Below are 56,376 nucleotides of genomic sequence, written 5' to 3'. Positions count from 1 at the left end.
GAGATCACCAGGCCCGGAACGCGATAGCCCAGACCGATGGGTCCGGCGATGCCCTTGGCCGAGCTGACCCCACCCAGCGGCACCGTCAGAAATTCGCCGGGAGTGCCGGGCGGCGCCGTCGGCGGGGTGAGGTGATCGAAGAAGCCGCCGTTCTCGTCGTAGCTGATGATGAGCGCCGTCTTCTCCCACACCTTCGGATTCGAGGTGAGGATATCGAGCAGTTGCACGATGCCGAACGCGCCGAAGGCGGCGGGCAGGGCCGGATGCTCGCAGTTGATCAGCGACGGAATCACCCAGGACACCGCGGGCAGCGTGTCATTGGCCACATCGGCCGCAAGGTCGTTGGGGTAGACCGGCGCGATACCGCGCCGGTGCAACTCCGAGGCCGGGTCCTGCGACTGCTTGAAGCAGCCGAGCATTCCGTCCAGGATGACCGAGGACAGCGGCCCGACATCGCGATTGTTGTAGACCTTCCAGCTGACGCCTGCCTCGGACAGATTCTCCGGATAGGTGCGCCAGGAGTAGACGTTCTGCGGGATCAGGGTCGGGGTCTCCACCAGCGGGCCGCCCGCGCGCCCGTCCGGATCGATGGTGGCGCTGATCCAGTAGAGCCGGTTCGGATCGGTGGGGCCGAGCACCGAGCAGTGGTAGTGGTCGCACAGGGTGAACGCGTCGGCCAGTTCGTGGTGGATCGGAATGTCCTCGCGCAGGTAGTAACCCATGGCCGCGGGGGCATTGGCGGGGCCGACGCTGTCGATGGACATCGGCATCCACTGATCGTTGCGACCATCGTTCCACGCGCGGTGCATACCGCCCCAACTGTGGTCGGGATCATTGATGCACTCCCCGTCGAGCGAGGCGCCGCGGGTGGTGTCCAGCCGGAACGGGTTGACGAATCCGTCCGGCGTCGGACCGACGCCGGGTGTCCAGCCGTACTGCTGCCAGGCGGACGCGGGATCGTCGAAGCCGCGCACTCCGGCGCGGGAGCCGAAATAGTGGTCGAAGGAACGGTTTTCCTGCATGAGCAGGACGAAATGCTCGATATCGCCGAGTCCGCCCATCCCCGCCGGATCGGCCGCGTAGGCCCGTTCGATGATCGGGTTCGCCCAGGAGGCCAGGGCGCCGACCGCGCCCGCGGCGGCGGCCTTCGCCAGGAATTGCCTGCGGTTGAGACCGCTGAACGGGCTCGCTGCGCTCATTGCCGATACGGCCTTTCTGCCGAAGATCAATGTCGTTCGCGCCGAACACTACCGCCGAATTGGTCGTCTGTCCGACTACGTGAGATTCGACAGAGATACGACCGAGCGGCATCGACGCGCGAGCCTACCGACCTTCTGTCGAAATCCCGCGCGACCCACCGCCGCGCGCGGAAATCCTTCCGTTGGCCAACGCGGCCAACGGAATTCCCGCGCGACCATCCGCGAGTCATTCTTTTCGGGTGCATTCCGAGTTCTCGGGTTCCCGCCGGGTCTTTCGAAGTCTCACAACCCGAGCGAACGCACCAGGTCCAGCATCTCGGCGCGATACAACTTGGCCGGATCCTGCGACTGCGGGCGCAGGTGCCCATAGATCTCCAGGGCGACGAGTCCGTGCATGCGACCCCACATGCGCAGCGACAGCGCCAAGGCGTGCGGCGGCAGGCTCGGAAACTCCTGCCGCACATGGGTTACCAGACCCTCGTCGAAATCCGACCATGCCACCGAGCCCGCGCTCTGCAAGGGCGCGGCCGTCGGCCAGGCCGCCTCGACCAACCCGACCAGCCCGGAGCAGGCGCGCCCCTCGGCCTCGGCCGCCGGACCGCCGGGCGGCGGCTGATAGCCGAGCACCGGATCGCCGTAGATGAGCCGAAAACCCGCCGGGTGGGCCAATGCCCAACCGCGCACGGTCTCGCCCCACGCGATCACCCGGCCCGCCGGATCCGCCGCGGGCACCCGGTCCCGCGCGGCCTCGGCGGTGTCCACCAGGTCGCCGTACACCTCGGCGATGAGTGTGGTGATCAGGTCGTCGCGGGTGGCGTAGTAGCCGTAGATGGCACCCGCCGTCATCCCCATCTCCCTGGCGATGGCACGCAGCGAGATGGCGTCCGGACCACCCTCGGCCAGCAGGCGCAGCGCGATCGATCGGATCTCCTCGACAGTCTGCGCGCGCAGCCGCTCCCGTCGACTGGGCACCGGCGTTGCGCTGACTTCGGTCACGGTTGACACCCTACCGTGTTCGACTACTATCTGCCGTGGCTTCACTGAACGGCGTGTAGTCCTTGAACATTGTGTAGAAGGAGTTCGGGTGGATATCGGAATCTTCGGCGCGACCGGGGTCATCGGCGACGAGACGGTCCGCGAGGCCGTGCGGCGCGGACATCGGGTCACCGCCTTCGCCCGCGACGCCGCGCGCTTCCCGGCCGAGCGCGAAACCGTCGACTGGCAGGTCGCGGACTGGCTGGACACCGACAGCATCGCCGCGGCCATCGGCGGACTCGACGTGGTGATCAGCGCGGTCAATGCCGGATACGGCGTACCGGACACCATCGCCAACGCGCAGAACTTCGTCATCGGCGCGCGGGCCATGATCGGCGCGCTCGAACGGCACCCTTCGGTGCGGCTGATCTCGATCGGCGGCGCGGGCAGCCTCGAGGTCGCGCCCGGCTTGCAGATCATCGAGAGCCCCGACTTCGAGCGCAGCCTCATCGAGGACCTCCAGGTCCCACTGGCCTACGAGGCGGTGGTGCGCGCATTGCGCGAGGCACTCAACCTCTACCGGCAATCCAATCGGAACTGGACCTCGGTCAGCCCCTCGGCCCTGCGCATCCCGGCGGGCGGCGAACGCACCGGCCGCTTCCGCATCGGCACCGACCAGATCCTGGTCCGCCCCGACGGCACCAGCGATATCTCCGCACCCGACCTCGCCATCGCCCTGCTCGACGAGGTCGAACAGCCCCGTTTCATCCAGCGCCGCTTCACCGTCGGCTACTGAGCACCACGGAAAGGACAGTCCACCAATGGATCTGAATCTGACGAACAAGACCGCCGTCGTCACCGGCGCGGGCCGGGGCATCGGACTCGCCATCGTCCGCGCGCTCGTCGCGGAGGGCGCGCGAGTGCTCGGCGCGACCCGCACGATCACCGACGAGCTGCGCGCCACCGGCGCCACCGTGCTCGCCGTCGACCTCGAAACCGAGACGGGCGCCGCCCAACTCGTCAATGCGGCGACCGAAGTCCTCGGCGGCCTGGACATCCTGGTGAACAATGTCGGCGGCGCGAACCACAACGCGCTCGCCGGCTTCCTCGATATCGAGGACGAAACCTGGCAGCGCAGTTTCGATCTCAACTTCTACAGCGCGGTCCGCACCATCAGGGCCGCCCTCCCGAGCCTGCTCGAGCGGAGCGGCACGGTGATCAATGTGTCCTCCATCGTGGGACGCGCGCCCGGCGCCGCCGTCACCGACTACGGCGTATCCAAAGCCGCGCTGACCGCCCTCGGGAAAGCATTGGCCGAACAGTTCGGCCCACAGGGCGTACGCGTGAACACCATCTCCCCCGGCCCGGTGCGCACCGCGTTCTGGGAGTCGCCCACTGGTCCGGGCGGAAAGATCGCGGCCGCCAATGGCGTCTCCCTCGCGGAGTTCCTACCGAATCTGCCCACCGCCGTCGGCATGACGACCGGTCGCCTGGTCGAGGCGGACGAAGTCGCCGCCGCGGTGGCCTTCCTGGCCTCCGATCGAGCCCGCAGCATGGTCGGCGCGGATCTCATCATCGACGGCGGCGCACTCAAGACCGTCTGAGCGGAGAACCTGTCGTACCCCTGCGGCAGAATACTGCTTGATCGGACGTCGACCGAGTTGCCGGACAACGTAATTCGCAACTCGAGCCGAAGGGGAGCCTCATGCCCGACGTCCACGACACGACAACCGATCCCCGCACCCTGGTCGACCGCGACCGCAGGCGTGCGCTGGCAGCCGTGGTCGAACAACATCGGACCCTGCTGGCACCCGCCGCCGAGGAACATCGGCGGCGGGTCGCGCAGCGGGTGTCGGTCTTGGCGCCGGGCCACCGAGCGCTCTACCTCGACGAGGCCGAGCGCCTGATCGCCGCGCTCATGATCGATCCGCAGCGCCACGCCGCGTTGGAGCTGGACGCCTACCGGGCGATCCGAGACGGTATCCCAATGGCATTCGAAGCCGCCACCGCCCGCTACATGCTACGCCGCCCCGACCGCCCGCCGCTGGCCATCCACCCCGGTATGGCCGAGCACCGCCTCGGCACCATCGCCCGCTCGGCCGCCCGCGGCCTGGCCCTCGAACAGATCCACGTCGTAGCCCTCACCACCGCCCAAATGGCCGCACCCCACGAGGCCACCCACACCCCCACCGAACTCCCGGTAGTCCGGCGCGGCGGCACCGGCTCCTCCATCCGCCGCGCCCAAGGCTGAAACCCGAACAACCCCCACGCAATACAAGAAGGGTCCGCGCTCCCCGAGCACGGACCCTTCGCCAAACCCAACCCCAAATCAGCGGCATTCATCAGAACCAACCACATACGCACCATCGAACCGCACCCCGGAGGGGGTCCGGGGGCGCAGCCCGCCGGGTGGGGCGTGGGGGCTTCGCCCCCACAAAATACGAGTGAAACGAGAAAGGCTCATGCTCTCCATGAGCATGAGCCTCCCACGAGTGGAACGTTATCCGTTGCCGGACAGCTTCTCACGCAGTGCGGCCAGCTGCGCATCGCTGGCCAGCGACCCGCCTGCAGGCTCGGCCTGCTGCGAGGAGGACTGCGCGCCGCTCTCCGAGGAGTAGTTGGACGGGCCACCGTTGGCGGCCTCGGCCGCGGCGTCGGCCGCCATCTTCTCCATCTGGGCGGTGTGCATCTTGTGCCTGCGCTCGGCCTCGGCGTACCGGGACTCCCACTCTTCGCGCTGCTTGTCGTAGCCCTCGAGCCATTCGTTGGTCTCGGGATCGAAGCCCTCGGGGAAGATGTAGTTGCCCTGATCGTCGTAGCTGTCGGCCATGCCGTACTTCGACGGGTCGAACTCGGCGTGGTAGTCCTCGTTGGCCTGCTTCAGCGACAGCGAGATCCGACGACGCTCCAGGTCGATATCGATGACCTTGACCATCGCGTCGTCGCCGACCGCGACGACCTGATCCGGCACCTCGACGTGGCGCTCGGCCAGCTCGGAGATGTGCACCAGGCCCTCGATGCCCTCCTCGACGCGGACGAACGCGCCGAACGGCACCAGCTTGGTGACCTTGCCCGGCACGATCTGGCCGATGGCGTGGGTGCGGGCGAACTGACGCCACGGATCTTCCTGGGTCGCCTTGAGCGACAGCGAGACCCGCTCGCGATCCAGGTCGACGTCGAGGACCTCGACGGTGACCTCGTTGCCCACCTCGACGACCTCGGACGGGTGGTCGATGTGCTTCCAGGACAGCTCGGAGACGTGCACCAGGCCGTCCACGCCGCCCAGATCGACGAAGGCGCCGAAGTTGACGATGGAGGAGACCACACCCTTGCGGACCTGGCCCTTCTGCAGCTGGTGCAGGAACTCCGAGCGAACCTCGGACTGGGTCTGCTCCAGCCAGGCGCGGCGGGACAGGACCACGTTGTTGCGGTTCTTGTCCAGCTCGATGATCTTGGCCTCGATCTCCTTGCCGACGTAGGGCTGCAGATCGCGGACGCGACGCATCTCCACGAGCGAGGCGGGCAGGAAGCCGCGCAGGCCGATATCGAGGATCAGGCCGCCCTTGACGACCTCGATGACGGTGCCCTTGACGGCCTCGTCCTTCTCCTTGAGCTCCTCGATGGTGCCCCACGCACGCTCGTACTGCGCCCGCTTCTTCGACAGGATCAGGCGGCCTTCCTTGTCCTCCTTGGTGAGAACGAGGGCCTCGACCTCATCACCCACGGAAACGACCTCATTCGGGTCGACATCGTGTTTGATGGAGAGTTCGCGGGACGGGATGACGCCTTCGGTCTTGTAACCGATGTCGAGCAGAACCTCGTCGCGGTCGACCTTGACGATGGTTCCTTCGACGATGTCGCCGTCGTTGAAGTACTTGATCGTGGCATCGATGGCGGCGAGGAAGTCCTCGGCGGAGCCGATGTCGTTGACGGCTACCTGCGGCGAGGTGACGGTGGTGGGCATGTGTCGGTTTGCTCCGGACGGATTGTGGTCGGTTGCGGACATTTGAACTTTCGGTACGCTGCTTTTCTTACCGCGATCGGGTGTGATTGACGGTCACTAAGGAACGTACCGCACGTACCGCACGCAACACACGGGAGACTCAGCACGGGTCGCACTCCGGACGGTTGCACAGAATTTGTACGGCCGCACAGAATTTAGTACGGCTGTACGCTTCGCACGAAAAAAGCATGTACAGAGGCCACTCGCGCGTTCAGCGTACGCGACCTTGGTCCGACCGGGCAAACCGGCGCACGCGACGCGCCGACTACGCTGTCGACGTGTCGGACGAGGATCACGCCGCGCGGGATGCGCGCCACGCCATAGCAAACGCGTTGCTCGGAACTAGCGGGACGACGCGGACCCGCCTGAACACGGCCGACAGCGAACGCGCCAGCCGACGCTGGTGGGACGCCGACGCCGAACAGTATCACCGGACCCACGCCGAATTCCTGGGAGTCGACAGCCCCGACGGCGAATTCGTCTGGTGCCCGGAGGGTTTGCACGAGGGCGACATGCACTTGCTCGGCGAGCTCGCAGGCCGATCGATTCTGGAGATCGGCTGCGGTTCCGCGCCGTGCGCGCGCTGGCTGGCCGGACAGGGCGCACACCCGGTCGGCCTGGATATCTCGAGGGGGATGCTGGCCCGCGGTCGCGCCGCGATGGCCCGCGGCGGACCGCGCGCGCCCTTGGTGCAGGCCGGAGCCGAGGCGCTGCCGTTCCGTGACGAAAGCTTCGACCTGGCCTGCTCGGCCTTCGGCGCGCTGCCGTTCGTGGCGGATTCGGCGCTGGTCATGCGCGAGGTGGCGCGGGTGCTGCGCCCCGGCGGGCGCTGGGTGTTCTCCGTCAATCACCCTATGCGCTGGATCTTCCCGGACGATCCGGGTCCGGCCGGGCTCACCGCGTCCATCCCCTACTTCGATCGCACGCCGTACGTGGAGGTCGACGACAGCGGCGCGGCGACCTATGTGGAACACCACCGCACCATCGGCGACCGGGTGCGCGAGATAGTGTCCGCCGGGCTGATCCTGACCGACATCGTGGAACCGGACTGGCCCGAGTGGCTGGATCGGGAGTGGGGTCAGTGGAGTCCGCTGCGGGGTGAATTGTTCCCCGGCACCGCCATTTTCGTCACCGAGAAGCCGCGACACGCGGTGCCCGACAAGCCGTGACACGCGGTGCCCAACAAGCCGTGACACGGCGGAGGCCGGACACCAGTGTGGTGTCCGGCCCGCGCGTTTCATTCTTCCGAGGACTTCCCTTTCGGGTTGCGGCCCGCCTGGTCGAGCGCCAGTCGCAGGGCGTATTCGATCTGGGCGTTGATGCTGCGCAGATCGTCGGCCGCCCATTTGGCGATGGCATCGTGCACGGCCGGATCGAGGCGCAGCAGGATTTTCTTGCGCTCCGCCATGGGCCGCTCAGCTGTAGAGGGTTCCGGCGTTGACCACGGGCTGGGTCGCTCGATCGCCGCAGAGCACCACGAGCAGGTTGGAGACCATGGCCGCCTTGCGCTCCTCGTCGAGTTCCACCACACCCTGTTCGGCCAGGCGGTCCAGCGCCAGACCGACCATGCCGACCGCGCCCTCCACGATCGTGGTGCGGGCCGCGACCACCTGCGCCGCCTGCTGGCGCACCAGCATGGCCTGGGCGATCTCCGGCGCGTAGGCGAGGTGGGTGATGCGGGCCTCGATGACCTCGATGCCCGCCAGATCGGTGCGGTCGCGCAGTTCGGCGGTGAGTTCGCCCGCCACCTCGGCCCCGTCGCGCAGGCTGGTGCGCTGCGGATCGTGGGCGTCGTAGGGGTGACTGGTGGCCAGGTGCCGGACCGCGGCCTCGGACTGGGTCTCCACGTAGACCTCGTAGTCGTCCACCGCGAACGCGGCCTTGAAGCTGTCCACCACCCGGTAGACCACCACGGCGGCGATCTCGACCGGATTGCCGTCGGCGTCGTTGACCTTCAATTTCTGGGTCTCGAAGTTGCGCACCCGCAGCGAAATGCTCTTGCGGTCGGTGAGCGGCAGCGTCGCGAAGAATCCCGGTTCGCTGATCGAGCCGACATAGCGGCCGAAGAACTGGATCACCTTGGCCTCGTTGGGGTTGACCACCACCAGCCCGGTGCCGATGCCGACCAGCACGACGACGACCAGCGTGCCCGCGATCGCGCCCGCCAGCGCCAGTTTGTTGTCCTGGTCGGCGGCCTGCGCGTAGCCGACCGCCGACGCCGCGCCGAAGGCGAGGATCAGCGCGACCAATCCGACCAGCACCGGGAATCCATTGATATGGAAAGCGGCCCTCAGCTTCATGACATCCTCCGGTTCATGACATCTCCCTAGTATCAGAGTGATATCACGAAGATAGCAGACCGCCGATTCGGCGCAAGTCTCAGCGCGGCGCGATATTGCGGTTGAACCGGAACATATTGGTCGGGTCGTACTTCGACTTCAGCTTCCCGAGCAGCGCGAACGTCTCCGGGCGGTAACCCGCCCCGGTCTGCGCGTCATCGGCGGCCGCGCCCGCGCCGTAGAGGAAGTTCAGGTTGTGGCCGAGCGTCCAGGGAGCAAGCACCTCCCGCACCCGCGCCAACTCCCCCGGCGCCGCGGCGCCCGCCGCCGCATCGGGCATGGCGATGACGCGGACGGCGTATTCGGCCGCGCGGAAGTCCACCGCATTGTCGGCGGGGCGGCGCAGCGCGCCACCGAGGTGGCGGATCTCGAGCACCACATCCATCGGCCCGTCGGGGCCTGCCAGCGCGAGCAGGCCGCGCACCGCGTCCGGGGTGAGCTCGCTAAGCATGGCGTTGGTGGCGGCGTAGGCGTGCGGATGATCCGGATCACTGTGAATGGCATGGCTTTCCGGATACGGCATGGTGCGCAGGTCATCGCGCAGCCGGGGGCCGACCGCGCGCAGCGGGGCCACCAGCAGTTCGCCCGCCTCGGCCGAACCGGTGTAGGCGAAGCGGAAGGAGGCCACGTAGCGACCGCGCAGCGATTCGGGCAGTTGCGGGATATCCGGGAAGGTCAACATGGTCACGGTGGAGGTCATCGCGGCGGGCGCCGTCGCGGTCCACTCCCGCCACACCCGCAACGCGGGCTCGACCAGTTCGGCGGCGAAGACCAACTGCCCGCCCCACACCTCGGCGAGCGCGACGAGTTCCACCTCCAGCGCGGTGACCACACCGAAATTGCCGCCGGTGCCGAGCACCGCGCCGAACAGTTCGTCCGCGGGGGTCAGCCTGCGGACCCGACCGTCGGCGGTGACCAGTTCGATGGCGCGGACCCGATCGGCGGCGTAGCCGAATTCCCTTGCCAGGATGCCTATTCCGCCGCCCAGGTGATAGCCGACCACACCGACCGACGGCGAGGACCCATTGACCGGGGCCAGCCCGAATCGCGCGGCCGCCTCGATCAGCGCGCCCGCGCGGACACCCGCGCCGACCCGCGCGATCCGGGTCAGCGGATCGACGGTGAGACCGGCCATCCGACCGGTGGTGATGAGCACTCCCCCGTCGGCCGCCACGGACAGGCCGTGTCCCGTCGCCTGGACGGCGACCGGAAGTCCGTGGCGCGCGGCGTATTCCACCGCGCCGCGCACATCCTCGGCGTGCGCCGCGCCGAGGACCAGTGCCGGACGGTGGGTGTAGGCGGTCTGGAAGCCCGACACCTCGGCCTCGTATCCCGCATCGCCGGGTCGCAAGACCGGGCCGGTGAATTCGCCGATCGCTGCCGCGTTGCTCGCTGTCATATCTCCACCCTGGCGGGCGGCGAGTGAGAAGTACAACAGCTAGTTATTCTGATCATTAGAATCAGGAGTTATGGAACTGCGGCAACTGCGCTACCTGGTCACCGTGGTCGATACGGCCAATTTCACCCGCGCCGCCGAGCGACTGCACCTCGCCCAGCCCGGTCTCAGCGCGCAGATTCGGCAACTGGAGCGCGAACTCGGCCAGCCATTGCTGCATCGCGGCCCGCGCGCGGTGACGCCGACCGAGGTCGGCAAGGCGGTCCTGGTGCACGCGCGGGCGGCCCTGGCGGCGGCCGAGCGGATCACCGCCACCGTGGACGAATTCACCGGCCTGCTGCGCGGTCATGTGCGCGTCGGGCTCATCTCGGGCGCGGCCACCGACGAATACGACGTGGCCGCCGTCCTCGCCGCTTTCCACGAGGATCATCCGCAGGTGGGCATCAGCCTCACCGAGGACACCTCCGAACGCATGCTGGCCGCGGTCCGCGCGGGTGAACTCGATATCGCACTGGTCGGATTGTCCGGCGCGGCACTCGATCCCGCCCTTGGTGCCGATATCGTGCTCGATACGGCGGTGGTGGCCGCCGTGGCCGCCGACGCGCGCCGCGGCGAGTCCGAGATACCGCTCACCGCCCTGCGGGAGGAGCCCCTGATCTGTCTCACGCCGGGCACCGGAATTCGCGGCGTCCTCGAATACGCCTGCGCCGAGGCCGGATTCACACCGAATGTGGCCTTCGAGGCCGCCTCGCCGCCGGTCCTGCTGCGCTTGGCGGCGCACGGCCTCGGCATCGCGATCGTGCCGCAACTCACCGCGAAGGAGGAGAAAGCCTTCGGAGTGCGCGCGCTGCCGATCGTCGCGCCGACGCTGCGCGGGCGGCTGGCCCTGGTTTGGCGACAGGACCGCCCGGCGACTCCGGCCGCGAAGGTGCTGCTCGGGCAACTGCGAATCGCCGTGCGGCACCGATAGTTCCGTCAGCCCACCGCCCAGAGGGTTTCGGCGAGTCGATCGATCTCGGTGATATCGCTCACGTCGATCGGAAGATCTTCCAGCACCTCGAAATCGTGCAGGAAGGTGAAAGCCAGCATCTGCCTTGGAAATTCGGCGGTCACCTCGATATCCGCCGCGTTCAGAGCCGCCGCGAGCAGTTCGCGATCTGCGCGAAAGGCATTGAGGTGCAACTGAACCAGAGTGTATCGGAGATCACCCGCATAGACGTCGTTGAAGTCGATCAAACCGGTGATGGTGTCGCCCGCGGCGAAGAGGTTGTCCCCGCTGAGGTCGCCGTGCACGAAAACCGGTGCGGCATTGCCGATCAGGTCGTCGATCCGCGGCAGGAACTCCTCGATCCGATCCAGTAGGGGTGCTGACAGCTGACCCCACGCGCGGTGATCGGCTACCGTCGACGCCCGCCGTTCCCGCAGCAGGTCGGCGAAACCCGGCGCGGTCGAGGCCAATACGCCCGCCTCGGGCAGCGGGACCGCACACAGCCCGGCCAGCAGTTCGCCCGCGCTCGCCGCCAGACGCGCGGCGCCACGGCGGTCGGCGGCGGACAGCGCCTCGCGCCATGGTCGACCCGACACCGCAGACAGCACCAGATAGGGCCAATGCCAATCGCTTTCGTCCGGCCGCAGCTCACCGCGAGCCAGTATCCGAGGCACCGGCAGCCCGCGACCTGCGAGCACCTCGTACGCAGCGGATTCGGCGAGGAAACTTTCGGGACCGCACCAGTAGGGGGTGAAGAACTTCACGACCGCACCGGTGTCGGCCAGGACGACCGGATTGGTGCTCGGCCCCGGCATCGTCAACCGCGCGGGCGTCCCCAGCCCCGCCGCCTCGATGGCGCGCCGGGCATAGGGACCCCACAGCCGAATATCGTTGCGGCGCGGCGCGTACACCGCGTCCGAAGTCAACTCGCTCAGGTCGGGCAGCACGCGGCCACCCTAACCTTCAGAGCAGGCGGGACAGGAAGGCCCTGGTCCGCTCCTGGCTGGGATTGGCGAGCAGATCGCGCGGCGGACCGCTCTCCACCACCACACCGCCATCCATGAACACCAACTGATCGGCGACCTCGCGGGCGAAACCCATCTCGTGGGTCACCACCACCATGGTCATCCCGGATTCGGCGAGTTCGCGCATGACGGTGAGCACCTCACCGACCAGTTCCGGGTCCAGGGCCGAGGTCGGCTCGTCGAACAGCATCAGTTTGGGGTCCATGGCCAGCGCCCTGGCGATGGCGACCCGCTGCTGCTGCCCGCCGGACAACTGCGCCGGATAGGCATTGGCCTTCTCCGCCAAGCCGACTCGATCCAGCAGTTCCTTGGCCCTGGCCGTGGCCTGCGCCTTGGACACCTTCTTGACCTGCGTGGGCGCCTCGATCACGTTCTCCAACGCGGTTCGATGCGGGAACAGGTTGAAATGCTGGAACACCATGCCGATCTCGCGGCGCTGCTTGGCCGCGTCGCGCGGATGCAGTTCGTAGAGTTTGCCGTTGCGCTCGCGGTAGCCCACCAGGTCGCCGTCGACATACAGCCGACCCGCGTTGACCTGCTCGAGGTGATTGATGCAGCGCAGGAAGGTGGACTTGCCCGAACCGGAAGGTCCGATCAGGCACAGCACCTCGCCGCGCGCGACCTGCAGCGAGACACCCTTGAGCACCTGCAGCGCGCCGAAATTCTTGCAGACCCGATCCGCGACGATCATCGGATTCTCGGTGCCGGTGCTCATTTCGCCTTCACAATCGTCTGCGCGTCGGCCAGTTCCTGGAGTTGCTTGGCCGTCAACTGGCGGCTGGCGCCTCGGGAGTAGTGGCGTTCCAGGTAGTACTGGCCGACCATGAGCACGCTGGTAATGACCAAATACCAGGTCGCGGTGACCAGCAGCAGCGGAATCGGCTGGAAATTGACGCCGTAGATATCGCGGGCCCGCCCGTACAGGTCGGTGGTGAGCGGCAGCGCGCTGACCAGCGAGGTGGTCTTGAGCATGCCGATGATCTCATTGCCGGTGGGCGGGATGATCACCCGCATGGCCTGCGGCAGCACCGTGCGGCGCATGGTTTGACTCCAGGACATGCCCAGCGCCACCGACGCCTCACGCTGCCCCTCGCCGACGGAATTGATACCGGCGCGGACGATCTCGGCCATGTACGCGGCCTCGTTGAGGCCCAGGCCCAGGACCGCGAAGGCGAAGGCGGCCTGCATGTGCTGCACATCGAACTGGACGAACTGCGGACCGAACGGAATACCGAGGGCGATGGTCTTGTAGAGCGAGGGCACCAGGCCCCAGAACACCAACTGCACGAAAACCGGTGTGCCGCGGAAGATCCAGAGGTAGACCCAGGCGACCGAGCGCAGGATCGGATTGGGCGAAAGGCGCATGACCGCGAGCAGCGTGCCGAGCGCGATGGCCAGCACCATGGACAGGACGGTCAACTCCAGGGTGACCAGCGCGCCGCGCCCGATGCGCTCATCGAACAGGTATTTGCCGTAGGTGTCCCAGTTGTAGGCCGGGTTGGTGGCCGCGCCGTAGACGAACAGGCCGACCAATCCGAGGATGATCGCGGCGGCCACCCACCGGCCCGGTCGACGCAGTGGGATGGCCTTGATGGGGACGGGTTCGCCGGAGGTGGTGGCTTCCCCACCGCGCCCGGTGTCGCCGGACGCGGTCGCGGAATCTGAGGCGGGCATTTATCAGCTCTCGGCCCCGTTGATGGCGGCCTTGGCGATCGCGCCGCTCTGGACGCCCCAGTTCTTGCAGATCTCCTGGTACTTACCCGTATCGATGAGGTGCTGAACGGCGCCCTGGAGCACCTTGGCCAGCGGCGAACCCTTCGGCACCGGCCAGCCGTAGAGCGCCGAACCGAAGGCAGTGCCCGAGTTCTCGATCTTGCCGCCCGCCTGCTGCACCGCGTACGCCGTCACCGGCAGATCGGCGGACATGGCATCGACCTGGCCGAGCACCAGGGCGTTGGTCGCGGCGCTCTGCTCCTCGAAGGCCTTCTTATCGATCGGCGGCTTGCCCTCGGCCTGGCACTTCTTGCTCTTGGCCGGGATCTCGTCGGTGTCCTCGACCGTGGTGGCCTGCACGGCGACCTTCTTGCCGCAGGCGTTGTCGGGATCGACCGGCTTGCCCGTCTGCTGCGCCCACTGGATGCGCACATTGAAGTAGGTGGTGAAATCCACCTGCTGCTCGCGCTCCTTGGTATCGGTGAACGAGGACATGCCCGCGTCGTAGGTTCCGGCCTGAATGGCGGGAATGATCTTCTCGAAGGCCGATTCCACATAGTCGGCCTTGATGCCGAGGGTGGCGGCGACCGCGTCCATCATGTCGACGTCGAAGCCGACGATCTTGCCGCTCGGATCCTTGTATTCATTGGGCTGGTAAGGGGTATTGACGCCGATGACGATCTTGCCCGAGGACTTCAGCTTGTCCGGCAACTGCGCGGCCAGCGCGTCGACCTTGTCCACCGTGACCTTCGCCGCCGTCGGCGCGTTGTCCTCGGTGTTCTTCGTACAGCCCGTCAGCACCAGCGCGCCGCCGGCGAGCACGCATACTGCCTGCAGGGCGCGCCTGCCTACAACCGATCGAACAGACACAGCAGCCCTCCACAGTTCGAATACGTGAAACCAGGGCGTCACCACCCGTTGGCAATCTAAGCGACCCAGCCGCTCCGCGGGTGACACTAACGGAAGATTGCCCCGTACTGTGTCGTACTCGGCGGTGCGCCGATCACCGGCGGTGCACCCTAGCACAGACCTGTTCGGTGAATTCGCTGGTCGAGGCGAGCCCGCCGAGATCGGCGGTGGCGATTCCGGCCGCCAGCGTCGCCGCGACGGCCCGGTCGACGCGCGCACCCGCCTGCCGCAGCGCCTCGTTCCCGTCGCGAATTCCCAACCAGTGCAACAGCATCGCCGCCGAGAGTTGCAGCGCCGCCGGATTGGCCCGATTGTGTCCGGCCAGTGCGGGGGCCGCGCCGTGCACGGCCTGCGCCATGGCGCGGGTAGCCGAACAATTAAGGGAGGCAGCCAAACCCAGCGATCCGGCCAGTTCACCGGCCAGGTCGGAGAGGATGTCGCCGAACATGTTCTCGGTCACCAGCACATCGAATTCGGCTGCGGCGCGGACCATTTGCGCAGCGGCGGCGTCCACGTGCAGATCGTCGACCCGCACCGTCGGATACTCGCGCGCCACCTCGTAACAGACGTCACGAAACAAGCCCATCGTCATCGGCAGCACATTGGCCTTGTGCACGATGGTGACTCGACCGCGTCGCGTCGCGGCGAGCAGGCAGGCTTCGCGGGCGATCCGCTCCGTGGCCGCCCGCGTCACCAGGCCGACGGCCAGTGCCACGTCGGCCGTCGGCTGGAACTCCCCCGATCCGGCGAACATATTGCGATCGGCATAGAAGCCCTCGCTGTTCTCCCGGACCAGCACCAGATCGATATCCGATGCGGTGGCGCGCACACCTTCGAAGGCGCGGGCCGGGCGGATGTTGGCGTAGAGATCGAAGCGTTTGCGGATCACACCGCCGGGCGCGATCCGCGTCTCGGGCGGGTAGGCGGCATTGTCGTGCGGACCGAGGATCCACGCGTCGAGCCCGTCCAGCGCCGCGAGGGTCGATTCGGGCAGCGGTGCGCCGCATTCGGCGATGGCGGTCAGCCCCATCGGCAGCGGCACCCAGTCCACCGGCATGACGCCCGAGGCCGACAGCGCCTCATCGACCACCAGTCGAGTGGCACGCACCACCTCCGGACCGATGCCGTCGCCCTCGATCAGGCCCAAACGCGGAGTCGTCGCAGCTCGCATTCCGCATATCCTGCCGTCTGCTCCCGGCGCCGCGGTGTCGGGACACCGCGATCCGCCCCGCGGACCCGCCAGGACCGCTAATTTCTGGAGATCATGGTGCAGTCGGTCGAATTGCTGGTGGACGAAACGGCCGAGGCCGAGATACGGCGGCAGTGGCGGTTGCTCGCCGAAGCGGGCATTCCCAGTCTGAACGACCGGACCATCGAAACCCACCGGCCCCACATCACCGTCGCCGTCGCCCGCCAGATCTGGCCGCGAATCGATCAGGAACTCGAGCGATACACCTTCCGCCCCTTTCCGATTCGGCTCGGCGGTGTTCTGGTCTTCGGAGCGCGCAACCCCATTCTGGTTCGGCTGATCGTGCCATCGGAACAACTGCTCGCCGCACAGCGGCGGATCTTCGGCATTGTCGCGCCCTGCCCCGGCGTCCCGACCAATCTGCACCCCGACGCGTGGACCCCGCACATCACCCTGGCCAGGCGGGTGCCATCTCAGCAACTCGGCGAGGCCGTGCACGCCGTGGCGCAGGACCGCGATCACTCGGCGACCGTGATCGGAGTGCGCCGCTGGGACGGTGACCAGCGCCGCGAGTGGCGGGTGGGTCACGGGCGATAGGGCTCGTGGAAGATATACCCCACCGCGCGTGTTACAGCAATGCACACCGAATACGAGAGGACGTCATGGCGACCCAGACGCTGACCCAGCAGAACTTCGATGAGGTAGTCACCGGGAACGACGTGGTACTCGTCGATTTCTGGGCCGAGTGGTGCGGGCCGTGCCGCGGCTTCGCACCCTCGTTCGAAGCCTCCTCGGACAAGCATCCCGACGTGGTGCACGGCAAGGTGGACACCGAGGCCGAACAGGGCCTGGCCGCCGCCGCCGGTATCCAGTCCATCCCGACCATCATGGCCTTCCGCGAGGGCGTGCTCGTCTTCGCGCAGCCGGGCGCGCTGCCGCCGGCCGCGCTCGAGGACCTGGTCACCCAGGTGAAGGCCCTCGATATGGACGAGGTGCGCAAGCAACTCGCCGAGCAGTCGGCCACCGAACAAGCCGGGGCATAGTTCGAACGGGGCCGTTCACCTGTCAAAGGTGAACGGCCCGTTGCTATTTCGGCAGGCGCGCCTCGCCGACTCAGCCGCCGAGGCGGTTGACGCCCGCGATCATGGCGCGCAGGGTGGACTCCGCGCTGTCTCCGGCCATGGCCGCGCCCCAACCCCGACGACCATTGCATTCGCACTGGACGAAGGTGGCCGTGCCGTCGGCGGTGCGGCGCTGATGGAACTGGAGGATCTCCACCGGATAGCCCTCGTCGTAGAGCGCCGAGGTGAGCGCCGCGACCGGGCTACCGCTGGCCGCGACGGTGCGCAACCCGTCGGCGAATTCCAGGGTCGCGGTGAATTCCGCACCCCCGGTACGGGCCGGTGACCAGTCGCCGAGGCGAATCGGGCCGGAGTCCGCGCCGTAGCGATCGTGGAATTGAGTGGGCGTGAGGCCCGCGGATTCGGCGCGCAGGCCCTTGGGGGCGGCGGCCAGGAAACTGTCTGTGTCGAGTGTCAGGATCGTCATGTGCACGTAGGTCTTCCCGAAGAAGTCTTTCGAGGGCGTGGAGGTGGAGGGGACCAGCAGCCAACAATCAACGGCCCGCAGCGAGGGGGCCGGTCCGAATCAGACCCCGCTGCGGCGGGGTACTACGAGATTTAGCCGACGCGCCACCGATGCGGTGCGCGGAAGTAGCCCCTCCAGCCCCGCGGCGGTAGCCTGCGTTGCCAAAGAGGGCTCGGCGAGCGCCGCGAACGACCCGACACCGTCGCGGTCTGCGACAGGGAGCGCTGCGCTGCGGCGGTCGATCGGATTCGGCACGGCATCGAGAATAGGCATCGAACACGCTCTTGGCAACCATATTCCGCGCCCGTTTTGCCGCGAATTCCACTACCGGCGAGTACCATCGCCGCACGTCATCGAACCGGTAGCCGCAGGGCATGGATTGGGGCGCTAGTGTGCCGCGGCGTCCCAGCTTCGACCGACGCCGACCGAGACCTCGAGGGGCACCGAGAGGTCGATGGCCGAGGACATGTGCTCGCGGGCCAGCGCCTCCAGGGTCTCGCGCTCGCCCCCGGCGACCTCGAAGAGAAGTTCGTCGTGGATCTGCAACAGCATGCGCGAGCGCAGACCCGCCGCCTCGATCGCCCGGTGCACATTGATCATGGCGACCTTGATGATGTCGGCGGCGGTGCCCTGAATCGGGGCATTGAGGGCCATCCGCTCGGCGGCCTCGCGGCGCTGCCGATTGCTGGAATCCAGATCGGGCAGGTAGCGGCGGCGCCCGAACAGGGTCTCGGTGTAGCCGACCTTGCGGGCCTGCTCCACCACCTCGTGCAGGTAGTCGCGAATGCCGCCGAAGCGCGCGAAGTAGATATCCATCTGCTCCTTGGCCTCGGTGGTGCTGATCTTCAACTGGGCCGAAAGGCCGTAGGAGCTCAGACCGTAGGCCAGGCCGTAGGACATGGCCTTGATGCGGCGCCGCAACTCCGGCCCGACCTCCGCGATCGGGATATCGAACGCCTTGGACGCCACGAAACTGTGCAGATCCTCCCCCGAGTTGAACGCCTCGATCAGGCCCTCGTCCCCGGAGAGGTGGGCCATGATGCGCATCTCGATCTGGCTGTAGTCGGCCGTCATCAGCGACTGATAGCCGGGGCCGACCACGAAGGTGTCGCGAATGAGCCGACCGGTCTCGGTGCGGATCGGGATGTTCTGCAGATTCGGCTCGGTGGAGGACAAACGCCCGGTGGCCGCGATGGTCTGATTGAACGTGGTGTGCACCCGACCGTCCGGCGCGACCGACTTGAGCAGACCCTCTACGGTGACCTTGAGCCGGGTGGCGTCGCGATGCGCGAGCAGATGTTCGAGGAATGGGTGCTCGGTCTTCTCGAAGAGGGACTCCAGCGCGTCGGCATCGGTGGTGTAGCCGGTCTTGGTGCGCTTGGTCTTCGGCATCTCCAACTCGTCGAACAGCACCACCTGCAACTGCTTGGGCGAGCCCAGGTTGATCTGCTTGCCGATCACCCCGTAGGCCGCCTCGGCGGCGGCGGCGACCCGGTCGCTGAATTGGCGCAGCAGCGTCTGCAACTGGTCGGTGTCGACCGCGATCCCCGCCTCCTCCAGGGTGGCCAGCACGCCGAGCAGCGGCAGTTCCATCTCCGAGAGCAGGCGGGTGGCCTCGATATCGGCCAACTCGGTATCGAGCGCGTCGGCCAGATCCGCGACGGCCTTGGCGCGCAGCATCTCCGTCTGCGCCTGTTCGGCGTCGAGCGCGCCCTCCTCGTCCAGCAGCGACAGTTGCGGTGCGGCGTCGGTCTCCGCGCGCAGTTCGCGATGCAGGTACCGCAGGGACAGATCGTCGAGGTTGAAGCTGCGCTGGCCGGGGCGGACCAGGTAGGCGGCCAGGGCCGTATCGCTGCTCAGGCCCGCCAGCGTCCAGCCGCGCCCGCGCAGCGCGTGCATGGCGGCCTTGGCCTCGTGCAGCGCCTTGGGTTGCGCGGGATCGGCGAGCCACGCGCCCAGCGCGGCCTCATCCTCCGGGGTGAGTCCGGTGACGTCGAGGTAGCCGCTCTCACCGTCGGCGGCGGCGATGGCGATCGCCCGCACATCGCCATCCGACGGGGCGCCGGTGCCCACGACCGAAACGCCGTGCCGCGCACCGGGTTTCGCATGTTCGGCCAACCAGGCGGTCACGGTGCCCGGCACCAGGGCCGCACCGCTGATGTCGAAGCCCGATTCGGCCTCCGGCTCCGGCGGGGCCAGGGTCTCGAACAGTCGGTCGCGCAGGACGCGGAACTCCAGATCGTCGAACAGGTGGTGGATCTTCTCCCTGTCCCACGCGCCCTGGGCCAACTGCTCGGGCGTGTAGGGCACCGGAACATCGCGCACCATCTCGGTGAGCTGTCGATTGAGCACCACGCTGCTCAGATTGGCGCGCAGGGAGTCGCCGACCTTGCCCTTCACCTCGTCGACCTTGTCCACCAAGGTGTTCAGGTCGCCGTATTCGCGGATCCATTTGGCCGCCGTCTTCTCCCCCACGCCCGGAATGCCCGGCAGATTGTCGCTGGGGTCGCCGCGCAGGGCCGCGTAGTCCGGGTATTGAGTCGGGGTGAGACCGTATTTGGCCTCGACCTCCTCGGGGGTGAAGCGGGTGAGATCCGAGACGCCCTTGCGCGGGTACAGCACCGTCACGTTCTCGTTGACCAACTGGATGGCGTCCCGATCGCCGGTGACGATCAGGACGCGGAACCCCTCGGCCACCGCCTGCGTGGTGATCGTGGCGATGATGTCGTCGGCCTCGAATCCGTCGATGGCCATGACCGCGATACCGAGCGCGCCGAGCACCTCCTTGGCCAACTCCACCTGACCGCGGAATTCGTCGGGCGTGGCAGTGCGGTTGGCCTTGTACTCCGGGTACGCCTCGGTGCGGAAGGTCTTGCGCGAGACGTCGAAGGCCGCGCCGATATGGGTGGGCTTCTCATCGCGCAGCAGGTTGATGAGCATGGCGGTGAAGCCGTAGACCGCGTTGGTGGTCTGGCCGGTCACGGTCTTGAAATTCTCGGCCGGTAGCGCGAAGAAGGCGCGGTAGGCGAGCGAATGCCCGTCCAACAGCAGCAGGGTCGGCCGCTCCCCGTCGGATGCGGCGGCGGAACGCTGGGCAGTCGTCGGTGCACTCACGCCGATGAGTTTAGGGACCGATACCGACACGGGGATGCGCCGACACCCAAGGTTGCGACGCATCCCCACCCGAAGGGTCGGATCGACACCGGCCTAGATCGCCGCGACGAGCTCCCGCAGCACCGGCAGGCTCACCGAACCCGACCCGACAACCGTGTCGTGGAAGACCTTGATATCGAACGCCGCACCCAACCGGGCCTCGGTCTGCGCGCGCAGCCGACGGATCTCGAGCTGACCGACCTTGTAGCTGACGGCCTGACCGGGCATACCGATGTACCGGTCCACCTCGGTGGTCAACTCCGTCACGCCGAGCGGCACATTCGCGACGATGAAGTCGATGGCCTGCTTCCTGGTCCAGCCCTCGGCGTGCAGACCGGTGTCGACCACCAGGCGACACGAGCGCCACGAGTCGGCGGCGAGCATCCCCATCAGGTCCAGATCGTCGGCGTACAAACCCATTTCGTCGGCCAGCCGCTCGGTGTACAGCGCCCAGCCCTCCACGAAGGCGGTATTGGCGAAGGACTGCCGCTGGAAGCGCGGCACACCGGTGAGCTCATTGGCGATGGTCAGCTGCAGGTGGTGGCCCGGCACCGCCTCGTGGTAGGCCATGGCGGCGCTGTTGTAGCGGTATTTGCCCTCCGGTTCGTGCATGCTGACGAAGAAGGCGCCGGAGCGCGAACCATCCGAGGCGGGCGGGAAGTAGTAGGCGGGCGGCGCGTCGGCGGCCAGGAAGTCGGGCACCGGCAGGATGTCGCAGGACTGTTTGGGCAGGCGGCCGAACCAGTTGCCCATTTCCGCGTTCGCCTTGTCCAGCGCGGCGCGCGAGGCCTGCATCATCTCCGCGCCGCCGGTGTAGCGCAGCGCCGGATCCGAGCGCAGTTTGGCGAAGATCTCCGCCGTGTCGGTCACGCCGAACAGGCGTTTGCCCACCACGGCCCACTCCTCGCGCAGGGCCTCGAGCTCGCTGAGGCCGAGCTGGTGGATCTCCTGCGCGCCCAGGTCGGGAAGGGTGGTGTGCCTGCGCAATTCGCGGCGGTAGATGTCCTCGCCGTCCGCGCCGAGATGGCACAGGCCGGGCTTGTCGTCGGGGCGGGCGGCCGGGAGCAAATCATTCGCGAGCGCGTCACGGTAGCGCTGGAAGGCCGGACGGATGCTCTCGCGCGCCACCTCTGTCAACTCGGCGCGCCAGGCGGCCTCGCCGTCCCAGCCGACCGGCCCGGCGATATTCGCGAACAGGTCGGAACCGAGATCGGTGGCCAGGTAGCCGTCGACCTGGTGCAGCGAGCGCTCGATGGTGATCCGCGGCGGTGTGCGGCCCGCGGCCAGACCGTCGCGGAAGCGCTGGGCGGCCTGGTCGAGCATGGCGCCGAAGCCGCGGTACCGCCGCACCAGTGCGGCGGCGTGCGCGGGCTCCGGCGCCGAGGTCTGCGCGATGACCATGAGCTGGTCGGCGTGCACACCGTCCATCTGATCCGAGGCCAGCTCCACCCAGCGCCATTCCAATTGCTCCACCGCCGTGGACAATTCGGAGAGCAGCAGGCCGCGGGTCACCCGGTCGGCGGCGGTGAGGCCCGCCGGATCCACCGCCTCGACCTCGGCCCGCAGCGCGCGTCGCTCGTCGAGTTGGCGCTGCTGGGCCTCGGTCGAGAAGTCCTCGAGGCGATCGTCGAACCGGTGATCGCCCAGCAATGTGGCCTGACTCGGAGTCGCGGCCAGGACGCCATCCCAGTAGCGATCGGACAAATCGGTCAATTGGTCATGCGGTTCCATGACATCCGATCATGCCCGAGCCGGCGACATCGCGACGGGACGATTCGCGAGATTCCCGGAAACCGGTACCAAAATTCCTACGCGACACCCAAATACGCCGATTTCACCGCCGGATCGACGAGCAGTTCCCGGCCGGTTCCCGATTTGGTCACCGCACCGGTCTCCAGGATGTAGGCCCGATCGCTGCGCGCCAACGCCTGACTGGCGTTCTGCTCCACCAGCAACACCGTGGTGCCCTGGCGATTGATCTGACCGATGATCCGGAAGATCTGCTGAATCACCATGGGCGCCAGACCCATCGACGGTTCGTCGAGCAGCAGCACCCGAGGCCGGGCCATGAGCGAGCGGCCGATGGCCAGCATCTGCTGCTCGCCGCCGGAGAGCGTGCCGCCCACCTGTTTACGGCGCTCGCTCAAGCGCGGGAACAGTTCGAAGACCCAGTCCATGGTGTCGACGTAGACTTTGTGATCCTTGAAAGCCCTTCCGTAGCAACCCATGTCCAGGTTCTCCTGGACGGTCATACCGGGGAAGATGCCGCGCCCCTCCGGCGCCTGGATCAGCCCGCGCGCTACCCGCTCGTGCGCCTTCATCCGGGTGATATCGGTGCCCTCGAACAGGATTCGGCCCCTGGTCAGCGGCAGCAGACCCGAGACGGCGCGCATGGTGGTGGTCTTGCCCGCACCATTCGCGCCGAGCAGCGTCACCAGTTCGCCGTCGGCGACCCGCAGCGAGATACCGTGCAGCGCTTGGATTCGCCCGTACTGCACCACTACGTCCTGGATCTCGAGCAGCGGCGTGTCGGACGGCTCCGGCGGATTCTCCTCGTCGACGACGACCTCCGGCGCCGGCTCGGAAACCTGTACCGGCGCAGCCGATTCCGCGGCGGCCTCGGCCGCGTCCACCTCGTCCTCCGGCACCCCGAGATAGGCCGCGATCACCGCCGGATCCTCCCGGATCGCGCCCGGCAACCCGTCGGCGATCTTGCGGCCGAACTCCAGCACCACGATCCGATCGGTGACGCCCATGACCAGCCGCATATCGTGCTCGATGAGCAGCACGGTGAACCCGTCGTCGCGGATCTTGCGGATCAGATCCATGAGCGCGGCCTTCTCGCTCGGATTGAATCCGGCGGCGGGCTCGTCCAGGCACAGCAGTTTCGGCTCGGTGGCCAGCGCGCGGGCGATCTCCAGCCGCCGCTGATCGCCGTAGGGCAGGTTGCGCGCCTTCTCCACCGCGCGCGGCGCGATCCCGACGAATTCCAGCAGCGCCATCCCGCGCTCGATGGCGTCGCGCTCCTCGCGCCGATGCCGCGGGGTGCGCAGCAGCGCGCCGGGCACGGAGGTGCGATGCCGGGCATCGGTGCCGACGACCACATTCTCGAGCGCGGTCATCTCGTCGAACAACCGCACATTCTGGAAGGTACGCGCGATCCCGAGCCGGGTGATCTCATTGCGCTTGGTCTTGGTCAGCGGCGTGCCATCGAACTCGACGGTGCCCGCCGTGGGCCGGTAGACGCCGGTGATGGCATTGAAGCAGGTGGTCTTGCCCGCGCCGTTCGGCCCGATGAGGCCGAGGATCTCGCCGCGGCGGATCTCGAAACTCACCTGATCCAGCGCGGTCAGGCCGCCGAACCGCACCGTGAGCCCATCGGTGCGCAGCAGCGGCGCACCCACGGCGGTCTCGATATCCCGATGCGGGGCAACGACTTGCGCGACCACCCCGGCATCGGCGAGGGTCGGGTCCACCGCCGTCACGTCCAGGATCGGCGCGGCCGCCTCCGGCTGGTCGGCGGTGTAGCCCGCCGCCATGTCCTCGTTGTCGAACAGCGCGCCGCCGGGGCCGGTCATCGCGCACCTCCTGTCGGTGCGGTGGCCGCCTGCGCGCCGGGGCGATGCACCGCACGATAGACCTGGCGGCCCGCGGCGAGCAGTTTCTGCCGGACCGGGAACAGGCCCTGCGGCCGGAAGATCATCAACACCACCAATGTGACTCCGAAGAACAGATATTTGTAGTCGCCCAGCGACTGCCCGCCCACCTGCACCGACATGAAACGGTTCGGCAGGTACACGATCAGGAAGGCCCCGACGATCACGCCCAGCTTGTTGCCCTGTCCGCCGATGACGACCGCGCACAGGAACAGCATGGAGTTGATGACATTGAATCCGGTCGGATTGATGAACTGCACCTGACCCGCGTACAGCGCGCCGGACAGTCCGCCGATGGCCGCGCCGATGGTGAAGGCCCACAGCTTGAATTTGAAGGTCGGCACGCCCATGATCTCGGCGGCGTCCTCGTCCTCGCGGATGGCCACCCAGGCCCGGCCGACCCGGCTGCGCTCCAGATTGCCCACCAGCAGCAGCACCGCGACCACCAGCGCCATGCCGAGCCAGAACCACCAGGTGCCGGAATTGGCCCGGTCCAACAGATTCCAGCTATCGGATTTGCCGAGGTTGCTCCCGGAGAAGTAACCCTCCGGGTGCTGCGGCGACTCCCCCAGCCGCGGATAGGCGATGCGCGAGAGCCCGAGGCTGCCATTGGTGATCTCACCGAGGTTGTCGGCCAGATGCCGCACGATCTCACCGAAGCCGAGGGTCACGATCGCCAGATAGTCGCCGCGCAGTCGCAGCGTCGGCGAACCCAGGATGAGCCCGGAGACCGCGGTGAGCAGGATCGCCAGCGGCACACAGGCCAGCCAGGCCCATTTGGTGGTCAGGAAACCGTGCCCGACCTGATTCCACGGACTGTCCGGACTGGTCAGCAGACCGACCGAGTACGCGCCGACGGCATAGAACCCGACATAGCCGAGATCGAGCAGACCCGCCTGTCCGACAACGACATTCAGGCCGATAGCGAGCAGCGCGTACATGGCGAACTGCGCCATCACCCCGCCGAAACTGGTGCCGGGGGTATCGAGCAGCGGCGGCGGGAACAGCGGCAGGATCGCCAGCACGAGGATCGCCGGGATACCGACGGCCCACTGCGCGGGCCGCGACAGCCCGCCCCACCAGGCGCGCAACGCGTCGCCGACGCCGCGCATCGGCCGGGCGGGTTTCTTCGTCGCAGTGCTCATGCCCGTGCCCTCCCCAGACTCTCGCCCAGAATGCCGGTGGGCCGAATCATCAGCACCGCGACCAGCACCACGAAGGCGACCACATCGCGCCACTGATTGCCCAGCAGCGTCAGACCGTAGTTCTCCACCAGGCCCAGCAGCAGCCCGCCGAGCAGCGCGCCCCGCAGATTGCCGATACCGCCGAGCACGGCGGCGCTGAACGCCTTGATGCCGAGTACGAAGCCGCCGGAGTAGATGACGCCATTGGGGACCTTCATCGTGTAGAGCAGGGCGGCCGCGCCCGCCAGCACACCGCCGATGAGGAAGGTCTGCATGATCACCCGCTCCCGCGAGACACCCATGAGCGTCGCGGTATCCGGGTCCTGGGCCACCGCGCGGATCCCGCGACCGAATTTGGTCCGGTTGATCATGGCCTCGGTCGCCACGGCCAACACCACCGCGGCGGCCAGGATCACCAGCGCCACATTGGTGACCGGCGCACCGAACACGGTGAACTGCGTGGACGGCTGCACCAGGATGATCGGCTGCTGGGCATTGGTGCCGCCGATCTTGTGATCGAATCTCGGAATCAGGTAGTGCAGCAGCTCCTGCAGGACGAAGGACATGCCGATCGCGCTGATCAGGAAGATGAGCGGTTTCGCGCCCCGACGGCGCAGCGGCCGATAGGCGATGCGTTCCAGGCCGACGGCCGCGCCGCCGGAGACCGCCATGCCGAGCACCATCGCCAGGATCAGATAGACGGAGGTCAGCAGGATGCCCTGCGAATAGGCATCACCGCTGGGCGCGAATCCGAGCACCATGAGTCCGATCATCTGACCGAACAGCCCGAGCATGAATATTTCCGAATGCGCGAAATTGATCAGTCGCAGCACACCGTAGACGAGGGTGTAGCCGACCGCGACGAGCGCGTAGATCGAACCATAGGTCAAACCATTGATGGTGTTCGGCCAGAATTGGTCGACCACGGCGGTGACATTGAAATCGATGGAGCCGGCCAAGTGGGCCGCATCGGTGATTGCGGATAAAGACATGCGTGACTCTCGCCGTTAGCGAAAACGACGTGTGCCGGAGAACCGTCTCATGAATACATGATCGATATTCCGGCACACGCTGTTTCGGACCCGTGTGATGGCTACTTGACCTCGAACATCCAGATCAGCGACTGGGTCAATTCACCGTTCGGTTCCCACTTGTAACGGCGGGCGATGCCCTGGCCGTCGTAGTTGCGGACGAAATCGACGAGATCGCCGCGGCTGACCTTGCCGCCATCGATACCCTTCAGCACGATGGTGGTCAGGTCATAGCCCTCCACCGAATACGTGCCCGAGTCGTACCCGCTCAGCGCCTTGAAGTCGGCGTTGAACTTGTCGGGGGCCGGACCGCACGGGCAGGACAGCATCGCGCCCTTGGAGGCATTGCCCGCCTGCTTGAGGAACTCCACGTCCTTCACACCGTCATCGGAGATGAAGGTGGCGTTCACGCCGCCCGCGCGCAACTGCTGAGTGAACGGCGCGGCATCGCCGTAGTAGCCCGCGTAGTAGATGGCATCCGGCTTCGCCGAGGACAGCTTCGACACCGACGGGGAGAAATCCTTCTCGCCCTGCTTGATGGTGATCGCGCAGGCCGGATCGGCCACCGAGGAACCCAGGGTGTCCGACAGCGACTTGGCCAGGCCCGCCGCGTAATCGGTGTTCTCGGCGACCACACAGATCTTCTTGTACTTGCCCGAGGACTGCAGGTACTTGGCCACCGCGGGCCCCTGGATCCCATCATTGGCCAGGCCCCGGAAGAAGGTCTTCCAGCCGTTCTTCGACAGATCGGCATTGGTGGCCGACGGGGTGAGGAACGGCAGGCTCGAATCGCTCATGAGCTGGCCCGTCGCCTTGGTCTCACCGGAGAAGGTGGGGCCGACCAGGGCAACGATCGACGGATCGTTGATCATGGCGGGCGCCACCTGGGTGGCCTTCTGCGGATCGCCCTCGGTATCGAACGGCTTGATCTGGACCTGGCAGTCCGGATTGGCCTTGTTGTGCTTGTCGAGCGCCAACCGGACACCGCGTTCGATATTCAGGCCGAGGTTCGCGTTCGGACCGGTGAGCGGGCCGGACATGGCAATAGTCAACGGCGCGCACTTGGCCTTGCCGTCGCCGGCGGGATCGGCGGCAGCCGCGCTGTTGCCCGCGGGAGCCTCCTTGCCCTGGCTGTCGATCTGCACCAGCGGGTTGATGGTCAGCGAGGTGCCGCCCCCACCCGTCCCGCTGGATCCGCCTGCGCTGTTCTCCGTGGACTTACTGCTGCATCCGGAGACCGCCAGCGCGGCGGCCGCCCCGACCACCAGCGCGCCGCGGGCCACGCGATGACTTCTCGCCCTGCCCGTCATAGAACCAAGCACGATTCACCTCTGTCCTGCCTCATCCCCCGGGATCGCCGAGGTGGGCCGAAATACGTCAGCCCGGACAGAACATAGCGTCGGCCGCTGAGTTCCGCATCACATTCGGATCATGTCGATGACATTGCAACGAACATCGCGAGTCGGCAATGTTTCACATGCTTACGATTCGCGGTGCGCGATGTCACTGAGGAGTCAGGTTCTCCAATACGACCTCCGCGACCGCCTTCATTGTGGTACGCCGATCCATCGCGGTGCGTTGAATCCATTTGAACGCCTGCGGCTCGGACAGCCCCTGCGTCTGCATCAGCACACCTTTGGCACGCTCCACGAGTTTGCGCGTCTCCAACCTGTCGGACAGATTCGCCACCTCGCTCTCCAGCGCGGTGATTTCATGGAAACGGCTGGCGGCCAGTTCGATGGCGGGCACCAGATCCGATTTGGTGAACGGCTTGACCAGGTAGGCCATCGCACCCGCGTCCCTGGCCCGCTCCACCAGATCCCGCTGGCTGAACGCCGTCAGGATCACCACCGGCGCAACCCGTTTCGAGGCGATCTCGGCCGCGGCGTCGATCCCGTCGCGGCGGGGCATCTTCACATCCATGATCACCAGATCGGGCCGGTGCTCCACGGCGAGGTCGACGGCCTGCTGACCATCGCCCGCCTCACCCACCACCTGGTAACCCTCCTCGGTCAACATCTCGACCAGGTCCATCCGGATGAGCGCCTCGTCCTCGGCGACGACGACCCGCTTCGCCCCGGCGTCCCGCTTCGTGCCGGCGCCCCCTGCTGTAGTGCTCATAGGTAGACCCCTCTGGTTCCGATGCCTGACCCCGACACGCCGAATGATGGCCGCGACAAGCCCTGTGTGGCCGCCGATCACCACCGGGCGGTCGAGTGATGTAAAGAGTACCTTTCACTTCCGCATACAACGTATATACCCTGCGCAAAGGCGGCGCTCACGGCAGCGGATTGGCGGGTGTCAGGCGGGTGAAGGGCCGTATGTGTTCAGGGCTTCATCGATACCCGTGAACATCAATTCGTGCATCAGCTCACTCGGCCCCGCCGCGAGTATCGCTCCGGCCGCATCGCGATAGATACGGGCGGGCGCGGCATCGGCGCGATAACCGCGCGCACCGTGGAATTGCAAACAGGCGCGAGCCGCTGCCGCGGCGAGTTCGGTGGACATGAGTTTGGCAGTGGCGGCGGTATAGGTATCCAACTCGCCGATGGCGTGCGACCGCACGGCGCGATCGAGATACGTTGTCAGAACGGATAATTCGCCTGTCAATGCGGTGAGGCGATGCCGAATCGCCTGGCGGGCGACCAGCGGGTCGGCATCGATGACGCGCGCGCGCACCTGCGCGAGGGTCAGTTCCAGGCAGTGCCCCACGCCGCCGAGAGCGAGCAGGGACGCGGCCAACCGCTCGAAATCCAGGGCCGCCATGAGGTGCAGCATGGCGCGGTCGCGGCGGCCGAGCAGATTCCCGGCCGGGACGCCGACCTCGGCGAATTCGATCGTGGCCAGGCCCGCGCTGTGCCAACCGAGCATGGGTAGCGGGGTTCGGGTGACCGGGGCGTCGCGCAGGTCGACGATCAGCAGCGACGAGCACGCCAGCGCGTTCGAGGTGGGCCTGGTGGCGGTGTTGGCCAAGGTGATGAGGATGTCGGCGTCCAGACCGTTGGCGATCGGGGATTTGGTGCCCGATACCAGGTATTCCGTTGGCGCGTCGCAGTTCTCGCGCGCGACCGTGGTCAGTGTGCGCAGATCGGATCCGGCCTCGGGCTCGCTGATGGCCAGTCCGACTATCAGGCGGCCCGCGCGCAGATCCTCCAGGTAGTGTCGCTGCTCGGGCGTCGCGAATCGCTCGAGATAGTAGGCGGCCATGAAGGCGTGCACCGCGACGGCGGCCCGGACCCCGGCGTAGCCGGTCCGGCCGAGTTCCTCCAAAACTATTGCGCCACACAGGAAATCGGTGCCGGTCAGGCCGGCGTGGAGCAGGCCGCGCGCACCGAGTTCGAGCCAGGCCGCGCGATCCATCCGCCCCTGCCGCTCCCATTGGTCGGCGTACGGGAGGACGATCTCGGCGAGGGCCGCGCGCACCGTCTCCCGGAACTCGGCACTCATCGCTCCACCCCGGAAACCACAGCGCCCGACGGATTCTCGGCCAGCAACGCGGCTCGGTCGACCTTCCCGGTCGGCCCGAGCGGCATCGTGTCGACCACCGTGATCCGAGACGGAATCATATAGCCCGGAAGGGTTTTCGCCAGATGCGCGCGCACCGATGCCACCGTGAGCGCCGGGTCGGCCGCGCTGAGGAATGCGGCGAGGATTCGCTCCCCCGCGCCGTCATCGACCACGGTCACGAAACACTGTCCGATACCGGCACATCGACCCAGTTGGTGCGTGATCTCACCGAGCTCGATCCGGAACCCCCGAATCTTCACCTGGTCGTCCTCGCGCCCCCGGAACAGGATCCGCCCATCCACCAGCGTCCCCCGATCTCCCGTCCGATACAGCCGACACTCGACGCCGTCGATCCGACACCGCACGAACTGCCGCGCCGACAATCGCGGCGCACCGAGATATCCGTCCGCCAATCCGGGACCGGCGAGACATATCTCACCCACCACCCCCGGTTCGCAAAGCCGCTGCCCCCGAATGAGATAGACGCCGGTGTTCTGCAGCGGCGACCCGATCGGCACCTCATCCCCCGGCGCGATATCGACGCGATAGCAGAGGGCGAAGGTCGTACATTCCGTCGGCCCATAGGCATTGACCACCTTGCCCGGCCCCCACCGCTCGAAGGCGCGCATCACATGTGGAAGCGACTGCGCCTCACCACCGCTCAGCACCGTCCGCACCGGATCGAGCACCTGCGGCCGCTCGTCGACCACCGTATTGAACAGCGCCGTGGTCAAGAAGGTGGTTGTCACCCCGCCCGCCACGATCACCCGCTCCAACGCCGAAAGCGACAGCCGCCCACCCGGATACAGCACGCACGCGCCGCCTGTCAGCAGCGCACCCCAGATCTCGAAGGTCGCCGCGTCGAATATCACCGCGGACAACTGGAGTATCCGCACCCCCGGCCCCAATTCGACATAGTTCGGCGCGTGCACCAGCCGGTTCACCGCCCGATGCGATATCGGCACCCCCTTCGGGACGCCCGTCGAACCCGAGGTGAACACGATGTAGGCGAGGTCGTCCGCAGCGCAGGCGGCGTCGATGGCAGGCGCCGACCGATCATCAGCCCGCGGCTCGCCCACCACCAGCACGGCGAGCCGCGGAAGACGTGCGATATCGGCGAGTTCGTCGGAAACCGCGTGCAGGCAGTCGGACTCGGCGAGGATGCCCGCCAGCCGGGATGCGGGCCAGGTGCGATCGATCGGCAGGTAGACGCCACCGCTTTTCAGGATCGCGAGCAGCGCGACGATGAGATCGAACGTCCGGCCCATCGAAACCGCGACCACGGTGCCGTGTCCCACGCCGACGCCGACAAGGCGAGCCGACAGTCGATCGGCAGCGGCACCGAGCTCGGCATAGGTATAGGTGCGAGCGCCTGCGACAACGGCGGGTTCGGCCGGATACCGGGCCGCGATCCCGTCGAAGACTTCGGGAATCGTCCGGTCGGGACACTCGACGGCCGTGTCGTTCAAGAGTCGATGCGCAGCGAGCGCCGCCGGGGATGCGGAGAGGGTGATCATGCGGGTCCTACGAACATCGATGGACGTGCCGCGCTGTGGCACCGAACCTGCGGCGCCACAGCGGACACGACACGCACTGCGAGGCGTACCTCCGCCATCGCTGCGGCCATGCGCGGAGTTTCGGGACGGCTTCGCCTATTCGGCGATATCTCCCCTATGTTTGGCAATGGTCTCGGCGATCTGATGAATGGTGCTGCGCTCATACAGATCCTCCGGCGGCAACGCGTCCACACCGAACCGCTCCTCCGCCCGAGCGATCAACCGGGTGGCCGTCAGGGAGGTCCCGCCGATTTCGAAGAAATCCGTCGCACCGTCCACCACCGACAGCCCCAAATCACCACAGGTCCGCCCCACCCACTGCTCGATTTCCTCCGGCGCGCTCACGCCTCCACCCCCGGCCGCGCGGCAAACGAATACCCATTCACAGTCTGCGAAACGAACCGATTATGCCCATACGTATCGGTCCCAGAGGTGAGCACATTCCCGAACCGGTCCAAACTGGCCTTCCCGCCGAACTCCTCCAGACCGTCCGAATAGGGATAGACCCGCACCGAAGTAGGCAGATACCGCCCGGCGAACCCGAGCCGCATCCGATCATCGACCCCGCTGTGCGGATGCGAAGCATGCATCAGCGTGGACCAGAAGATAATGAACTGCCCCTGCCGCATAACCTGCGAAACAGCCGCCGCCTCATCCGGACTCCACGACGGATCCTTCTGCAACTGCCGATAGTCGTACCCGAAGAACCCCCGCCGCACCCCATTCTTTTCCACGGAGTTTATCGCATCCGGTTGATAGTCCATCACCTTGGACTCATCGTAGTTCATGGTCCGATGCGACCCCGGAATGAACTGCAAACACCCATTGGCGATACTGGCCTCGGTGAACGCCGTCCACACCGTGATCGTCCCCCCGAACTCGGCATCCTCCGGCCACAGGATCTGTGGATACTTGGACCCCGCGACATTGGAGAAATTATCCGCCTGATGCCAATCGGTCCCCTCATCCCCCGGATACTTCGGGAAGAACTCACTCCGCCAACAAAGTGTATCCGGCCCCAGAATACTGGAAACCCGATCCACAATCTCCGGCCGGGTAATATGCGAGGCCAAGAAGTCAACATCCAGATGCCGATCATAGTTGGCCAGATTCGTCACCCCCGAAACGGCCTCCCGAGCACTGTAAACAGAATTCTTGGTATTCAAGAGCTTGGGCCGCAGCGCCCGCAAATTCCGCTCCATCTCATCGGGCTCATAGAGATCGAAAGGCCCGATATACCCCTGCTTGTGAAACAGTTCCAGTTCATCATCGCGCAATGCGAAATCAACGGCAGCCGATGCCATGACTCCCCTTAGGTCAAACCAACATCAAGGGACGCCCGAATACCAAACACCCCACGCCGCCATCAAACACAGACCTGGGTACAATTCCACTGCGCACCGCCGGGCGAAACCCTCCTTAACACGCCGGAAGCACAAGAAAAACAGAATCCCAAACAAGGGATGCGATTCAATACGTCCATCCAAAGTTGTATCATCAACCGCCACCCCAAGCAAGCAAAGAATGCCCGCAACCCCCGAATTGCACAACCAAAACCACCAGGTCACCAACGAAATCCCCAGCACCAAACCCAAAACCCCAAAAGCCCCACCACACAACCCCAGAAGAACACAACCCCCCAGGTGGATGAACCCAACCCCACAGAAGAACACAACAACCCCACGCAACCACAAGAACCGCCACGCCCCCAAGCGCAACCACAAGAACCGCCACGCCCCCAAGCGCAACCACAGGAACCGCACAAACCCCGCAAAGCAACCGCGACAAACCCCGCCAAACAACCACAAGAACCGCAACGAACCCCCGCCACGCAACCACAGCAACCACAACGAACCCCCGCCAAGCAACCACAGCAGAAGGGGGTTCGGGGGTACCCCCCGAGCGGGGTCTGGGGGTTGCACCCCCAGAGAAAATGACGAGGCCAAGCCCCCCGCGAGCGCATCCCGCGAGCATGGGTATGCCTTGGTCGAGTGCCGAGTGTGGGACTCGAACCCACACGTCCGTTAGGACAACGGTTTTTGAGACCGTCGCGTCTGCCAGTTCCGCCAACCCGGCGCACTGGGATGAAACTATAGCGGGCGGGTGGTGGAAATAACGAATGCGCTGGTGGGCGCGTGCGGGGGCGGTCCGGCGCGACACGTGTACGGTGCGCGTCGGGCAGATGAAATTGTGCTGCCGAACCGGTGTTTGCGGCTTTTGGACCGGGTGGACGGGTAGCCGGAGTTCTACCGTAGCCCGTATGCACGTCCTGTTCGTCTGCAATGGCAATGTCTGTCGTTCGGCGATCGCCGAGCGGCTCACCAGGGCCGTGGCGGTCGAGCACCGGTTGTTCGGTTTGACCGCGGAGAGCGCGGGGACGCGGGCGCTGGTCGGGTTTCCGATCGAACCGCTTGCCGCGCAGGCAATCGTGGGTTTGGGTGGCGCCGCGGGAGATTTCGCGGCGCGCCGGTTGCGGCCGGAGATGATTGATCGGGCCGATCTGGTGTTGGCGATGAATCGTCAGTTGCGCGATCACTGCATCGAGTCGGCGTGGGGGGCGGGGCCGCGTACGTACACGCTGTTGGAGGCGGCTCGGATCGCGAAGGTGACGGGGGCGCGCACGATCGAGGAGTTGCATCGGGCGCGCAATGATCTGTCCATGGTCGGGCGGGAGGGGATCGCCGATCCGGTGGGGTTGTCGGCGGCGGCGTACTGCGAGGTCGGGGATCGTATCGCGGAGGCGCTGGTGCCGCTGTTGCTGGCGTTGGCCCCGGTCGAGCAGACGCATTTGAGCGAGGGCGGTCCCGGTCTGGCGATTCGGCCCGCGCGCGGTCGAGCCCCGCTGTCGACGTTCCTCGCCGCTCAGCGGGCCGTTCTGCATTAGATGCGCTGTTCGCAGGCCCCCCTATCGAATTCTCCGGTGGGGCCGCTACGGCGCGGGATTCGGCCCGGCTGCGCGGGTTCGCCTGTGCCGCAACGACGAGTGGGATTGACCGAAACGGTGAAAAAGGGATTACACTCCCCGGGACAAGCAGAGCCAAGTACGGCCCAAAGCACACCCCGAAGTACAGCGAAAGTCGAAGCCGTACTTCCCGCCGAGAGCTCGGCCCGTCCCACACAAGACAGGAATCAGACATGCCGAAGCGAATTTCGGATGTTTCGCTCCATGTTTATGTGACAGCGGAAACCCTCGACCGCGTCGTGCAGACGGTGCGCGAGGCGGTGGATCAGCATCTGCGCAATCGCGAGGTGTTCGCTTGGCGCTTCACCCTCCCGGTCGACATTGACGACGAGGCCCATCTGCTGCTCGAAACCCAGTGGCGGCTTGACCATCCGGGGCTCGCGCCGCGGCAGTGTCACACCTATGAGATCGCCATCAGTCTGGTCGGCCCGGCCAGCAGGTTGACCGAGTCGGGGGTGGCGGCGCTGGAAAACAAACTGGCGGCGCGCCTTTCGGCGCTGGCGGCCGCCCCGCCCGGCACCACCATCCCGTGGACCATGCGGTGTCGTCACCATCAGACCAAGGATTTCGACACCAATCGCGAACTGATCTGACGAAAGGTCAACCGCGCGAAGGGAAGTGCCGGATCACGCCCTCCTGCACGGTGGTGGCGAGCAGTTCGCCCTCGCGCGAGTAGAACCGGCCGGTGGCCAGGCCGCGCGAGCCCGAGGCGACGGGGGATTCCGTTGCGTAGAGCGCCCATTCGTCGAAGCGGAAGGGGCGGTGGAACCAGATCGAGTGGTTCACCGTCGCGGCGATGATCCGGTCCAGCCCCCAGGAGAGCCCGTGGGTGGTGATGATCGAGTCCAGCACCGTGGTATCCGACGAATAGCCCAGTGTCGCAACGTGAATCAGCGGGTCGTCGGGGAGGCGGCCGTCGGCGCGCATCCATACCCTGTTGTGATTGAGCCGTTCGCCGGTGCCCTTCATGATCCAGGCCGGGTCGTTGGTGTAGCGCATATCGATCGGGTGGGGGGCCTTGACGAACATCTCCAGTTTGTCCTCCAGGCCCGCGAAACTCGCCTCCACCCGCGGCAGCGACTCCGGGTCGGGGACCTCGGGCCGCGCGTGCGCGTGCTCGAGGCCCTTGCCGTGGTCCTGGAAGGCGGCCAGCATGACGAACAGCTCCTGGCCGTCCTGGGTGGCCGTGACGGTGCGGTTGGCCAGTGAGCGGCCGTCCCGGTGGCGGTCCACCCGGTATTCGATGGGCCGCTTGACATCGCCGCCGCGCACGAAATGCGCGTTGACGGCGTGGATGGGCCGGTCGCCGACCGTGCGACCCGCGGCCATGATGGCCTGGGCCACCAACTGGCCACCGAAGGTCCGGCTCCACACCTTGGCCGGATGCTGTCCGACGAAGACGTCCTCGTCGACCCGCTCCAGATCCAGCAGTGTCAGCAGCACGTCCAAATCCGGATTCCCGGTCGACGCGACGCCGACCGAACCGCCACGGGACACGCTCAAATCAGTGATCCTCCTCGCCGATGCGATGCACGTGGATCAGGTTGGTCGAGCCGACGGTGCCGGGCGGGGAACCCGCCACGATGACCACCAGGTCGCCCTTCTGGTACCGATCCATGGACAGCAGCGCCTGGTCCACCTGGCGGATCATCGCGTCGGTGCTGTCCACCGTCGGAACGATGAACGTTTCCGTGCCCCATGTCAAGGCGAGCTGGCTGCGCACCTCGGGCAGCGGGGTGAACGCCAGCAGCGGCAGCGGGGTGTGCAGCCGGGCCAGGCGGCGCACCGTATCGCCGGATTGGGTGAAGGCCACCAGGGCCTTCGCGTTGAGCCGCTCGCCGATATCGCGGGCGGCGTAGGAGATGACGCCGCGCTTGGTGCGGGGCACGTGGGTGAGCGGGGGGACCCGAGTGGATTCGGTCTCCACCGCGTGCACGATGCGCGCCATGGTGCGCACCGTCTCGATCGGGTATTTGCCGACCGAGGTCTCCCCCGAGAGCATGACCGCGTCCGCGCCGTCGAGCACCGCGTTGGCGACATCGGAGGCTTCGGCCCTGGTGGGGCGCGAGTTCTCGATCATCGACTCCAGCATCTGGGTGGCGACGATGACGGGTTTGGCGTTCTCCCTGGCCATTTGGATGGCGCGCTTCTGCACGATCGGCACCTGCTCGAGCGGCAGTTCCACGCCGAGGTCGCCGCGGGCGACCATGACCGCGTCGAAGGCGAGCACCACGGCCTCGAGGTTGTCGATGGCCTCCGGCTTCTCCAGTTTGCCGATGACCGGGACCCGGCGGCCCACCCGGTCCATCACATCGTGCACCAGCTCCACATCCGACGGCGAGCGCACGAAGGACAGGGCGATGAAGTCGACACCGAGTTTGAGCGCGAATTCCAGGTCCTCGATGTCCTTGTCGGACAGGGCGGGCACGGAGACGTCCATACCGGGCAGCGAGACGCCCTTGTTGTTGGAGACCGGGCCGCCCTCGGTGACCTCGCAGACCACGTCGTTGCCCTCGACCCGCAGCACGGTCAGCCCGACCTTGCCGTCGTCGACGAGCAGCCTGTCACCGGCCTTGGCGTCCTTGGCCAGTTCTTTGTAGGTGGTGGAGACACGGTCGTGGGTGCCGTCGACCTCATCGACGGTGATGCGCACCTGTTCGCCTGTCGCCCATATCGTGCGGCCCTCGAGGAAGCGCCCGAGGCGGATCTTCGGCCCCTGGAGGTCGGCGAGTATGCCGACCGCGCGGCCCAGGTGATCCGATGCCTGACGTACCTTCTTGTAGTTTTCGGCATGGTCGGCGTGCTCGCCGTGGCTGAAGTTCAGCCGTGCCACGTCCATACCGCTCTCGACGAGTTCGCGGATACGGTCCTCGGTGGCAGTGGCCGGTCCGAGGGTGCACACAATCTTCGTCCGTCGCATCACGGGTGTGAGCCTAGTCCCGTCCCATACGTGGGGCTTGCCTCGGCAGGGGTGAAAGCTGGGTGAAAAATATGAACTTGTTTCGCGGGTCTGGGGCGAACGGCTACTCTCCGGCGATCATCGGGCGATATGTCTGGCCAGTCGGGTTTCCAGCCGGGTCTGGGCGAATCCGAGAATCAGGCATATTACCCAGTAGTAGAGTGCCGCGACGCCGTAGAGGGCGAAGAAGTCGAAGGTCGGCGCTGCCGCGATCTGGGCCACCCGCAGCAGTTCGGTGACCAGGATGGTGGAGGCCAGCGAGGTATCCTTCACCAGCGAGATGAGCGTATTCGACAGCGGCGGCACCGCGATCCGCGACGCCTGCGGCAGGATGACCAACCGCATCAGCTGCGGATAGGACATGCCCAGCGCCTGGGCCGCCTCCCACTGCCCGTGCGCGACGCTCAGGATCGCGGCGCGCACGATCTCGGCCGCATAACCGCCGACATTGAGGCTGAACGCGATCACCGCCGCCGGGAACGGGTCGATGACGATGTGGAATTGCGGCAGCGCGTAGAACACGATGAACAACTGCACCAGCAGCGGGGTGCCACGCACGATCGAGATGTAGAACCGGGCGGCCGCCGAGACCGGCCACAGCCTCGACATCCTGGCCAGCGCCACGAACAGCGCGATGGCCAATCCGATGACGAAGCTGATGGCCGTGAGCGGGAGGGTCTTGTCCAGCGTCGCCTGCAGCATCGGCCACAGGTTGTGCCAGATCAGCTCCCGTGTTTTGGGATCCACGCGCTATTTGCTGACGTCGGTGCCGAAGTACTTCTCCGAGATCTTGGCCAGGGCGCCCTCGGCGCGCAGTTGGTCCAGCGCCTTGTCCACCTCGCCGATCAGCGGGTCGTCCTTGCGGGCGGCCATGGCCTGCTGACTGGTGTGGCCGATCTTCGCGGAGGACTTGATCGAGGTGTCGCCGGTGGTCTTGGTGTATTCGGCCACGGCGAGGCTGTCGTTGACGGTGGCGTCGACCCGACCCTGCTTGAGCAGTTGGACCGCGGGTCCGAAATCGGCGACGACCTCGACCTTGGCCCCCGCGTCCGCCGCGATCTTGCCCCAGTTGCTGGTGGCGGTCTGGGCGCAGGTCTTGCCTTTCAGATCGGACAGGGAGTTGATCGAGGTGTTATCGGCGCGGGTCACAATGACGCCCTCCGAAGTGGTGTAGGGCCGCGACATGGCGTATTTGGCCTTGCGCTCGTCGCTGACGGAGACCTGGTTGGCGATCAGGTCGAAGCGCTTGGACTCCAAGCCGGCGAAGATGGCGTCCCACGGTGTCTGGACGAATTCCACCTTCTTGCCGAGCTTCGCGGCCACCGCCTCGACGACCTCCACGTCGTAGCCGGTGAGTTTGCCATCGGACCCCTGGAAGGAGAACGGCTTATAGGTGCCTTCGGTGCCGACCCGCAAAACATTCGGGTCGGCACTGCTGCCACAGGCACTGAGCCCGGTGGCGGCGACGACGGCGAGCATGGCGACGGCGAACAGCTTGCGGCGCACGATTCCCTCTCCTCGTGGTGCGCGGCCCGCGACCGACGCACGACACACAGATCCGGCAGACAATACGCCTGGTCGCGGCGGGTGGCCGGCATTGGGATCACGGTGCGTCGAACGGTGGCGATGGGATTGGCTCAGTCGCGCAGCGGACGCCCGTACGGGTCGCGAACATTGCCCGCGAGGATCAGGATGCCGTCGATGACGCACCAGACGGCGCCGATGCCGCACAGGAAGGTCAGCAGCAGCTGGGCGATGGCGATTCCGGTGTGGCCCAGGTAGAACCGGCCGATGCCGAAGGGCAGCAGGATCTCCAGCAGACCGGCGAGCAGCTTCTGCTTGTCCGAGTAGGGCTCGCCGAACTGGTTGCGCCCGTACGGGGCCTCCGGATCGGCGGGGTTGTAGCCGACGACCGGATAACCCGGCTGCGGATACGGCTGCCCGTATGGCTGACCCGGCATACCGGGTCCGGTGCCGGGCGGGCCGTACTGCGGTCTGGGTTCGTGGTCTTGATACGGGTCGGTCACTCGGTCCTCCTCAATCGGGCCCGCACCCGCACTCCACGCATCGAGCACATCCCTGGTGCGGCGCCGACCATTCTCCTCGGAATCGCGCGCGGCTGTCTCGCCCCTTTTCGATCGGGCGAGGCGCGCGTCGAATCATGACTTGGTGGAATTCGTTTCGGATTTCACGGCGGAATCCGGTTCGGCCCCGGCGGATTTCGACAGCGCGACCGAATCCGCCTGCTCGGAATTCGGTTCGGCGGATTTCTCGACGGGCCGGGATTGATCCGAATCGGATTCGGACTCGGCCGAATCCGATACTCCCCTGGCAGAATCGGACTTGTCCCCGGCCGAATCGACCTCTACCGCGGTCGCTTTGTCGGCGCCCTCGGCGGATTCCGTAGCGGCCGGAGCGGATTCCGCCTCACCGGCACGCAGCGCACCGAGTTGCCACGGCCATGGACGCGGAGTCTCGCTGGGCTGCAACTCTTCCGGCCGCTCCCGCCCCTTGGTGGCGAAGATGACGTAGGCGACGGCACCGAGGAAGACCAGCGCCGCGGTGAAGGAGTTGATCCGGATGCCCGCGATGTGGGTGGCGTCGTCGTCGCGCATGAGTTCCACCCAGAACCGGCCGAAGCAGTATCCGGCGACGTAGAGGGCGAACAGCCTGCCGTGGCCGATGCGGAAACGCTTGTCGATCTGCACCAGCAGGATGACGACCAGGATGTTCCACACCATCTCGTAGAGGAAGGTGGGGTGCACGATCTTCTCCACCACACCGGTGGAGGCGCCGTCGAGCGCGGAGTACCTGCCGTGCGAGTCGAAGCGCTCGTAGATCTTCAGACCCCACGGCACGGTGGTGCTGCGACCGTAGAGTTCCTGGTTGAAATAGTTGCCGAGCCGGCCGATGGCCTGGGCCAGCAGGACGCCGGGCGCGATGGCGTCGGCGAAGGCGGGCAGCGGGATGCGATAGACCCGGCAACCGACCCACGCGCCGATACCGCCGAGGAAGACCGCGCCCCAGATGCCGAGGCCGCCCTGGTAGATCTTGATGATGTCGCCCGGATGTCCGGTCGCGCCGAAGTACTTCTGCCAGTCGGTGGCGACGTGGTAGAGCCGCCCGCCCACCAGGCCGAACGGCACCGCGAACATGGCGACGTCGAGGACCGCGCCGCCCTTGCCGCCGCGCGCCTGCCACCGGCGCTCGCCCCACCAGATGGCGACGATGATGCCGATGATGATGCAGAACGCGTAGGCCCGCAGCGGGAGCGGCCCGAGGTGCCACACGCCTTGCGGCGGGCTGGGGATATAGGCCAGCACACCGGGGCCGGTCGGGAGACTGTCTGCCAGGACTGGAAAAGTCACGGCCCCACCGTAGCCGAATGCGCGGTACCGACCCGCCGCGGGGAGCGGCCCTACGTGCGAACGGGGGCCGAGCGCACACCCGCGGCCAGTTCGGCTGTGAGGTCACGCACCGCGTCCAGGCCGACGCTCGCCGCCGTCACCAGGGCCGAACCCACGATGACACCGTCGGCGTAGGCCGCGATCTCGGCCGCCTGCGCACCGCTGCGCACGCCGAGGCCGACGCCGATCGGGATATCGCTGTGCGCCCGCACCCGCGCGCACAGCGCGGGCGCCGCCGAGGACACCGCCTCGCGCGCGCCGGTGACGCCCATGGTGGAGGCGGCGTAGATGAAGCCTCGGCTCGCCCCGAGCGTCTTGACCAGCCGCTCCTCGGTGGAGGACGGTGCGACCAGGAAGATCCGGTCCAGGTTGTGGGTGGCCGAGGCGACGAACCAGTCGTCGGCCTCCTCCGGGATCAGATTCGGGGTGATCATGCCCGCGCCACCGGCCGCGGCCAGATCGCGGGCGAAATTGTCGACCCCGTACTGCAGCACCGGATTCCAGTAGCTCATGACCACGGCCTGGCCACCCGCCTCGACAATGCCCTCCACCACGGAGAACACGTCGCGCACCCGCACCCCGCCGCGCAGCGCCTGCTCGGCGGCGGCCTGGATGGTGGGGCCGTCCATGACGGGATCGGAGTAGGCGACGCCGACCTCCACGATGTCGCAGCCCGCCTCGACCATGGTCCGGCACACCTCGATGGAGCCTGCCAGGTCGGGATAGCCCGCAGGCAGGTAGCCGATGAGCGCGGCGCGGCCCTCGGCCCGCGCGGCGGCGAAGGTATTGGCGAGGCGCGACTGCTGGCTCACTGCGCGATCCCCTTCTCCTCGGTGGCCGGATCGAACAGGTTGAACCAGCGGGCCGCCGTATCCATATCCTTGTCGCCGCGACCGGACAGGCTGACCAGGATGACGGCGCCCTCGCCCAGTTCGCGACCGAGTTTCAGCGCGCCCGCGACGGCGTGCGCGGATTCGATCGCCGGGATGATGCCCTCGGCGCGCGAGAGCAGCAGCAGCGCGTCCATCGCCTCGGTATCGGTGATCGGGTGGTATTCGGCGCGGCCCGTATCCTTCAGGTACGCGTGCTCCGGGCCGACGCCCGGATAGTCCAGACCCGCGGAGATGGAGTGGGATTCGATGGTCTGGCCGTCCTCGTCCTGCAGCAGGTACGAGTACGCGCCCTGGAACGCGCCGGGTGTGCCGCCGGTGAAAGTGGCCGCGTGCCTTCCGGTTTCCACGCCGTCGCCCGCGGCCTCGTAACCGACCAGGCGGACGGCGGGATCGTCGATGAAGGCGTGGAAAATGCCGATGGCGTTGGAGCCACCGCCCACACAGGCGACGACCGCGTCGGGCAGGCCGCCGGTGAGCTCCTGGATCTGCGCGCGCGCCTCCAGCCCGACAACGCGCTGGAAATCGCGCACCATCATCGGGAACGGGTGCGGACCGGCGGCGGTCCCGAAGCAGTAGTAGGTGGTGTCGGCATTGGTGACCCAGTCGCGCAGGGCCTCGTTGATCGCGTCCTTGAGGGTCTGCGAACCGGAGGTGACCGAGATGACCTCCGCGCCGAGCAGACGCATCCGGGCGACGTTGAGCGCTTGGCGCGCCGTATCGACCGCGCCCATATAAATGACACATTCGAGCCCGAGCAGGGCGCAGGCGGTGGCGGTGGCCACCCCGTGCTGACCCGCGCCGGTCTCGGCGATGACGCGCTTCTTGCCCATCCGCCGAGCCAGCAGCGCCTGCCCGAGCACATTGTTGATCTTGTGCGAACCGGTGTGGTTCAGGTCCTCGCGCTTGAGCACGATGCGCGCGCCACCCGCGTGCTCGGACAGCCGCACGCATTCGAAGATCGGCGAGGGGCGACCGGTGTAATCGCGCTGCAACCGATCCAATTCGGCCAGGAAGACCGGATCCAGCCTGCACTTGTCGTATTCGGCGGTGACCTCTTCGATCGTCGCCATCAGCGCCTCGGGCACGTGCCGACCGCCGTAGCGACCCCAGTGGCCACCCGCATCCGGCTCGTGCGCGCTGCGCTCATGGACTCCTACCGACGCGGCGGGCAGTGCGGTCACGACGCTCACCGGCCCCGACGCAGCGGACGCGGACACGACGGGTGGGTGCCCGCCGTCACCAGCTCCGAGACGGCGGCGCGCGGGTCGCCGCTGATCACCAGCGACTCGCCGACCAGGACGGCGTCCGCGCCCGCGCCCGCGTAGGCGAGCAGGTCGGCGGTGCCGCTGATCCCGGATTCGGCGATCCGGATGACCTCGGTGGGCAGTCCCGGCGCGATACGGGCGAAGACGTCGCGGTCGACCTCGAGCGTCTTCAGGTCGCGGGCGTTGACACCGATCACCGACGCGCCCGCATTCAGCGCGCGATCGGCCTCCTCCTCGGTGTGCACCTCGACCAGCGCGGTCATCCCCAGGGATTCGGTGCGGTCGATGAGCGAGGACAGGGTGTCCTGATCCAGGGCCGCGACAATGAGCAGGATGACATCCGCGCCGTGCGCGCGGGCCTCGTGGATCTGGTAGGTGCCGACCACGAAATCCTTGCGCAGGATGGGGATGTTCACCGTGGCGCGGACCGCGTCCAGGTCCGCCAGGGATCCGTGGAAGCGGCGGCTCTCGGTGAGCACGCTGATCACCCGCGCGCCGCCGTCCTCGTAGGCTTTGGCGAGGCTGGCCGGGTCCGGGATGTCGGCGAGCTCGCCCTTGGAGGGGCTGGCCCGCTTGACCTCGGCGATCACGCCGATACCGTCTTCGAGGAGGGCGGCGCGGGCGTCCAGGGGCGCGGGGGCCGCGGCCGCGGCGGCTTTCACCGCCGGGAAATCGACCAGGGTTTCCCGAGCGGCGACATCCGCGCGGACCCCGTCGAGAATCGAGTCGAGGACCGTCATCTGGCTCGAATCCTTTCTGGGGAGACGGATTTGCTACCTGAGAGTCCTTCAGGGCGCTGTCTCACCGATGCTGACAAAGAATAAATGGGCGGGGATCGCACGGTAACGGCGGGGTTGTGTTTGCTCACAACACGCGGTAATGGCCGATGCGGGCATGCAGGCGGGTTGCGGCGCGCGGCCGAGCGCTCACCCGGCCTTGGTCCCGCCGCTCGACGAATCCCGGTCCGCGCCCGTGTTGTTCGGCGCCGCCTCGGTGGACTTGCTCGGCACTGCCTCGATGGGGTTGTTCGGCACCGCCTCGGCGGACTTGCTCGGCGCCGCCTCGGTGGGATCCGCGCCCGCGTCCAGCGCGTCCCAGAGCACGCGCTCGGCGAGGCGGTCCGGCGCCGCGCCCGCCTCGGCGTCGCGTACCCGAGCGGACGCGGCGGCGCGACGGAAGACCGGGTTGTCGTATTTGCCGGACAGCCGGGCCGCGCGCTCGGACATGCGGGCCAGCAGCGCCGCCGCCGCGAGGGCCGCGGCCGCGCCGAACAGCGACACCACCGCCGCGAGGGCCGAGGTCTGCAGATCGGTGACCTCGGCGCGGGCGGGCAACTCCGCCAACGTCTTCGCGCGCTCCGCCGTCGCCTTGCCCATGAGCAGCGCGAAACCCGGCACCGCGGCCACCGCGGCCACCAAGGCGACGAGCACCCCGACCAACCGGCGCAACCAGCCCCTGGTGGCCAGCGCGGCCGCGATGGCGGCCAGCAGCACCAGGGCGAGCGGAGTGAGCGCGCCGAACCAGGTCGCGCCGGCGAGGTGATGCACCCGCGGTTCGGTGAGACCGTCGGCGGAGTGCACCGTCACCCACGTCATCCGGGACGACAGCCACAGCAGTGCGGCGGCCGCCGCGAGCAGCGCCGCGGGCGCGATCGGGTATTTGCGCGGCTGCCCGCTCATCGCTCGTCGGCCTCCCCGATCGGGTACGCGCGCACCGTCTCGGCCGCCGCGATCGCCTTCAGCACGGCCATCGCCTTGGTACGCGATTCCGCGTCCTCGTAGTCCGGTTCGGAATCGGCGACGATGCCCGCGCCCGCCTGCACGTAGGCGGTGCCGTCCTTGAGCAGCGCGGTGCGGATGGCGATGGCGGTATCGGCGTCGCCCGCGAAGTCGAGGTAGCCGACCACACCGGCGTAGACGCCGCGGCGGGTCGGCTCCAACTCCTCGATCAGCTCCATGGCGCGCACCTTCGGCGCGCCCGACAGCGTGCCCGCCGGGAAGCAGGCGCGCACCGCGTCGAGCGCGATCCGGTCCGGCGCGAGCCGCCCGGACACCGTGGACACCAGATGCATGACATGCGAATACCGCTCGACATGCCGGTATTCGGTGACCCGCACCGTACCGGGCAGGCAGACCCGCCCCAGATCGTTGCGGCCCAGGTCGACCAGCATCAGGTGTTCGGCGTTCTCCTTCTCGTCGGCGAGCAGACCCTTCTCCAACAGCAGGTCGTCCTCCTCGGTGACCCCGCGCCAGCGGGTGCCCGCGATCGGATGTGTGGTCGCGACACCGTCTTTCACCGTGACGAGCGCTTCCGGGCTGGAGCCGACGATCGAGAACGCGGTGTCGCCCGAGCCGTCGGGAACCTGCAGCAGATACATGTACGGGCTCGGATTGGAGGCGCGCAGCATGCGGTAGAGGTCGAGCGGATCGCCGTCGTAGTCCATCTCGAAACGCTGGGACAGCACCACCTGGAATGCCTCGCCCGCCTCGATCTCCTCGACCAGCCGCCGCACCCCCGCCCCGAACTCCTCGCAGGTGCGTCTGCGCCGGAACCGCGGCTCCGGTCGGTCGAAGACCGAGACCGTGGAATCGGCTGGTTCGGCCAGCGCGCGCGTCATCCGGTCGAGGCGGGTCACGGCGTCGTCGTAGGCCTCGTCCACCTTGTCGGCGGTGCCGTCCCAATTGACCGCGTTGGCGATGAGGGTGATCGCACCTTCGTGATGGTCGAAGGCGGCCAGATCGGTGGCCAGCAGCAGCACCATCTCGGGCACGCGCAGATCGTCGACGGTGAGTTCCGGCAGGCGCTCCATCCGGCGCACCGCGTCGTAGCCGAGGTAGCCGACCATGCCGCCGGTGAGCGGGGGCAGACCGGGCAGGCGCTCGGTGCGCAGCAGTTCCAGCGTCTCGCGCAGGGCGTCGAGCGGGTCGCCGCCGGAGGGGGCGTCGGCCGGAATGGCGCCGAGCCAGGCGGCTTTTCCGTCCACCACCGTGAGCGCCGAGGGGCTGCCCGCCCCAATGAACGACCAGCGCGACCAGGACCGACCGGTTTCCGCCGATTCGAACAGGAAGGTCGCCGCCCGACCACCCGCCAGCTTGCGGTAGGCCGAGAGCGGAGTCTCCGAGTCGGCGAGCACTTTGCGGGTCACCGGAACCACCCGGTGCTCGGCGGCCAGCAGGCGGAACTGTTCGCGGGTCGTGGTCGTGGTGGATGCGCCGGTCATCGCTCAAGTATCACGGGCCGATCCGGAGCGCCAACCGCCGCATCCGAATTAGACCGGTCGGTTCGGACGCGCCGCCGACCCCTGTGGCCGTGGTCACTAGACTCCGTCCGTTCCATCTGTTCTCCCTTCCCCATCTCGAGCGGTACCAACACCGAGAGGAGTCCGCACCCGATGTACCCCTCGCACCCGGAGGCTCAGCGGCATGCAGGCCCAGGTTCGTTGTCGCGCATGCCGGGCCAGGCCCCGAGTCCGATGGGCGGTAGCCAGGGCATCAGCCCGGTGAGCGCCCTGGCCTCCTTCGTCACCTACGTGAAGGCGCTGGAAGCCATCGACCGCCATCACTTCCCGGACGAGTACGCCATACACAGCGACCGGATTCGCGAGCTCAGGCCGTTCCTGCGCGCGCACGGCATCCTCGATGTCATGGCCATCAAGAATCCGGAGGTCGCCGCCCTGATCGGCGCCTGAGTCGCCATAATCGTGGCTACCGCCTGAGTCGCCGTAATAGTGGCTGCCGCCCGAGTCGCCGCAATGGTGGCTGCCGCCCGAGTCGCCGCGAGAGCGGCTGACGCGTGAGTCGCCTTGGTGGAGGCGCGCCCCGCCTCCACCGATGCCCGCGGTCGCGTTCGGCCGCACGCCGTTTCGCTGTGTACTGTCCAGTCACATGAAGACAGGTCGGCTCGCCCCGCAGTTCGAGCTCCCGGATCAGTCCGGCACCGTCCGCTCGCTGGAGTCCCTGCTCGCCGCCGGCCCGTTGGTCCTGTTCTTCTATCCCGCCGCGAATACCCCCGTGTGCACCGCCGAGGCGTGCCACTTCCGGGATGTGGCGGGCGAATTCGCGCGGTTGGGCGCGTCCTGCGTCGGTATCAGCACCGACAGCGTCGCCATCCAGGCGGGTTTCGCCACCAAGCAGCGCCTCGGCTATCCGGTGCTCTCCGATTCCGAGGGGAAGGTCGCCGCCGCCTACGGGGTCAAGCGCGGGCTGCTGGGGCGATTGGCCCCGGTCAAACGGCAGACCTTCGTCATCGATACCGATCGCACCATCCTGAAGATCATCTCGGGTGAGCTGCGCGCCAATGTGCACGCCGACGAGGCGTTGGCCTTCCTGCGGACCCGCTGAAACACCCTGCGGGTGAAACTGTTCCACGCGGAAGCACCCCTACGCTGGACCCATGACTGGTAGCGAAGGGCACACCGAGCACAAGCCGTTCTGGTCCAGGTGGCGCACGCGTGTCATCGGCGCACTGGCGGCCATCGCGGTGTTGATCGGGGCCTATTTCATCCTGGCGGCGTTCATCCCGCGCTGGTGGGCACAGCGGGTGGGTTCCATGGTCGACAAGAGCTTCTCCAAGGGCATCCTGCTCGGCTTGGGCTATGGCGCGCTCGGCACGCTCATCCCGCTGCTGCTGATCCTGTTCGCGGTCTTCGTCTGGCGCAGGCGGGCGGGCAAGGTGCTGGCGGGCGCGTCCGGCGTGCTCGCGGTGCTCACCGCCGTCCCCAACCTCATGACGCTGACCATCGTGCTGGGCACCGGTAGCGGAGCCAATGCCGGGCGCCGGATTCTGGATGTCGAGGCGCCCGCGTTCCGGGGTGCGGCGCTGGTCGGCGCGATCGTCGCGGCGGCGGTTTTCGTCCTGCTGCTCGTCCTGCTCGCGCGGCGGCATTGGCGCGGGCGGAAGGCCGTCGAACAGACCGGTCGGATCGAGTCGAACCCGGCAAGTCGGGAGACCGAGGCAACACGCCGCGAGGGCATGTGAGTGACCTCACGGACGCGCCTAACTTCATGACGGTCGAGCGAAGCCGTGGCAAACTCATTCACACGGGTGACTGTGAATACGCTTTTCATTAATCGCTAGGCGAACGGACAAAACCACGTCACTTGGCTTGAAAGAAGGCACACAGTGACGAAATGGCTCGACCCCGTCGAACAACGAGCTTGGCGCGCGATCGTCGCGCTGATGACCCGATTACCCGGTGCGCTGGATACCCAATTGCAGCGCGAATCCGGCGTGACCCATTTCGAGTACTGGGTCCTCACCCTGCTGTCGGAGGAACCGGGCCATCGACTGCAAATGAGTGATCTGGCCCACAAGGCAAATGCATCGCTATCGCGCCTGTCCCATGTGGTGTCAAAGCTGGAACGCATGGGTTGGGCCGAGCGCAGCGCCACCACCGGACGGCGCGGCGTCCAAGCCGTCCTCACCGATGACGGCTACCTGAAGGTGGTGGAGGCGGCCCCCGGATATCTGGACGCGGTGCGCCGCCTCGTCTTCGACGGGCTCGACGCCGGGCAGACCGAGGAACTGGCCGAACTCAGCGAGAAGATGACCGGGCAGATGTCCGAGGCGCTCGCCGAAGGGGTCGGGGACGCCCGCGGCGAGCGATAGTCACGAAGCGGCCAGCAGCACATCGGTGTCGAAGCAGGTGTGGGTGCCGGTGTGGCAGGCCGCGCCCACCTGGTCCACGATCAGCAGCACGGTATCGCCGTCGCAGTCCAGGCGGACCTCGTGCACGTACTGGGTGTGGCCCGAAGTCTCGCCCTTGACCCAGTACTGCGCCCTGGACCGCGAATAGTAGGTGGCCCTGCGGGTCGCCAAGGTGCGGGCCAGGGCCTCGTCATCCATCCAGGCCATCATGAGCACCTCGCCGGTGCCGCGCTCCTGGGCGACGGCCGCCACCAACCCGGCGTCATTGCGCTTGAGGCGGGCGGCGATGGCGGGGTCCAATGTCATGTCACCGTTTATAACAGGGGCGGCGGATCAGGCGCGGGCGCGGGCCAATTCACCCACCAGCGCCAGCGTGCGCAGCCGGTCGGCCTCGGTGGTGAGGTCGGAGTTGGCCACCACTATCTCCGTCGCCCCGGCCGCGAAGTAGGCCTCGAGTGCGGCCGCCACCGTGTCCTCATCGCCGAGTACGGCCAACTGGGCGGCGCGTTGCACACCGGACTTCTCGAGAACGCGGCGATAGGCCGGAATCTTGTCGTAGAAGGCCATGGACTCCTCGGCGGCCGCGGTCGCGGCGGCCACATCGGAGGTGACGAGGGCGGGCACCAGGGCGATCACGCGGGGGGTCGGCCTGCCCGCCCTTGCCGCCGCGGCGCGTAGCGGTTCGACGATGTGCTCATTGAGCGCGTTCGCGCCGACGAGGTAGGGCATGGTCCCGTCCGCCAGTTCGCCCGCGACCCGAAGCGTCTGCGGTCCCAAGGCGGAGACCAGCACCGGCACCGGCGGCTTCGCCCCGGCCACCTCCGCGCTGAACGGCGGTGCGGCGGTGAAGATCTCGCCGTGCAGATCGGCGGTGCCGGTTTCGAGCAGGGGACGCAGCGCGGTGAGGAATTCGCGCAGATGCGCGATCGGCCGGTCGAAACTCCCGCCGAACGCGGCCTCGGCCATGGCGCGCGAACCCGTGCCGATGCCGAGGGTGAAGCGGCCGTGGCTGGCGGCCTGCGCGGTCTGCGCCTGACCGGCGACCACCAGTGGATGCCTGCCCGCGATCGGGACCACGGAGGTGCCGACCTCGAGTTCGGGCACCTCGCGCCCCAGAATGCCCGCGACGGCGATGCTGTCGGGACCGAACAGCTGCCCCAGCCAGACGGAGCGCACACCCGCCGCCGCGGCCTCCCGGCCCGCGGTGACCGCGGCGTCGACGGCATTGTCGGAATTGTTGAGCGTGAAAGGGGACAGCGAGATTCCGAGGGTCATGGTCCAATCCAACCCGGAGGTGTCGACCGAATTCCGCTGTGGCGGAATCCCGCTAGGACACGGGCCCTAACGAACGACGATATCCGCCGCGCGCATCGCGTCCTTCACCCGACCGATGGTCAACTCGCCGAAGTGGAAGACGCTGGCCGCCAATACCGCGTCCGCGCCCGCTCGCACCGCGGGCACGAAATGGTCCACCGCGCCCGCGCCGCCGCTGGCGATGACCGGCACCGAGACCTCGGCCCGCACCGCGCGGATCATCGGCAGATCGAAGCCGACCTTGGTGCCGTCGGCGTCCATCGAGTTGAGCAGGATCTCCCCCACACCCAATTCCGCGCCGCGCCGCGCCCATTCGACCGCGTCGATCCCGGTGCCACGTCGACCGCCGTGCGTGGTGACCTCCCAGCCGGACGGGGTGTCGGGCTGCCCATCCGGCACCGTGCGGGCGTCCACCGACAGCACGATGCACTGCGAACCGAACCGCTGCGACATCTCCCGCAGCACCTCGGGCCGCGCGATCGCGGCCGTATTGACCGACACCTTGTCCGCGCCCGCGCGCAGCAGGCGATCCACATCCTCGACCGTGCGGACACCGCCACCGACGGTCAGCGGGATGAAGATCTGCTCGGCGGTGCGGGTCACCACATCGATCATGGTGCCCCGGTCGCCGGTGGAGGCGGTGACATCCAAGAAGGTCAGCTCGTCCGCGCCCTGATCGTCGTAGCGGGCGGCCAGTTCGACGGGATCGCCCGCATCCCTGAGGTTCTCGAAGTTGACGCCCTTGACGACCCGACCCGCGTCCACATCCAGACACGGAATCACCCTTACTGCGAGTGTCACAGCCTCACGCTTCCTCTTTGACAGTGCAGATCATGTCCAAAAGCTCCTCGTGCACTCCGGGCGCGGCGGCCAGCACGGACCCGGAGGTGATGGTCCACGGCGCGCCCGACAGATCCGTCACCACGCCGCCCGCCGCGCGCACCAGCGCCACCCCGGCGGCGTTGTCCCACGGATGGTGGCCGAAGACGATCGCGCCGCCGAGTACGCCGGAGGCGGTGAAGGCCAGGTCGATTCCGGTCGAACCGTGCATGCGCACCCGCGAGGACAGCCTGCTGAGCGGGCCGAGCAGATCGAAGCGGAACTGACCGGGGATCCGGCCCTGCACATCCACATTGAAGGTGCCGAAGCCGATCATGGCCTCGGCCAACTTGCCGTGCGGCAGCGGCGGCATGGCCGCGCCGTCCAATAGCACCGGGCCGCCCGCCACGGCCGCGTAGCGACGGTCCAGCATGGGCAGCCAGGTCAGTCCGATGACGGGTTCGCCCTCGCGGACCAGTGCCAGCAGCATGCCCGAAAGCGGATGCCCCTGCGAATAATTGAAGGTGCCGTCGATCGGGTCCAGCACCCACGCGGTGCCCGCGGTGAGTTGCGGACCGCCGAATTCCTCGCCGTGCACCTCGATTCCGGTGCGCCGGGACAGCTCATCGGAGACGGTGCGCTCGAGTTCCAGATCGAATTCGGTGGCGAAGTCGTTGCGGCCCTTGGCCACCGCGCTCGGCGCGCCGACACCTTCCAGAAAGCGCGGCCGCACCGCGTCGAGCACCTCGCTCGCCACGGCCAGCAGCGCGGGCAAATCGCTTTCGGGAGTAGCCATTACCTCAACGCACCGCGGCGAGCGCGTCGGGCAGCGTGAAACGCCCGGCGTACAACGCCTTTCCGACGATCGAACCCTCCACGCCCTCGGGGACCAGCTCGGCGATGGCCACCAGGTCGGCGATGGTCGAGACCCCGCCGGAGGCGATGACCGGCGCGTCGGTGGCCTGGCAGACCCCGCGCAGCAGGTCCAGATTCGGGCCGGTGAGGGTGCCGTCCTTGGTGACGTCGGTGACGACGTAGCGGGTGCAGCCGTCGCCCTCCAGGCGCTCGAGCACCTCCCACAGGTCGCCGCCGTCGCTGACCCAGCCGCGACCGCGCAGCCGGTGCTCGCCGTTGACGATGCGCACATCCAGGCCGACCGCGATGCGGTCGCCGTATTCGCCGAGGGCGCGGGCGCACCACTTCGGGTCCTCCAGGGCGGCGGTGCCCAGATTCACCCGCGCGCAGCCGGTGGCCAGGGCCGCCTTCAGCGACTCGTCGTCGCGGATGCCGCCGGACAGTTCCACCTTGACATCCAGCTCGCCGACGACCTCGGCCAGCAGCTCGCGGTTGGAGCCGCGCCCGAAGGCGGCGTCCAGATCCACCAGGTGCACCCATTCGGCGCCGGCCTGCTGCCAGGCCAGCGCGGCCTCGCGGGGCGAGCCGTAGCTGGTCTCGCTGCCCGCCTCCCCCCGGACGAGGCGCACGGCCTCACCGTTGGCGACATCGACGGCGGGCAGCAGTACGAGGCTCACGATCGGACCTCCCCGCTGCTGGCTCGGGACACCGTGTCACTGCCTGGTTGGCTCCGCTCACTCACGGGAGCAGTTTAATCGGCCGGGGCCGAAGGTCCTTCTCCGGCCTGCGGATATGGTGCGCGAGGTCTCGATCGGGGCGGTCGGGCTCAGCCCCTCGCGTGGTCGTCGAGAATGCGGACCAGCAAGCCGACCAGTTGGGATCGTTCCTCGTGGTTGAGCGCGGACAGCATCTCGTCCTGGGCGTGGCGCAGGTGCCCGTCCATCTCGGCGAGGTGGGCCGAACCCGTCGCGGTGAGGGTGACGATATTGCGGCGGCGGTCGGTGGGGTCCGGACAGCGCTCGATGAATGCGCGCTCGGCCAGATCGTTGAGGACCGCGACGACATCGCTGCGATCGATGCGGGTGCGCCTGCCCAACTCCGCCTGACTGGCCGGTCCGACCTCGGCGAGGGTGGCCAATAGCGCGTAGTGGTAGCGACGCGAACCGGTCGCGTCCAGCGCGCGATCGGTGGCCCGGTTGGCCACGATGGCGACCTGATTCATCAGCCGGGTCGGCAGTGCGCGCAACCTGCCCTCGGCACCATCCTGCGCGATGTCCATGGACACCAATGTAGCAAGGCAGTCGTTGGCTATACCTACAGTTCGCTGGACGGGGCGGCACCGGGCGGAGGCCGAGAGTGTCGGGCGGCCGCAGCCGGGCGGCCCCAAACCGGCAGGGCCGCGCCGGAATCGATGACCGGCGCGGCCACCTACTCAGAGCGAGTCGATCCAGTTGCGCAGCAACCGCGCTCCGGCATCACCGGATTTCTCGGGGTGGAACTGCGTGGCCGACAGCGCCCCGTTCTCCACTGCCGCCAGGAACGGCACCCCGTGCTCGGCCCAGGTGAGCCGGGGATGCGCGAAATGCTCACTCGGGGGCAGATCCCAGGCCAGGGCCGCGTAGGAGTGCACGAAGTAGAAGCGGGTCTCGGCGTCCATCCCGGCGAACAGGGTGCTGTCGGACGGGGCCGAGACGGTATTCCAGCCCATATGCGGCAACACCGGCGCCGACAGCCGCTCGACCACACCGGGCCATTCCGCGCAGCCCTCGGTCTCCACACCGAATTCCACCCCGCGCTCGAACAGGATCTGCATTCCGACACAGATCCCCAGCACCGGGCGACCACCCGCCAGCCGCTGCCCGATGATCCGGTCACCCCGCACCGCGCGCAACCCGGCCATACACGCCGCGTACGCGCCGACACCGGGCACCACCAGACCGTCGGCGGCCAGCGCGGCCGACGCGTCGGCCGTGACCTCCACCTTCGCCCCGGCCCGCGCCAGCGCCCGCTCGGCCGAGTGCAGATTGCCCGAACCGTAATCGAGCAGCACCACGGATTTCACTGTCACAGTGTGCCTTTCGTGGATGGAACACCGTTGACCCGAGGATCGAGCTCGACAGCGGCGCGCAACGCCCGTGCCACAGCCTTGAATTCGGCCTCGGTCACGTGATGCTGGTCGCGTCCGTAGAGCACCCGTACGTGCAGCGCGATACGCGCGTTCATCGCGATCGACTCGAAGACATGCCGATTGAGCACCGTCGAGTAGGGCGCGCCGGGACCCGCGCCCGGAATCACCGCGTGCAGCAGATGTTCCGGCTCCCCCGTGTGCACGCAGTACGGTCGACCCGACACGTCGACCACGGCGTGCGCCAGCGTCTCATCCATCGGAATGTAGGCATCCCCGAAGCGGCGGATACCGCTCTTGTCCCCCAACGCCTTTCCCAACGCCTGCCCGAACACGATGGCCGTGTCCTCGACGGTGTGATGCGCCTCGATCTCGATATCGCCCTCGGCGCGGACGGTGAGATCGAAGCCCGCGTGCGCACCGAGCGCGGTCAGCATGTGGTCGTAGAACGGGACGCCCGTGGCGATCTCGGTGCGTCCGGAGCCGTCGAGATCGAGCTCGACGACGATATTCGATTCCTTGGTGACGCGCTCCACCCGCGCGGTTCTGCTCATAATCTTTTCCTTCACAGGCGGATTCATCTGGGGACGAGGTCGGTGGTCGCGAGCGCGGCGCCGACCCGGAGGAATTCGTCGTTCTCGGCGGCCAGGCCGATGGTGGCGCGCAGGTAGCCGGGGATGCCGACATCACGAATGAGCACGCCGCTGTCCAAGTAGCGCTGCCAAGTAGCGCCCGCATCGGCGAACCGGCCGAACAGCAGGAAGTTGGCATCGCTGGGCACCACGTCGAAACCCAAGGCGCGCAAGGACTCCGCCACCCTGTCGCGCTGGCGGGCCAATTCCGCGACACTGGCCAGCGTCTCGTCGGCATGCCGCAGCGCGGCCCGCGCGGCGGCCTGTGTGACCACCGACAGGTGATAGGGCAGGCGCACCAGCAGCAGCGCGTCGATCATCGCGGGCGCGGCGGCCAAGTAGCCGAGACGGCCGCCCGCGAAGGCGAACGCCTTGCTCATGGTGCGCGTGACCACCAACTTGGCGGGATGACGATCGATCAACCCGATCGCGCTCGGCGCGGCGGAGAACTCCCCGTACGCCTCGTCCACGATCACCAGCCCCGGCGCGACCTCCAGAATGCGCGCCATATCGGCGGGCGCGATGCTGTGCCCCGTCGGATTGTTCGGGCTGGTCACGAACACCACATCCGGGCGGCGCTCGGCGATCGCGTTCACCGCGTAATCGATATCGAGAGAGAAATCGGCATTGCGCTTGGCCTCGAGCCATTCGGTATCGATGCCCTCGGAGATGATGGGGTGCATCGAATACGACGGCACGAAACCCAGTGCGGTGCGGCCCGGCCCACCGAACGCCTGCAGCAACTGTTGCAGGATCTCGTTGGAGCCGTTGGCCGCCCACACATTCGCGGTGTCCAGCGCGACACCGGTCTGGCGGGTGAGATAGGCGGCGAGGTCGCCGCGCAGCGCGACGGCGTCGCGGTCCGGGTAGCGGTGCAGATCGGCGGCGGCGGCGCGAATGGATTCGGCGACATCGTCGATCAGTGCGCGACTGGGCGGATGCGGATTCTCATTGGTGTTCAACTGCACCGGGACCGTCAACTGCGGTGCGCCGTAAGGCTTGCGACCACGCAGAGTGTCCCGCAGGGGTAGGTCTTCGAGGGTGATGGCCGAACCGGGAATGGTCACGACAGCGCCTCGAATCGCGCGGTGACAGCCTGGCCGTGCGCGGGCAGATCCTCGGCATGCGAGAGCGCCACCACATGTCCGGCGACATCCTTCAGCGCCGCCTCGGTGTACTCCACCACGTGGATACCGCGCAGGAAGGTCTGCACGCTCAAACCCGAGGAGTGCCTGGCGCATCCGGCGGTCGGCAGCACGTGATTCGAACCCGCGCAATAGTCGCCCAGGCTGACCGGCGCGTACGGGCCGAGGAAAATCGCGCCCGCGCAGCGCACCCGCGCCGCCACGGCCGCCGCGTCCCTGGTCTGGATCTCCAAGTGCTCGGCCGCGTAGGCGTTGACCACCCGCAGACCCTGCTCGATATCGTCCACCAGCACGATCCCGGACTGCCTGCCCGAGAGCGCCTCCCGCACCCGGTGCGCGTGCTTGACCACGGGCAGTTGGGCATTGAGCGCGGCATCCACCGCATCGGCCAGCGCCGCGCTGTCGGTGACCAGCACGCTCGCCGCCAGCACATCGTGTTCGGCCTGACTGATCAGATCCGCCGCCACATGCACCGGGTCGGCGGTGGCATCGGCGAGGACGGCGATCTCCGTCGGCCCCGCCTCGGCGTCGATACCGACCAGGCCGCGCACCAGCCGCTTGGCGGCGGTGACATAGATATTGCCGGGGCCGGTGATCAGATCCACCGGTTCGAGCGCCGCGCCCGTGGTGTCGACACCGCCGTAGGCGAGCAGCGCGACCGCCTGCGCGCCGCCGACCGCCCACACCTCCTCGACGCCGAGCAGGGCCGCGGCGGCCAGAATGGTCGGATGCGGCAGGCCACCGAACCTGACCTGCGGCGGCGAGGCCACCACCAGCGAACCGACGCCCGCGGTCTGCGCGGGCACCACATTCATCACCACACTCGACGGGTAGACGGCATTACCGCCCGGCACGTACAGGCCGACCCGCTCCACCGCGACCCAGCGCTCGGTGACGGTGCCGCCGGGCACCACCTCGGTGACCTTATCGGTGCGCCGCTGATC

At 67.5% G+C, this 56,376-nt stretch carries 57 protein-coding genes, 1 tRNA gene and 1 pseudogene (2 of these 59 only partly in view); 13 read left to right on the top strand and 46 right to left on the bottom strand.

The features are described from left to right. Both D5S18_RS31870 and D5S18_RS31865 read right to left on the bottom strand, forming a co-directional pair. Positions 1 to 1,199, bottom strand: the 5' portion of a protein-coding gene (locus tag D5S18_RS31870) for a phospholipase C (RefSeq protein WP_120044828.1). 343 nt of this gene lie to the left of the window's left edge; the window shows 1,199 of its 1,542 coding nt (coding positions 1–1,199); the start codon lies at positions 1,197 to 1,199; its stop codon lies off the left edge, out of view. A 282-nt stretch (positions 1,200 to 1,481) separates the two neighbouring features. Beyond that, complete coding sequence (locus D5S18_RS31865; RefSeq protein WP_239004124.1) at positions 1,482 to 2,195, bottom strand: TetR/AcrR family transcriptional regulator; 714 nt, start codon at positions 2,193 to 2,195, stop codon at positions 1,482 to 1,484. A gap of 88 nt (positions 2,196 to 2,283) precedes the next feature. On the opposite strand from D5S18_RS31865, the gene D5S18_RS31860 reads away from it, so the two are divergent. From D5S18_RS31860 to D5S18_RS31850, 3 genes are all read left to right on the top strand, one after another. After that, the gene (locus tag D5S18_RS31860; protein ID WP_120044827.1) at positions 2,284 to 2,970 is read left to right on the top strand and encodes an NAD(P)-dependent oxidoreductase; all 687 of its coding nucleotides are present in this window, start codon (positions 2,284 to 2,286) and stop codon (positions 2,968 to 2,970) included. 25 nt (positions 2,971 to 2,995) lie between these two features. After that, the gene (locus tag D5S18_RS31855; RefSeq protein WP_120044826.1) at positions 2,996 to 3,778 is read left to right on the top strand and encodes an SDR family oxidoreductase; all 783 of its coding nucleotides are present in this window, start codon (positions 2,996 to 2,998) and stop codon (positions 3,776 to 3,778) included. Between the two features lie 101 nt (positions 3,779 to 3,879). Next, complete coding sequence (locus D5S18_RS31850) at positions 3,880 to 4,425, top strand: hypothetical protein (protein WP_120044825.1); 546 nt, start codon at positions 3,880 to 3,882, stop codon at positions 4,423 to 4,425. A gap of 249 nt (positions 4,426 to 4,674) precedes the next feature. Here D5S18_RS31850 and rpsA read toward each other — a convergent pair whose 3' ends face one another. Beyond that, positions 4,675 to 6,138, bottom strand: coding sequence for a 30S ribosomal protein S1 (gene rpsA, locus D5S18_RS31845; protein WP_120044824.1), 1,464 nt, complete (start codon positions 6,136 to 6,138; stop codon positions 4,675 to 4,677). A 317-nt stretch (positions 6,139 to 6,455) separates the two neighbouring features. On the opposite strand from rpsA, the gene D5S18_RS31840 reads away from it, so the two are divergent. Next, positions 6,456 to 7,346: a class I SAM-dependent methyltransferase gene (locus D5S18_RS31840; RefSeq protein WP_239004123.1), complete on the top strand. Its 891-nt coding sequence runs from the start codon at positions 6,456 to 6,458 to the stop codon at positions 7,344 to 7,346. A gap of 68 nt (positions 7,347 to 7,414) precedes the next feature. Here the strand turns inward: D5S18_RS31840 and D5S18_RS35500 are convergent, their stop codons facing one another. The 3 genes from D5S18_RS35500 to D5S18_RS31830 form a co-directional block, all read right to left on the bottom strand. Beyond that, positions 7,415 to 7,585 (bottom strand): type II toxin-antitoxin system antitoxin, encoded by a 171-nt coding sequence (locus tag D5S18_RS35500; protein WP_203237015.1) that lies wholly within the window; start codon positions 7,583 to 7,585, stop codon positions 7,415 to 7,417. A 7-nt stretch (positions 7,586 to 7,592) separates the two neighbouring features. Next, positions 7,593 to 8,477, bottom strand: a complete 885-nt coding sequence (locus tag D5S18_RS31835; protein ID WP_120044822.1) for an SPFH domain-containing protein — start codon at positions 8,475 to 8,477, stop codon at positions 7,593 to 7,595. Positions 8,478 to 8,556: 79 nt separating this feature from the next. Then, on the bottom strand, positions 8,557 to 9,915 hold the full coding sequence (locus D5S18_RS31830; RefSeq protein ID WP_120044821.1) for an FAD-binding oxidoreductase: 1,359 nt from the start codon (positions 9,913 to 9,915) through the stop codon (positions 8,557 to 8,559). 70 nt (positions 9,916 to 9,985) lie between these two features. Here D5S18_RS31830 and D5S18_RS31825 point away from each other — a divergent pair, with 70 nt between their 5' ends. Beyond that, a complete protein-coding gene (locus D5S18_RS31825) occupies positions 9,986 to 10,882 on the top strand; it encodes a LysR family transcriptional regulator (protein ID WP_120044820.1) in 897 nt (298 codons plus the stop codon). A gap of 5 nt (positions 10,883 to 10,887) precedes the next feature. On the opposite strand, the gene D5S18_RS31820 is transcribed toward D5S18_RS31825, so the two are convergent. From D5S18_RS31820 to D5S18_RS31800, 5 genes are all read right to left on the bottom strand, one after another. Further along, positions 10,888 to 11,847, bottom strand: coding sequence for a phosphotransferase family protein (locus D5S18_RS31820; protein ID WP_203237014.1), 960 nt, complete (start codon positions 11,845 to 11,847; stop codon positions 10,888 to 10,890). A gap of 16 nt (positions 11,848 to 11,863) precedes the next feature. Beyond that, positions 11,864 to 12,616 carry an amino acid ABC transporter ATP-binding protein gene (locus D5S18_RS31815; protein ID WP_120044939.1) on the bottom strand — a complete coding sequence of 251 codons (753 nt, stop codon included), beginning with the start codon at positions 12,614 to 12,616 and terminating at the stop codon, positions 11,864 to 11,866. Positions 12,617 to 12,636: 20 nt separating this feature from the next. Further along, entirely contained in the window at positions 12,637 to 13,599 is a 963-nt protein-coding gene (locus tag D5S18_RS31810; RefSeq protein ID WP_120044819.1) for an amino acid ABC transporter permease, read from the bottom strand. A gap of 3 nt (positions 13,600 to 13,602) precedes the next feature. Beyond that, positions 13,603 to 14,508 carry an ABC transporter substrate-binding protein gene (locus tag D5S18_RS31805; protein ID WP_120044818.1) on the bottom strand — a complete coding sequence of 302 codons (906 nt, stop codon included), beginning with the start codon at positions 14,506 to 14,508 and terminating at the stop codon, positions 13,603 to 13,605. Between the two features lie 133 nt (positions 14,509 to 14,641). Next, positions 14,642 to 15,718 (bottom strand): isocitrate/isopropylmalate dehydrogenase family protein, encoded by a 1,077-nt coding sequence (locus tag D5S18_RS31800; RefSeq protein WP_120044817.1) that lies wholly within the window; start codon positions 15,716 to 15,718, stop codon positions 14,642 to 14,644. A 93-nt stretch (positions 15,719 to 15,811) separates the two neighbouring features. Here D5S18_RS31800 and D5S18_RS31795 point away from each other — a divergent pair, with 93 nt between their 5' ends. Further along, positions 15,812 to 16,333, top strand: a complete 522-nt coding sequence (locus tag D5S18_RS31795; protein WP_120044816.1) for a 2'-5' RNA ligase family protein — start codon at positions 15,812 to 15,814, stop codon at positions 16,331 to 16,333. Between the two features lie 65 nt (positions 16,334 to 16,398). Continuing rightward, entirely contained in the window at positions 16,399 to 16,779 is a 381-nt protein-coding gene (gene trxA / locus D5S18_RS31790; RefSeq protein WP_120044815.1) for a thioredoxin, read from the top strand. Positions 16,780 to 16,849: 70 nt separating this feature from the next. Here trxA and D5S18_RS31785 read toward each other — a convergent pair whose 3' ends face one another. The 14 genes and pseudogenes from D5S18_RS31785 to D5S18_RS31720 form a co-directional block, all read right to left on the bottom strand. Beyond that, positions 16,850 to 17,284, bottom strand: coding sequence for a 2-isopropylmalate synthase (locus D5S18_RS31785; protein ID WP_120044814.1), 435 nt, complete (start codon positions 17,282 to 17,284; stop codon positions 16,850 to 16,852). 426 nt (positions 17,285 to 17,710) lie between these two features. Beyond that, on the bottom strand, positions 17,711 to 20,437 hold the full coding sequence (polA, locus tag D5S18_RS31780) for a DNA polymerase I (protein ID WP_239004122.1): 2,727 nt from the start codon (positions 20,435 to 20,437) through the stop codon (positions 17,711 to 17,713). A gap of 93 nt (positions 20,438 to 20,530) precedes the next feature. Next, positions 20,531 to 22,207, bottom strand: coding sequence for a DUF885 domain-containing protein (locus D5S18_RS31775; RefSeq protein WP_120044812.1), 1,677 nt, complete (start codon positions 22,205 to 22,207; stop codon positions 20,531 to 20,533). A gap of 77 nt (positions 22,208 to 22,284) precedes the next feature. Further along, the gene (locus D5S18_RS36000; RefSeq protein ID WP_239004148.1) at positions 22,285 to 22,998 is read right to left on the bottom strand and encodes an ABC transporter ATP-binding protein; all 714 of its coding nucleotides are present in this window, start codon (positions 22,996 to 22,998) and stop codon (positions 22,285 to 22,287) included. 108 nt (positions 22,999 to 23,106) lie between these two features. Then, positions 23,107 to 24,015, bottom strand: a pseudogene (locus D5S18_RS35995) (ABC transporter ATP-binding protein); the annotation flags it as partial. 35 nt (positions 24,016 to 24,050) lie between these two features. After that, positions 24,051 to 25,277 carry a branched-chain amino acid ABC transporter permease gene (locus D5S18_RS31765; RefSeq protein WP_120044810.1) on the bottom strand — a complete coding sequence of 409 codons (1,227 nt, stop codon included), beginning with the start codon at positions 25,275 to 25,277 and terminating at the stop codon, positions 24,051 to 24,053. Further along, positions 25,274 to 26,308, bottom strand: coding sequence for a branched-chain amino acid ABC transporter permease (locus D5S18_RS31760; RefSeq protein WP_120044809.1), 1,035 nt, complete (start codon positions 26,306 to 26,308; stop codon positions 25,274 to 25,276). The genes D5S18_RS31765 and D5S18_RS31760 overlap by 4 nt, the downstream gene beginning before the upstream one ends. 101 nt (positions 26,309 to 26,409) lie before the next feature. Beyond that, entirely contained in the window at positions 26,410 to 27,657 is a 1,248-nt protein-coding gene (locus tag D5S18_RS31755) for a branched-chain amino acid ABC transporter substrate-binding protein (protein WP_120044808.1), read from the bottom strand. Positions 27,658 to 27,850: 193 nt separating this feature from the next. Beyond that, positions 27,851 to 28,468: an ANTAR domain-containing response regulator gene (locus D5S18_RS31750; RefSeq protein WP_120044807.1), complete on the bottom strand. Its 618-nt coding sequence runs from the start codon at positions 28,466 to 28,468 to the stop codon at positions 27,851 to 27,853. 180 nt (positions 28,469 to 28,648) lie between these two features. Then, positions 28,649 to 29,794 carry an acyl-CoA dehydrogenase family protein gene (locus tag D5S18_RS31745; protein ID WP_120044806.1) on the bottom strand — a complete coding sequence of 382 codons (1,146 nt, stop codon included), beginning with the start codon at positions 29,792 to 29,794 and terminating at the stop codon, positions 28,649 to 28,651. After that, positions 29,791 to 31,371 (bottom strand): amino acid adenylation domain-containing protein, encoded by a 1,581-nt coding sequence (locus D5S18_RS31740; RefSeq protein ID WP_120044805.1) that lies wholly within the window; start codon positions 31,369 to 31,371, stop codon positions 29,791 to 29,793. Before D5S18_RS31740 ends, D5S18_RS31745 begins: the two co-directional genes overlap by 4 nt. Before the next feature lie 135 nt (positions 31,372 to 31,506). After that, entirely contained in the window at positions 31,507 to 31,755 is a 249-nt protein-coding gene (locus tag D5S18_RS31735) for an acyl carrier protein (protein ID WP_120044804.1), read from the bottom strand. Then, complete coding sequence (locus D5S18_RS31730) at positions 31,752 to 32,714, bottom strand: chlorinating enzyme (RefSeq protein WP_120044803.1); 963 nt, start codon at positions 32,712 to 32,714, stop codon at positions 31,752 to 31,754. Before D5S18_RS31730 ends, D5S18_RS31735 begins: the two co-directional genes overlap by 4 nt. 688 nt (positions 32,715 to 33,402) lie before the next feature. Beyond that, positions 33,403 to 33,486: transfer RNA gene (locus D5S18_RS31720), tRNA-Leu, on the bottom strand. Positions 33,487 to 33,670: 184 nt separating this feature from the next. On the opposite strand from D5S18_RS31720, the gene D5S18_RS31715 reads away from it, so the two are divergent. After that, entirely contained in the window at positions 33,671 to 34,294 is a 624-nt protein-coding gene (locus D5S18_RS31715; RefSeq protein WP_120044801.1) for an arsenate reductase/protein-tyrosine-phosphatase family protein, read from the top strand. 290 nt (positions 34,295 to 34,584) lie between these two features. Next, entirely contained in the window at positions 34,585 to 34,965 is a 381-nt protein-coding gene (locus D5S18_RS31710; RefSeq protein ID WP_239004121.1) for a hypothetical protein, read from the top strand. A 7-nt stretch (positions 34,966 to 34,972) separates the two neighbouring features. On the opposite strand, the gene D5S18_RS31705 is transcribed toward D5S18_RS31710, so the two are convergent. From D5S18_RS31705 to D5S18_RS31655, 11 genes are all read right to left on the bottom strand, one after another. Next, on the bottom strand, positions 34,973 to 35,875 hold the full coding sequence (locus D5S18_RS31705; protein WP_239004120.1) for an acyl-CoA thioesterase: 903 nt from the start codon (positions 35,873 to 35,875) through the stop codon (positions 34,973 to 34,975). Between the two features lies 1 nt (position 35,876). Continuing rightward, the gene (gene pyk, locus D5S18_RS31700; protein ID WP_203237013.1) at positions 35,877 to 37,295 is read right to left on the bottom strand and encodes a pyruvate kinase; all 1,419 of its coding nucleotides are present in this window, start codon (positions 37,293 to 37,295) and stop codon (positions 35,877 to 35,879) included. 114 nt (positions 37,296 to 37,409) lie between these two features. Further along, positions 37,410 to 38,078: an amino acid ABC transporter permease gene (locus D5S18_RS31695; RefSeq protein WP_120044798.1), complete on the bottom strand. Its 669-nt coding sequence runs from the start codon at positions 38,076 to 38,078 to the stop codon at positions 37,410 to 37,412. Positions 38,079 to 38,081: 3 nt separating this feature from the next. Next, positions 38,082 to 38,837: a transporter substrate-binding domain-containing protein gene (locus tag D5S18_RS31690; protein WP_203237012.1), complete on the bottom strand. Its 756-nt coding sequence runs from the start codon at positions 38,835 to 38,837 to the stop codon at positions 38,082 to 38,084. A gap of 131 nt (positions 38,838 to 38,968) precedes the next feature. Further along, on the bottom strand, positions 38,969 to 39,358 hold the full coding sequence (locus D5S18_RS31685) for a TM2 domain-containing protein (RefSeq protein WP_239004119.1): 390 nt from the start codon (positions 39,356 to 39,358) through the stop codon (positions 38,969 to 38,971). A gap of 132 nt (positions 39,359 to 39,490) precedes the next feature. Continuing rightward, complete coding sequence (gene lgt / locus D5S18_RS31680; RefSeq protein ID WP_239004118.1) at positions 39,491 to 40,699, bottom strand: prolipoprotein diacylglyceryl transferase; 1,209 nt, start codon at positions 40,697 to 40,699, stop codon at positions 39,491 to 39,493. A 50-nt stretch (positions 40,700 to 40,749) separates the two neighbouring features. Next, the gene (gene trpA, locus D5S18_RS31675; protein ID WP_120044796.1) at positions 40,750 to 41,550 is read right to left on the bottom strand and encodes a tryptophan synthase subunit alpha; all 801 of its coding nucleotides are present in this window, start codon (positions 41,548 to 41,550) and stop codon (positions 40,750 to 40,752) included. Next, on the bottom strand, positions 41,547 to 42,848 hold the full coding sequence (trpB, locus tag D5S18_RS31670; RefSeq protein ID WP_439651200.1) for a tryptophan synthase subunit beta: 1,302 nt from the start codon (positions 42,846 to 42,848) through the stop codon (positions 41,547 to 41,549). Before trpB ends, trpA begins: the two co-directional genes overlap by 4 nt. Further along, complete coding sequence (gene trpC / locus D5S18_RS31665) at positions 42,818 to 43,636, bottom strand: indole-3-glycerol phosphate synthase TrpC (protein ID WP_120044795.1); 819 nt, start codon at positions 43,634 to 43,636, stop codon at positions 42,818 to 42,820. Before trpC ends, trpB begins: the two co-directional genes overlap by 31 nt. Before the next feature lie 186 nt (positions 43,637 to 43,822). Then, positions 43,823 to 44,575 (bottom strand): TIGR02234 family membrane protein, encoded by a 753-nt coding sequence (locus tag D5S18_RS31660; RefSeq protein ID WP_120044794.1) that lies wholly within the window; start codon positions 44,573 to 44,575, stop codon positions 43,823 to 43,825. Beyond that, the gene (locus D5S18_RS31655) at positions 44,572 to 46,116 is read right to left on the bottom strand and encodes an anthranilate synthase component I (RefSeq protein WP_120044793.1); all 1,545 of its coding nucleotides are present in this window, start codon (positions 46,114 to 46,116) and stop codon (positions 44,572 to 44,574) included. The genes D5S18_RS31660 and D5S18_RS31655 overlap by 4 nt, the downstream gene beginning before the upstream one ends. Positions 46,117 to 46,344: 228 nt before the next feature. Between D5S18_RS31655 and D5S18_RS31650 the strand changes: the two genes are divergently transcribed. From D5S18_RS31650 to D5S18_RS31635, 4 genes are all read left to right on the top strand, one after another. Beyond that, a complete protein-coding gene (locus D5S18_RS31650; protein ID WP_239004117.1) occupies positions 46,345 to 46,584 on the top strand; it encodes a hypothetical protein in 240 nt (79 codons plus the stop codon). 196 nt (positions 46,585 to 46,780) lie between these two features. Then, positions 46,781 to 47,236: a peroxiredoxin gene (locus D5S18_RS31645; protein ID WP_120044791.1), complete on the top strand. Its 456-nt coding sequence runs from the start codon at positions 46,781 to 46,783 to the stop codon at positions 47,234 to 47,236. Between the two features lie 52 nt (positions 47,237 to 47,288). Further along, positions 47,289 to 47,873: a permease gene (locus D5S18_RS31640; protein ID WP_120044790.1), complete on the top strand. Its 585-nt coding sequence runs from the start codon at positions 47,289 to 47,291 to the stop codon at positions 47,871 to 47,873. Positions 47,874 to 48,074: 201 nt separating this feature from the next. Continuing rightward, a complete protein-coding gene (locus D5S18_RS31635) occupies positions 48,075 to 48,503 on the top strand; it encodes a MarR family winged helix-turn-helix transcriptional regulator (protein ID WP_120044934.1) in 429 nt (142 codons plus the stop codon). Here the strand turns inward: D5S18_RS31635 and hisI are convergent, their stop codons facing one another. The 10 genes from hisI to hisD all read right to left on the bottom strand — a co-directional run. Then, positions 48,504 to 48,848, bottom strand: a complete 345-nt coding sequence (hisI, locus tag D5S18_RS31630) for a phosphoribosyl-AMP cyclohydrolase (RefSeq protein ID WP_120044789.1) — start codon at positions 48,846 to 48,848, stop codon at positions 48,504 to 48,506. It abuts the gene before it with no gap. A 27-nt stretch (positions 48,849 to 48,875) separates the two neighbouring features. Then, the gene (locus tag D5S18_RS31625; RefSeq protein WP_120044788.1) at positions 48,876 to 49,817 is read right to left on the bottom strand and encodes a TIGR03564 family F420-dependent LLM class oxidoreductase; all 942 of its coding nucleotides are present in this window, start codon (positions 49,815 to 49,817) and stop codon (positions 48,876 to 48,878) included. A gap of 66 nt (positions 49,818 to 49,883) precedes the next feature. Continuing rightward, the gene (hisF, locus tag D5S18_RS31620; protein ID WP_120044787.1) at positions 49,884 to 50,657 is read right to left on the bottom strand and encodes an imidazole glycerol phosphate synthase subunit HisF; all 774 of its coding nucleotides are present in this window, start codon (positions 50,655 to 50,657) and stop codon (positions 49,884 to 49,886) included. Between the two features lie 4 nt (positions 50,658 to 50,661). Further along, positions 50,662 to 51,471, bottom strand: coding sequence for an inositol monophosphatase family protein (locus D5S18_RS31615; RefSeq protein WP_120044786.1), 810 nt, complete (start codon positions 51,469 to 51,471; stop codon positions 50,662 to 50,664). A 4-nt stretch (positions 51,472 to 51,475) separates the two neighbouring features. Beyond that, positions 51,476 to 52,207, bottom strand: a complete 732-nt coding sequence (gene priA / locus D5S18_RS31610; RefSeq protein ID WP_120044785.1) for a bifunctional 1-(5-phosphoribosyl)-5-((5-phosphoribosylamino)methylideneamino)imidazole-4-carboxamide isomerase/phosphoribosylanthranilate isomerase PriA — start codon at positions 52,205 to 52,207, stop codon at positions 51,476 to 51,478. Positions 52,208 to 52,356: 149 nt separating this feature from the next. Beyond that, entirely contained in the window at positions 52,357 to 52,809 is a 453-nt protein-coding gene (locus tag D5S18_RS31605) for a MarR family winged helix-turn-helix transcriptional regulator (protein WP_120044784.1), read from the bottom strand. A 153-nt stretch (positions 52,810 to 52,962) separates the two neighbouring features. Continuing rightward, the gene (hisH, locus tag D5S18_RS31600) at positions 52,963 to 53,598 is read right to left on the bottom strand and encodes an imidazole glycerol phosphate synthase subunit HisH (RefSeq protein WP_120044783.1); all 636 of its coding nucleotides are present in this window, start codon (positions 53,596 to 53,598) and stop codon (positions 52,963 to 52,965) included. Beyond that, a complete protein-coding gene (gene hisB, locus D5S18_RS31595; protein WP_120044933.1) occupies positions 53,595 to 54,209 on the bottom strand; it encodes an imidazoleglycerol-phosphate dehydratase HisB in 615 nt (204 codons plus the stop codon). Before hisB ends, hisH begins: the two co-directional genes overlap by 4 nt. A 23-nt stretch (positions 54,210 to 54,232) precedes the next feature. Further along, positions 54,233 to 55,354 (bottom strand): histidinol-phosphate transaminase, encoded by a 1,122-nt coding sequence (locus tag D5S18_RS31590; protein WP_239004116.1) that lies wholly within the window; start codon positions 55,352 to 55,354, stop codon positions 54,233 to 54,235. Beyond that, positions 55,351 to 56,376, bottom strand: the 3' portion of a protein-coding gene (gene hisD, locus D5S18_RS35990; RefSeq protein ID WP_120044782.1) for a histidinol dehydrogenase. The gene runs 312 nt beyond the window's last position; 1,026 of the gene's 1,338 nt are visible here — the last part of the coding sequence; the start codon falls outside the window, past its right edge; the stop codon is at positions 55,351 to 55,353. The genes D5S18_RS31590 and hisD overlap by 4 nt, the downstream gene beginning before the upstream one ends.

Source organism: Nocardia panacis (genome assembly GCF_003598715.1).
Classification (GTDB): domain Bacteria; phylum Actinomycetota; class Actinomycetes; order Mycobacteriales; family Mycobacteriaceae; genus Nocardia; species Nocardia panacis.
The sequence above is the reverse complement of the archived record's forward strand: the minus strand, read 5'-3'. Positions and strand labels throughout refer to the sequence as shown.

What these genes read in the sequence shown, in the direction of transcription:
- D5S18_RS31855 (WP_120044826.1), top strand. Translation starts at nt 2,996, where the DNA reads ATGGATCTGAATCTGACGAACAAGACCGCCGTCGTCACCGGCGCGGGC.
- D5S18_RS31850 (WP_120044825.1), top strand. Translation starts at nt 3,880, where the DNA reads ATGCCCGACGTCCACGACACGACAACCGATCCCCGCACCCTGGTCGAC.
- rpsA (WP_120044824.1), bottom strand. Translation starts at nt 6,138, where the DNA reads ATGCCCACCACCGTCACCTCGCCGCAGGTAGCCGTCAACGACATCGGC.
- D5S18_RS35500 (WP_203237015.1), bottom strand. Translation starts at nt 7,585, where the DNA reads ATGGCGGAGCGCAAGAAAATCCTGCTGCGCCTCGATCCGGCCGTGCAC.
- D5S18_RS31835 (WP_120044822.1), bottom strand. Translation starts at nt 8,477, where the DNA reads ATGAAGCTGAGGGCCGCTTTCCATATCAATGGATTCCCGGTGCTGGTC.
- D5S18_RS31830 (WP_120044821.1), bottom strand. Translation starts at nt 9,915, where the DNA reads ATGACAGCGAGCAACGCGGCAGCGATCGGCGAATTCACCGGCCCGGTC.
- D5S18_RS31825 (WP_120044820.1), top strand. Translation starts at nt 9,986, where the DNA reads ATGGAACTGCGGCAACTGCGCTACCTGGTCACCGTGGTCGATACGGCC.
- D5S18_RS31815 (WP_120044939.1), bottom strand. Translation starts at nt 12,616, where the DNA reads ATGATCGTCGCGGATCGGGTCTGCAAGAATTTCGGCGCGCTGCAGGTG.
- D5S18_RS31810 (WP_120044819.1), bottom strand. Translation starts at nt 13,599, where the DNA reads ATGCCCGCCTCAGATTCCGCGACCGCGTCCGGCGACACCGGGCGCGGT.
- D5S18_RS31800 (WP_120044817.1), bottom strand. Translation starts at nt 15,718, where the DNA reads ATGCGAGCTGCGACGACTCCGCGTTTGGGCCTGATCGAGGGCGACGGC.
- D5S18_RS31795 (WP_120044816.1), top strand. Translation starts at nt 15,812, where the DNA reads ATGGTGCAGTCGGTCGAATTGCTGGTGGACGAAACGGCCGAGGCCGAG.
- trxA (WP_120044815.1), top strand. Translation starts at nt 16,399, where the DNA reads ATGGCGACCCAGACGCTGACCCAGCAGAACTTCGATGAGGTAGTCACC.
- D5S18_RS31785 (WP_120044814.1), bottom strand. Translation starts at nt 17,284, where the DNA reads ATGACGATCCTGACACTCGACACAGACAGTTTCCTGGCCGCCGCCCCC.
- D5S18_RS31775 (WP_120044812.1), bottom strand. Translation starts at nt 22,207, where the DNA reads ATGGAACCGCATGACCAATTGACCGATTTGTCCGATCGCTACTGGGAT.
- D5S18_RS31765 (WP_120044810.1), bottom strand. Translation starts at nt 25,277, where the DNA reads ATGAGCACTGCGACGAAGAAACCCGCCCGGCCGATGCGCGGCGTCGGC.
- D5S18_RS31760 (WP_120044809.1), bottom strand. Translation starts at nt 26,308, where the DNA reads ATGTCTTTATCCGCAATCACCGATGCGGCCCACTTGGCCGGCTCCATC.
- D5S18_RS31755 (WP_120044808.1), bottom strand. Translation starts at nt 27,657, where the DNA reads ATGACGGGCAGGGCGAGAAGTCATCGCGTGGCCCGCGGCGCGCTGGTG.
- D5S18_RS31750 (WP_120044807.1), bottom strand. Translation starts at nt 28,468, where the DNA reads ATGAGCACTACAGCAGGGGGCGCCGGCACGAAGCGGGACGCCGGGGCG.
- D5S18_RS31745 (WP_120044806.1), bottom strand. Translation starts at nt 29,794, where the DNA reads ATGAGTGCCGAGTTCCGGGAGACGGTGCGCGCGGCCCTCGCCGAGATC.
- D5S18_RS31740 (WP_120044805.1), bottom strand. Translation starts at nt 31,371, where the DNA reads ATGATCACCCTCTCCGCATCCCCGGCGGCGCTCGCTGCGCATCGACTC.
- D5S18_RS31730 (WP_120044803.1), bottom strand. Translation starts at nt 32,714, where the DNA reads ATGGCATCGGCTGCCGTTGATTTCGCATTGCGCGATGATGAACTGGAA.
- D5S18_RS31715 (WP_120044801.1), top strand. Translation starts at nt 33,671, where the DNA reads ATGCACGTCCTGTTCGTCTGCAATGGCAATGTCTGTCGTTCGGCGATC.
- trpC (WP_120044795.1), bottom strand. Translation starts at nt 43,636, where the DNA reads ATGACGGTCCTCGACTCGATTCTCGACGGGGTCCGCGCGGATGTCGCC.
- D5S18_RS31660 (WP_120044794.1), bottom strand. Translation starts at nt 44,575, where the DNA reads ATGAGCGGGCAGCCGCGCAAATACCCGATCGCGCCCGCGGCGCTGCTC.
- D5S18_RS31655 (WP_120044793.1), bottom strand. Translation starts at nt 46,116, where the DNA reads ATGACCGGCGCATCCACCACGACCACGACCCGCGAACAGTTCCGCCTG.
- D5S18_RS31650 (WP_239004117.1), top strand. Translation starts at nt 46,345, where the DNA reads ATGCCGGGCCAGGCCCCGAGTCCGATGGGCGGTAGCCAGGGCATCAGC.
- D5S18_RS31645 (WP_120044791.1), top strand. Translation starts at nt 46,781, where the DNA reads ATGAAGACAGGTCGGCTCGCCCCGCAGTTCGAGCTCCCGGATCAGTCC.
- D5S18_RS31640 (WP_120044790.1), top strand. Translation starts at nt 47,289, where the DNA reads ATGACTGGTAGCGAAGGGCACACCGAGCACAAGCCGTTCTGGTCCAGG.
- D5S18_RS31635 (WP_120044934.1), top strand. Translation starts at nt 48,075, where the DNA reads ATGACCCGATTACCCGGTGCGCTGGATACCCAATTGCAGCGCGAATCC.
- hisI (WP_120044789.1), bottom strand. Translation starts at nt 48,848, where the DNA reads ATGACATTGGACCCCGCCATCGCCGCCCGCCTCAAGCGCAATGACGCC.
- D5S18_RS31625 (WP_120044788.1), bottom strand. Translation starts at nt 49,817, where the DNA reads ATGACCCTCGGAATCTCGCTGTCCCCTTTCACGCTCAACAATTCCGAC.
- D5S18_RS31615 (WP_120044786.1), bottom strand. Translation starts at nt 51,471, where the DNA reads ATGGCTACTCCCGAAAGCGATTTGCCCGCGCTGCTGGCCGTGGCGAGC.
- D5S18_RS31605 (WP_120044784.1), bottom strand. Translation starts at nt 52,809, where the DNA reads ATGGACATCGCGCAGGATGGTGCCGAGGGCAGGTTGCGCGCACTGCCG.
- hisB (WP_120044933.1), bottom strand. Translation starts at nt 54,209, where the DNA reads ATGAGCAGAACCGCGCGGGTGGAGCGCGTCACCAAGGAATCGAATATC.